This window comes from Micromonospora sp. NPDC050686, assembly GCF_040654475.1.
GTDB lineage: Bacteria > Actinomycetota > Actinomycetes > Mycobacteriales > Micromonosporaceae > Micromonospora.
In genome coordinates this window covers 1-57671 of the sequence record NZ_JBFAID010000036.1, presented here as the reverse complement: position 1 = coordinate 57671, position 57671 = coordinate 1, and the positions used below count along the sequence as shown (strand labels likewise).

Genomic DNA, 57671 nt, shown 5'->3' with positions numbered 1-57671 from the left:
CCTGCGTGGTCGGCGGCGCGCCCGGTGTCGCGCGCGCCGAAGCCACCTGGGAACCCGGCACGCCACCGATCGCCACGCCATGGACCGGCCAGGTGTCACCGGACAACGCGCTTCCCGACTACCCCCGCCCCCAACTGGTCCGTAAGAGGTGGGAGAGCCTCAACGGGGTCTGGCAGTTCGCGGGGGCGCAGGAGGGCGAAACTCCGCCGATCGGCGAACAGCTCAGCGAACGGGTCCTCGTGCCGTACCCGATCGAGTCCGCGCTGTCCGGCATCCAGCGGCACGAGGACCGGATGTGGTACCGGCGTACGTTCGAGGTGCCCGCAAACTGGCAGGTCGGCCGGCACGAACGGCTGCGGCTCAACTTCGGCGCCGTCGACTACGACGCCACGGTCTGGGTCAACGGCGTCCAGGTCGCCACCCACCGCGGCGGCTACGACGGCTTCAGTGTGGACGTCACCGACGTCCTGCGCGGCCGGGGAGCCCAGGATCTGGTGGTCGGCGTCACCGACCTGACGAACAAGACCTGGCAGCCCGTCGGCAAGCAGCGCAACGTGCCCGATCGGGGCATCTTCTACACCTCGTCATCGGGTATCTGGCAGAGCGTGTGGATGGAGCCGGTGCCGGCCGGCCACATCGAGCGGTTGCCGATGACCCCGGACGTGCGTAACGCCAGCCTGCGGCTCACCCCGCAGGTCGCCGGCGGCACCGGCCGTACGGTCGAGGCAGTCGCGTACGCCGGCAGGAAGGTCGTCGGTCGCGCGTCCGGGCCGGCCGGCACCGAGCTGCGCGTCCCGGTGCCGAACCCGCAGCTGTGGTCACCCGACTCGCCGTACCTCTACGACCTGACCGTGCGGGTGCTGGACGGCCCGAAGGAGGTCGACCGGGTCCAGTCCTACTTCGGCATGCGCGAGGTGACCAAGGTCAAGGGCGCCGACGGCAAGCTCCACCTTGCCCTCAACGGCAAGATTTTGTTCAACATGTCCACCCTGGACCAGGGCTTCTGGCCGGACGGTATCCATACCGCGCCCACCGACGAGGCGCTGCGCTTCGACATCGCCGAGACCAAGCGGCTCGGCTTCAACACGATCCGCAAGCACATCAAGGTGGAGCCGGACCGCTGGTACTACTGGGCCGACCGGCTGGGCCTCATGGTGTGGCAGGACATGCCCTCGATGCGTACCGGCGGCACCCCGCCGGTCGACGCGCGGCAGGAGTTCGAGCGGCAGCTCAAGGAGATCGTCGACGAACACCGCAGTTGGACGTCGATCACCGTCTGGGTGCCGTTCAACGAGGGCTGGGGCGAGTGGGACCGCACCGAGACCGGGCGGATCGCGGACGAGCTGCGCGTCCAGGACCCCAGCCGGATGGTCAACGCGCACAGCGGCGTGAACTGCTGCGACTCCAAGGGCGACTCGGGCCGTGGTGACATCATCGACTTCCACCAGTACCTTGGCCCGGCCTCACCGACGCCCAGCGGTGACCGCGTCGCGGTGGACGGCGAGCACGGCGGCCTCGGCCTGAAGGTCCCCGGGCACATGTGGTTCGGCGACGGGCACGGCTACGAGATGACGCCGGACAGCGCCACCCTCACCCGACGGTACGTGGAGAACCAGCGTGACCTGCTGACCGTGGCCAACCGCTGCGGGCTCTCGGGCGGTGTCTACACCCAGACCACCGACGTCGAGCACGAGGTCAACGGCTTCTACACCTACGACCGGCAGGTCCAGAAAATGGACTTCGACCAGGTTCGGGACGTCAACCGGGCTATCGTCCGCTCGGTCGACGGCACCGGCGCGAACGCCCCGCAGCTGCCGCCGGGGACGCCCGGGCTGACCGGAGTGGGCTGGTGGCCGCTGGACGAGGGGGCCGGCACGGCGACCGACGACAAGGCCGGCAACCACGACGGGACCCTGATGAACGGGGCCACCTGGACCACCGGTCGCTCCGGTGCGGCGGTGCAGCTCAACGGGGCGAACCAGTACGTCGACACCGGCACCCCGATCCTGGACACCACCGGCAACTACACCGCGTCGGCCTGGGTGAAGCTGGACAGCCTCGGTGGCTTCGCCACCGCCGTGAGCCAGGACGGCGGCAGCCACAGTGCCTTCTTCCTGCAGTACTCGGGCGCGGACAACCGCTTCGCGTTCAGCTTCGCCGGGGTCCGGGCGCTCGCCCCGACCGCACCGGAGACCGGCCGCTGGTACCACCTGGTCGGCGTGCGCGACGCCGCCGCCGGCACGCTGGCGCTCTACGTCGACGGGCAGCGGGCTGGCACGGCCGGCTCCTGCCTCGGTGAGGCGTCCAGCGGCCCGACCGTCATCGGGCGGGCCAAGTTCAACGGCGGCCCGGTCGACTACTGGCGCGGCGCGATCGACCAGGTGCGGGTCTACGACCGCGCGCTGTCCGCCGCCGAGGTCGGCCAGCTGTATGCCTCCGCGGGCCTGAACTGAGCGGCATCCCGCTCGTCGCCGTCGCCGCCGCGGTGCCCACCGGGGCGGCGACGGCCCCACCCCACCCTGTCAAGTGAGAACCGCCTCGGGAGAGGACATTCCCATGCCCAGGACTGGATTGGTGGCGGTCGCACTGGCCGCCCTGCTCACCACCGCAGCATGCGCCAAGAGCGAGGACACCGGCGACACACCTGCACCGGCCGGCAGCGCGGCTCAGCAGGTCGTGCAGAGCACCGGTGCGACCGGCGCTACCTGCACCTTGCAGAGCTTCGGCGGGCAGAAGTTCGACCTGACGAAGGACGTGGTCGGCTTCTCCCAGTCGGAGAAGGAGGCCAACCCGTTCCGCATCGCCGAAACCAGGTCCATCAAGGACGAGGCCGCCAAGCTGGGCATCGCCAACCTGCGGGTCACCAACGCGCAGTCGCAGTTCTCCAAGCAGATCTCCGACGTGCAGCAACTCATCGCCCAGGGCGCCAAGCTGCTGGTCATCGCGCCGCTGAACTCCGACGGTTGGGAGCCGGTGCTGAGGCAGGCGGCGGAGAAGAAGATCCCGATCATCACCATCGACCGCAAGATCAACGCCCAGCCGTGCACCGACTATCTCACCTTCATCGGGTCCGACTTCCGTGAGCAGGGCAAGCGCGCGGCCGACCAGATGATCCAGGCCCTCGGCGGTCAGGGCGAGGTCGCGATTCTGCTCGGCGCGCCCGGAAACAACGTCACCACCGACCGGACCAAGGGCTTCAAGGATCGGATCCAGGAGAAGGCGCCGAGCATCACCATCTCCTTCGAGCAGACCGGTGAGTTCACTCGGGAGAAGGGCCAGCAGGTCACCGAGCAGCTGATCCAGTCGCGCCCGGGCACCAAGGGCATCTACGCGGAGAACGACGAGATGGCCCTCGGTGCGGTAACGGCGCTCAAGGGCGCGGGCAAGTCTCCCGGCCAGGTCAAGATCGTGTCGGTGGACGGCACCCGTGCCGCCGTGCAGGGCATCGTCGACGGCTGGCTCTCGGCAGTCGTCGAGTCGAACCCGCGCTTCGGGCCGCTAGCCTTCTCCACCACGCAGAAGTTCCTGGACGGCGAGCCGATCCCGGCCACGGTGATCATCAGCGACCAGGAGTACACGACAGCGAACGCCAAGGAGAGCCTGGGAAACGCGTACTGATGGCTGCCGCGGTTCTAGAGGCCCGGGGGATCTCGAAGGAGTTCCCCGGGGTCCTCGCTCTCGACGACGTGTCCTTCCGGCTCGACGAGGGGCAGGTGCACGCCCTGGTCGGTGAGAACGGGGCCGGCAAGTCCACCCTCATCAAGGTCCTCACCGGCGTACACCGGCCGGACCGGGGGGCCCTGCTGCTGCACGGCGAGCCGCTGACCCCCGACAGCCCGCTCGCCGCCCAGCGCGCCGGCATCTCCACCATCTACCAGGAGGTCAACCTCGTCCCGCAGATGAGCCTCGCGCAGAACCTGCTGCTGGGGCGGGAACCGCGCAGCCGGCTCGGGGTCATCGACATGAGCGCGTTGCACGCCGAAGCCGACCGCGTGATGACCCGGTACGGCATCCGTGCCGACGCGCGCCGGCCGCTGCGCTCGCTCGGCATGGGCACCCAGCAGATGGTCGCCCTGGCCCGCGCGGTCTCCATCGAGGCCCGCGTGGTGATCATGGACGAGCCGACCTCGGCCCTGGAACCACGGGAGGTGGACACCCTCTTCGGCGTCATCGCCGACCTGCGGGCCCAGGGCATCTCGGTGATCTACGTGAGCCACCGCCTCGACGAGCTGTACCGCATCTGTGACCGGGTCACCGTGCTGCGCGACGGCAGGGTGGCGCACGCCGGGCCGCTCGACGACCTGCCGCGGGTGGACCTCGTCGCGCTGATGCTCGGCCGCGACCCCGCCGAGATCCGACGGGAGGGCGCCACCAAGTTCTCGGGCGAGCACACCACCGCCGCCAGCGAACCACTCGTGGAGGCCCGTTCGGTGTCCCGTCGGCCCGTCCTGCGCGACGTGTCCGTGCAGGTCCGTCCCGGCGAGGTGGTGGGTCTCGGTGGCCTGCTCGGTGCCGGGCGCAGCGAGACCGCGAAGGTGATCGCAGGCGCTCTCCCGGTCGACGGCGGCACGGTGATCGTGGCCGGACGACAAGTGCGCCGCGGCTCCCCGGCGGCGGCAATCCGGGCCGGCGTCAGCCTCGTCCCGGAGGACCGCAAGGCCGAGGGCATCGTGGCGACCCTTTCCGTGCGGGACAACATCGCGCTGGCCGCCCTACCCCGGCTGTCCCGGTCCGGGCTGGTGTCCGACGCCCGGGTCGACCGGATCGTCGACAGCTTCGTGCGGCGGCTGCGCATCAAGGCCGCCTCGCCCCATCAGAGGGTCTCCGAGCTGTCCGGTGGCAACCAGCAGAAGGTCATGCTGGCCCGGTCGCTGGCCACCGGCGCGAAGGTGCTGCTGCTCGACGAGCCGACGCGGGGCATCGACGTCGGCGCGAAGGCCGAGGTGCAGGCGCTCATCGACGAGTTGGCGGCCGAGGGGCTCGCTGTGCTGCTGATCTCCTCTGACCTGGAGGAACTCGTCGAGGGAGCGGACCGGGTCGTCGTCCTTCGCGAGGGCACCGTCGCGGGCGAACTGAGCGGCGATCAAGTGACCGAAGAAGCGATCATGGCGACGATCGCCGCGACGGGAGACACCGATGGCTGAGATCGCCGCAGCGCCGCGGGCGTGGGGCGGGCGGGTACGCCTGCTCGCCTGGCTGCAGGAATACGGCGTCTACGCGTCGGTGCTCGCGCTCCTGCTCTTCAACGTGGTGTTCACGCCGCATTTCCTGGAGGTGGCAAACTTCCGGACCCAGCTGATCCAGGTGGCCCCGGTCGTGATCACCTCGCTCGGCCTGGCCCTGGTGATCGGCACCGAGGGCATCGACCTCTCCGTCGGCTCGGTGATGGCACTCGCCTCGGCGATCGTTGTCCTCTACCTCGGCTACGGCGCTCCCATCGCGATCATCGCGGCCCTGATCGCCGGCGCGGCCGTCGGGGCGTGCGGCGGCGCCCTGGTGGCGTACGTGGGGGTGCAGCCCATCGTGGCGACACTGGCGCTGCTGGTCGGCGTACGCGGCCTGGCGAACGTGCTGGTGCCGCAGCTCACCGAGTTTCGCAACCCCGCGCTGATCACCCTCGGCAGCCGCTCCGTGCTCGGCCTGCCGCTCGTGGTCGTCATCGCGGCGGCGCTCACCGTGCTGGTGGCGTTCCTGGTCAAGCGCACCACGTTCGGCCGCCAACTGGTGGCCGTCGGCGGCAACCGGGCAGCCAGCCGGCTCTCCGGCCTGCCGGTACGGCGGGTCCTGGTCACCGTCTACGTCATCTCCGGCCTGCTCGCCGCGGTGGCCGGCGTGCTGGCCACGTCCCGGCTGCAGGCCAGCGACCCCACCTCACTGGGCCTGCTGATGGAACTGTCCGCGATCACCGCCGTGGTCGTCGGCGGCACCCCGCTCACCGGCGGTCGGGTCCGCGTCCTCGGCACGGTGATGGGCGCCCTGCTCATCCAGCTCCTGCAGGCCACGCTCATCAAGCACAACCTGCCGCAGTCCTGGACCCAGATGGTCCAGGCGGTCATCATCCTGGCCGCCGTCTACGCCGCCCGAGGGAGGCGCGCATGACCAGCACCATCACCGACGCGGAGACCCGCGCCGACGCGCGGCGCCAGCCGGGCAGGCTACGCCGGGAACGGATCGGGCATCTCCTGCAGCACCATGGCGCGCTCATGGTGCTGGCCGCCACCGTCCTGGTCGGGACCGCCGCCTTCGACTCGTTCGCCACCCCGCAGAACGCCGCGAACATCGTGGTCTCGTCGTCGTTCCTGGCCATCGTCGCGATCGGGATGACCTTCGTCGTCATCAGCGGCGGCATCGACCTCTCCGTCGGCTCGTCGTTCGTGCTCGCCGGCGTGCTGGCCGCCTACGGCTCCCGGTACGGGCTGCTCGTCGCGCTGCTGCTGCCGCTCGCGGTGTGTGGCGCGATCGGGCTGATCCAAGGTCTGATCGTGGCGCGCACCGGCATGGCGCCGTTCATCGTGACCCTTGCCGGCCTGCTCGGCATGCGTGGCCTCATGCTCGCCGTCTCCGACGAGGGGGCCAACACCTACCTGGTACGCAGCGAGGCCTTCAGCGCGCTGGGGCAGGCATCCTTCCTCGGTCTGACCCTGCCGGTCTGGATCACGTTGGGTCTGGTCCTCCTCGGCGGGGTGCTGCTGCAACGCACCGGCTTCGGGCAGAACGTCTATGCCATCGGTGGCAGCGAGGAGGCCGCGGTGCTCATGGGCGTGCCGGTCACCCGGGTCAAGGTGCTCGTCTATCTCATCTCGGGCCTGCTGGCCGGGCTGGCGGGCGCCCTCAACGCTGCCCGCCTCTCCTCCGGCGTCACCATCCTCGGCGTCGGCATGGAACTCGACGTCATCGCCGCCGTGGTGATCGGTGGCACACTCCTCACCGGCGGCGCCGGCGGACTCACCGGCACTATGGCTGGCGTGCTCCTGCTGGGAGTGATCCAGAGCCTGATCAATCAGATCGGCGTGCTCACCTCGTCCTTCCAGCAGGTCGTCAGCGGCGCGTTCCTCGCCCTGGTGGTGGTCATGCAGCGGCTCCTGCACCGGGCGCAGCGGCTGTCCTGAGGGGACTAGCCCCAACGCCGTTCAGCTGGGCGTGGGCGAGGCCGGTCAAGGGGTGTGTTGATCAGAGAGTGAGAAGCCGAGTTCCGGTATCAAGTTTTGTCACTCCAAGACAACCCAGAACCAGGAACTCCGCTTGGTGGATCAGATTGCCATAACCCGGACGGTCACGGTGGCGGTGGGGCCGTTCGCGGCAGGTCACCTCGGTGAGCTGACCCGGCTGTTGCCGTTCGAGATGATCGATGAGGTTCTGACTGCGACCCGACGTACGCAGCGGCGGATCCGGCTGCTGCCCGCCCTGGTCGTGGTCTATCTGTTCATCGCGGGCTGCCTGTTCGCCGATCTCGGCTACCGGCAGGTGTGGTCGAAACTCGTCGCCGGTCTGCATCCGCTGCCGATGCCCGAACCGTCGGGCAGCGCCCTGCGCCAGGCCCGCCAGCGGCTGGGCCCGGCACCCATGCAGGCCTTGTTCGAACTGCTCCGCGACCCGGCGGCTACCAGTGCTGCCACGGTGTGGTGGCGGGGCCTGATGCCGGTCGTCATCGACGGAGTCCTGGACTGAGTGACGGGCGTCGCGGATGTATGGCGCAGACGGCGAGTGGACTCCCGGTGACGTTGCCTCCATGGTCGGCAACCCTTCCTATGTCGTGAATATCGACCCCGGCCTGGCTGTCGCGCACGACCTGGTAATTTCGGAGGAAGAAAGGATTTGCGGCGAACGCGGATTGATCGCCGCGCTTGGCCCAGAACCTTGTCTGCGTAACCTTCTGGCTGTTCTCAAGGGCGCGACCCGAGGGGCTGACAACTCCACCGCCCGTTGAAGTTGTGCGCCTGTGCCGTCGCTGATGCCTCACGCCACGAACTCCAGTGAGGTGATCTCAGCGACTTGCGGGTAGGTACCGATATTCGAAGTGGTCAGGTGTAGAGCCGCGGCGAGGATGTCACCGCTCCCGCGGGGTCCGCTGGTGGTGTGGTGTAGCGCTTTCCAGCGTCCGTGGAGGATGACGAAGCCGCGTTCGCCTTGCCAGCGCGGGCCGCGGAGCAGTCGGTTGGTGGTGCGGTTGGTCAGGGCGAGCCGCCGGCCGTCGGTGGGTTGCTTGACCGGGGTCTTGATGCCGTGACCTGCGCCGTTGTAGCCGGCGTCGGCCAGGGCGGGTAGCTCAAGCTCGGCGGTGGACCAGTTCACCGCGGCGGAGATGCCGTGCTGCTGGGCGCAGGTCAGGTCATGCAGATGCCCGGGCATCGCTTCAGAGGTCCATATCGGCAGCCCGTCCGGGCGCATGATCGCTTGGACGTTCGCGCCGAAGTCGCGATGCTTTTCGGAATACCACGTGTCGATGGTGTCGCCCTTGACGCTGAGCGTGGTCTCCGCGACACGGTCGCAGTCGAACAGTTTGCCGTCCAGGATCACGTACGACCAGCCGTCGTCGGCGACCCGCTGCAACGCCTCGTGCAGATCGGGTGCCTGCGCGGCGAGGACCGCGATGCCCTCGGGAGTTGCCCCCTGGTCCTGGACACTTGAACCTTGGATCGTGATGGTCCGGGGAGATCAGGAGTCCCTGACAGATGGTGAACAAGCACTACCCCGCCGAGTTCAAGGCCGACGCGGTCGCGTTGTACCGGTCTCGGCCAGGAGCGACGATCGCGCAGATCGCTGACGATCTCGGGGTCAACCGGGAGACGTTGCGTAGTTGGGTCCGCGCCGATGATCAGCGTCGGGGCGCGACAGCCGGGCCGGCGGCGTCGGCGAGGCCGCCGGCGGCCGGCTCGGTGGAGGACGAGAACGCCGCGTTGCGGCGGCGGGTCCGGGAACTGGAGGAGGAGCGGGACATTCTGCGGAAGGCGGCCCGGTATTTCGCCGGGGAGACGCGCTGGTGAACCGCTTCCAGTTCGTCGCCGACCATCAGCAGCGCTACGGCGTGAAGCGGTTGTGTCAGATCATCGGGGTGTCCCGCTCGAGCTACTACTACTGGCGCTCGGCCGCAGAAGCGAGGGCCGCCCGGGAGGCCGCGGATGTGGCTCTCGTGGGCCGGATCCGGGCGGTGCACGCCACTCACGACGGCACATACGGAGCACCACGGGTCACCGCCGAACTCCGCGACGCCGGCCTGGCGATCAACCGTAAACGGGTCGCGCGGGTGATGCGCCGCTTCGGCGTGCAAGGACTGCGCCTACGGCGGCGCACGCGTACGACGGTGCCGGATCCGGCCGCGGCGAAGGCACCGGACCTGATCGGCCGGGACTTCACCGCCACCGCCGTCAACCAGCGCTACGTCGGTGACATCACCTACCTGCCGGTCGGGGAGCGCGGCTTCCTCTACCTGGCCACCGTCCTGGACCTGCACTCTCGGCGCCTCGCGGGCTGGGCGATCGCGGATCACATGCGCACCGACCTGGTCATCGACGCCCTCCGCGCGGCGCTGCGCACCCGGGGCAGCCTGCACGGGGCGATCATGCACACCGACCACGGAGCCCAGTACACCTCCCGGGCCTTCGCCGAGGCCTGCACCGCAGCCGGGATCCGGCAGTCGATGAGCGCGGTCGGTAGCTCCGCCGACAACGCCGCCGCAGAGTCGTTCAACGCCACCTTCAAACGCGAGACCCTGCAAGGCCGCCGCGCCTTCACCGACGAACGCGAAGCACGACTGACCGCGTTCCGCTGGCTACACCGCTACAACACCGTCCGACGCCACTCCCGGCTCGGACAACAGCCACCGATCACCTACGAGAAGAGCCCCCGGCCAGCGCCAGCTACGCTGGCTCCGGCCGCATAACCCCGTGTCCAGGATCAGGGGTCAAGCCCCCTCGGCCACGTACCGTTATGCGGTGGCCCGAAAGACGCCGAACCCGGCACCCAGCAGCGTCTTGTCCTCGGCCTTGCGGAACCAGATCAGCACCAGCAACGCCTGGTGGAAGCAGGTCAATGCCCGTGTCCCACGTCGGGTGCCCCGGACACGCCGCTCGGCGGCGAGCAGGCGGGCGAGGTGGCGCACCAGTTCCCTGGGCACGTCGACCAGGCACGATAGGCAATCACGTGGAGCCCTCTCGAAGACGCGGTTTCTGTCGCAAGAACCTGTCTATCGATGGCTCCACGCCTGTATCGAGCACCGTCCGAACTGACCCGATACGCCCGTGTCGATCAGATTCAGCCCACGCCTCTCGCTGAGATCACCTCAATGGACGCGTCGCGCCCCTCAAGGTGGAAAGGACACCCTCCGCCACGGCGTCGATGCCGGGAACCGTCGTCCTGAGAGACTGCACGATCTTCACCGGCCATGGCTCGTGGGTGAGGACTCGTCTCGCCCCCTTCTGCCGTAGGCGGCTTCGTTCTTCCTCAGACAGTCCGAGGATGTGGTCGATGACCTGGGCAAGATGGACAGGATCGTTTGGCCGATGGAGAAAGCCGTCCATGCCATCGGTCACTTGTTCAGCCAGTCCGCCGGAGTCGGCGACGACCAGCACGGCGCCGCCGTCCCGGGTGAGAAGCCGTGATTCCATGGGGATCAGGCCCCATGGCTCTCTCTCGGCTGACAAGGAGCAGACCTTGGTGCGTCGCCACTGCAACAAGGCAGCCATCAATTCACGGTCGAACGAGGTCACGAATGTAGCGTTGACCCCTAATGCGGCGGCAATCTTTGGCAGTTCGGGCAGTGCGGGCCGGCTCATGATCACCGCGTGTGCCGTACCTCGGAGTCTGGCTGCAGCCCTCAACAGCATGTCGTGGCGTTTATACGGCACGGCACGGCCGAACGTAACCAGCAGGTCACGATCCACGGGGATGTCGTGTCGGGTCAGTGCAGCGGCGATTTCGGCAGGTGAGCGTTGCCGATACCAGGGGTCGGTCGTATCCACCCCATTTTCGGCAGGAACGAACGTATCTGGGTCGGCGCCGTAGTCGCTGATCAGGTGATTCGACATATATTGGCTGATGCTTCCAAGCCGTACCTTTGTGCTGATCTTTGCCCAATGTATCGGGAGGGACTCCACCATCAGGCGTTCGGGGTTTGGCAACGGCATTTCGTGCATAAAGGCAGTGGCGTGTGAGACGTATATTGCAGTGATGTTCACTTTAGCGGCTGCGGCCTGCAGCGTGGCATAAACCGGGGCGAGGGCGAAGACCGGCTCATGGCAGTAGGCAATTAAGACGTCGTAATTGCCGGCCATCTCTATCAGTCTGCCCGCCAGCGCCATCGACGCGATTCGCCAGCTGCGCGGCTCGCCGAGGCCCGGATCTCCCCAGGTCGAGTCGGCGCCGAGCCCGATGGTTCCGTTGGGAACGACGGAGAATGTGCCGCCCATGGTACTGATGCGCTTACGGTACTCGTCGTGGGCAGATTCGTCGTACTCTGGATGGGTTGGCAAATAGGCTATCTCGATGAAGTGCGGAGTCAACTCCACTCCCCGACGAGCCAATTCTGCTTTTACGGTGGGGAGGGACGCGATCTGACCCCGTATTGCGGTACCCACTCCACCCACGAATATTTGCACACCCTCGAAGGCCGCATGTACAACACCAACTCGAAGTCTTCCGCCGCCGTCCCCGCCGCTCGTCATGCGGTCAGGATGGCGGCGAGGCGTCTGGCGAGGGCTAGAGTCGTCAAGGACGGATTGGCCGCCCCCTGTCGGGGAAAGATTGATACGCCGATTGCGAAGAGATCCCGGACCTTTTTGAACTCGTGGTTTTCGTCGATGACGTGCCCGAAAGCGAGGGTCCCCCCTTCGTGTTCTTCAGTGCCCAATGGGCTCGCCCATGTTGTTGGGCGGCAGTGATGAACGGCGCGGTCGTGGTCACGCATATCTTCGTGCATCGACCGCAGGGTCCTTTTCGGCGAGATGAAGTCGAAGTCGAAGTCCAATGGATTGGATGGCAGATCAAATTGCGTACACCAAGCGGACCAGAACTCCGCAAGCACTCGTCGCTGTGCCGCTACCGTCCGCGTGTCCTCCGGCGAAAGGCCAGTGGAGATCGCCACGTGCCATGGCCAATCTCCATCAGGCGTGCAGGTGACAACGCCTGCTGTTGAACGTTCCTGCTCGGCGGTGACCCACGCCTCCATCTCGATATCGCCCGATTCAGCCGTCTCGAGTTGGATAAATAGATTCGACCGTGAGGCGCTGGCGCCGTTCATATAAAGAAAGGCTCCGTCCCGGGCGCGTGATACCAGCCACGGTGGAAGGTCGGCGGCTGCGACGGTCGCATTGAACCCTTGCACAATATGGTCGAACAGTCCCGACAGGGACGCCGAATCCGGCTCTTCGCTAGCGTGGAGCGTCTGGATGGCCAGGCGGGTGTTCTCCACGGTCGCCGCCGCGAGGACTGTCTTGGACGCGGTAACGTGCTTCTCCTCGCCGGTCAGCCGATTCCGGACGACAACGCCATCCGCCCGCCCGTCGGTTGTGAGCACGCCTATCACTTTGACGTCGGGAACCATGCAGACATTGCTGCCCGCCGAGCGTTCAATCCAGTGGGACAGCGGTGAGTAGGCTTCCCAGTGTTTCGATTCGACCGCTGGCCGCCGTATCGAGCGAGGCGGATCAATAAAGCGGAACCTGCCTACGCATATCTCGTTGTTCGCGGTCGACGGAGTTGCCCGGCCCCACGCCGCGAGATCCGCCTGGACCCTAGCATAGAGCGACGGACCGTCCCGCCATGAATGCGTCAGATCCCGGACCACGGAGATCGGCCATGCCGGATCGCTCAAGGCGAATTCCTCAATAGGGAGCAGTACCCCGTGCCAGTAGAGGGACCGGCCCCCAAGTCGCTGCCTGATTCCTGAGCCCACTGAGAAGTGAGGCTCAGCACTCGATTCCCAGGACCGGACGAAGTACGGGTCGGACCGTTCGTCGGTCCATAGCCGGTCGGCTACCACTGGGTCGTTCACCGTGTACACGTGCTGAAGGTCGTGCCCGGCGCCGGCCTCTAGGACGAGGACACCGTCGGCGCCAGCTAGGTCCAGATGCTTCGCCAGTTCCAAGCCGGCGAGCCCGCCCCCGACAATCAGGATCTCTGCTTGGCGGGGCAACTCGTCCCAGGTCCGCAGGACGTCTGAGTTGAGTGTTGTCATCGATCTACTTCCCGTCTCCGAGGGGCGAGGCCCCGCTTCTACGGCATCGGTCGCCGTCAGCGCAACGTTGTCGATGTCTGTGCAAGATGACCGAAGGGGTCGATGACCCTGTCCTCAGTCCCGCTCCGGAAGCCTCGGCTGCGGCGGAGGTCTCGGACCACGGTGAGCTTCCGCATCCAGCGGTCCGTTCCGTCGTAGCGGGGGCGGAACCCACCTCGGCCGTGTAGGGCGCGATAGTTGTCCACGACCAGAACGTCGCCCTCCGCCAGGCGGATCTCCACGGCGTTCTGCCTTAGCAATGTCGCGAGCGCCGTGAGGGAGTCTGCCGCCCGCGTGTCTCCCGGAGACGCGCGTGTATACGGGAGGTCGATCCGCAAGTAAGGCGATTCGCGAGATCCAAACAACAGTGGCCTTTTTCGGTCAGGGTCTTGAATTGTTCCGTCGGCCACTCTACGCAGGTGCTCGGAGTCCGGCGCGATGAGAAATCGATCGGAGAAGAGGGTGTCGAGGTCTACGTCGCCGAAATCCAGACCAACGGCTGATGTGATCAGGTTGGGGACACGATCGACATTCCTGAGACACAACAGGGCCAGAGCGTCGCAGCGTTCGTCGCTGAAGCAGTCTTCGATATGAAGCTCGAGGTCGGCTTGGCTGCCGTGTCCTGTTTGTTCGTTCTCTTCGCCTGGTACGGGCAGAATGTCATTGAATATACGACCGTCTTGCAGACTGGCCCAGCCCACTGGTTCGCCGAGGTAGGAGCTTACGACGGCGAGCCAAAAGTCCTGGCGTGATGTGCTGCCGGGATCGCGCTCCTTCCAGTGCCGGGGAGTCGGGCAGGCGGGTTCTCCGACCGGGCCGTTGCGTATCACGAGGGCGGCGATGGATTCCCCGTATCGCATCTCGTTCAGCGTGCCTCGCAACTCAGCCGGCAGCTGTGGAACGAGATCGGAGAGCTGCCGCAGGAAGAGGGGGGCGTCAGCCGAGATATATGTCTGACATATCTCATCGAGGATCGCCGAGCATTGCCGTCTGGCTTTCCCCGTGAGTGTCAACTGCGCGATGCCCTGACGTATCTCCTTGGCCGACGCTGAGCCGTAGACCATCCATGTGCTCCTGTCGCTTCTTGTTCTGGCTGGTGGGTAGCTGGCGTCTAGAGGCCACTGCCTCGGCCATCTCACGGATCAGCAGACGCCATGGTTCTGGGTCGAACGAAGCCGTTACCTGTTGCTTCTGGGAACGTAACGCCTCTTGAACTGCGAGATCACCGCTGGCCTGCTTCGCCATGAGATCCAGGACTTCAACGGCGGCTTCCATCATTCCCTCTTCGCCTTCGATCTTTACGCAGTTGCTGCTACCCCCGTAGATGTCCTCAAAGCAAGCATAATCGGAAATCGCACACGGGACTTCTGCGATGGCGGCGAGTGCGGGACCGAGGCCGACGCTTTCCACGCCGCGTGTACTGGGGGTGAAGAGAACAGCGCCATTGCTGGCCCGACACAAGCGGAGGAGGTCGACCTCATCAAGGCGCCAGTGCCCGGCGGCGTCTTTGTGACTCGATAGGGGAACTCCGTCCAGGAACACCACGTCGTCCTGGACGTCCAGATCCCTGACGTGGGACAGCAGTTCACGGGCGTAATCTGGATCTTCATCGAGGCTACCGAATACCAGGAGGTGCGGGACCGGGGCGTTTCGGGCCACGCAGATCTCCCTTATTCGTGCGAACAGGGAGACTGCTATCTCCACTCCCTTCACGCGGAACACGCGTACGGGAACGAGTAGAAGTGGTCGTCCCGGTTCGAGCGAGTGCCGAGCCGCGAATTCTTCATGCCGAACCTCGAGCGGGCCCACCTTGACAGCTGGCAGAACGTTGGGCGTGACCCTCGCCTTAAGTGGCGTTGGATACTCGCCAGCCTCATCCGCGAGCCCTTGGGAAACGACAGCCCAGAGGTGGCATGAATGCGAACCCGGCAACGGTGTGAATCGATTTGGCTGGGGAGGGTAGACGCGAACTCCCTCCTCTATTACTGCATAACTGCCGAAGAGGTCATGGTCCCAGAAAAGAACTCCGCCAGGCCGCGTTGGACCCCATCGCTTCGCCGCCGCCCTATGCAATGCCAAAGTGACCGGTACCGCATCGGACAGCGTCATGTTGACAGCGCACACCCAGTCGACTTCATGCTTCTCGAACCAATCAGTGAAGTATTTCTCGTAGGGTGCGGCGATTTTTTCTATCAACTGAGTGAGACTCTGGCACTCGGCATGATCGAGAGAATCCGCCCGAGCTACCGCACGGCGTATCTCGGTCAACTCCCGAGCAACGTCGGAGCGCGCTTCTGTCAATGGTACGGCGTTGTTGACGATCATCCAGTGCGGATAGCTGACGGATTCGCCCCCGTCAGGGAAGAAGTGCTTCTTGTCGGGTCGCCATGAAAAGCCAAGATCTGCGATGATGGGTAGCTCAAGTTGATCGTTTTGAAGCTCCGCCTCCACGACGTTCCTGAATATGGTGAGCAATCCACTCACCGCGAGCCCATCGCCACACACCAGTGCCAGCCTCATTGGCATTGTTCATCTCCGCAGGAATAGGGGTCCTGAACAACGGACGACGTCGGTAAGTGCACCTGCTGTGCATTTGCGCAGAGATGCAGGACGCCCTCGACGTCGAGTTACCTAAATCGTGCCAAGCGGCCTCTCGTCTAGGTGCGAACTGCGTCGTATCATGCTTGTTCAACAAATGACTACGCGCTCGTTTTAGCTGTGTTGTCGTAACGCTAGACACCCAATTCATTGAGCTGTTCTCGGCAAGGAGTGGAGGCAAGATTAGGCCGACACGGGCATGACCGTCCGGATCGGCAGTGGTAGACCAAGGGTAAAGGCGCCGATAGGTGAGGTCTTAACCGCAGAACTCATCTACGGAAAGGACTCCGCCCCGTGAATGCCAATCATGCCATGCTTGACGGGCCCAGGAAACTGATCCGCGCCCATGTCCCGACCAGATGGCCGCCGAGCGCCGCGCACGCGGCGCCAGGCGCTGCTGGTGCTGGTGTGGATCCGCAAGGGCGGAGACGAGACCGGCTCGGCGGCACATCTGGCCGGCGAATCGCTGCGTCTGGCCAGCCAGAGCATGCACGTGCAATGCGGCGCGCACGACTTCGCGGGAGAGTGCCAGGCCCGTCGCCGCCGCTCTCGAGAGCGAGCTGCGGCACCCGGCATATTGGTGTCCAACCGCCAATGGCGCGCAGTTGAACGGCTCGCCCGACATTGACAGAGGCGACCCCTACGACTTGAGTGGAGGTCGGCTTCCTATGGGCTCCTATTAGGAGAGACGATGCCTGTTCGTATGGTGCCAAGGGTTGGATCCGGCCTCGCCGCGGCGGTTTTGGTTTCCGGGCCGCTCGTCATGGGCGCCGCGACACTCACCGCCGACTGCTGATCGAGGAGCTGACGTTGCCGTTGAAGATCGCGATGGCCGCACCGCTGAGCACCCCCGTACCGCCCGAGCGTTACGGGGGAACCGAGCGGGTCGTGAGCGTGTTGACTGAGGAACTGGTTCGACGGGGACACGACGTGACGCTGTTCGCAAGCGGCGACAGCCGCACCGCGGCACGGCTCGTGCCGGTGTGTGAAAAGGCGCTCTGGAAGGTGGCGGACGAGGGAGCGGAACGCCTCTTGCGGGTCGAGACGCTGGCGATGCTCAGCGACATCTACCGTCGGGCCGGCGACTTCGATGTGATCCATGCGCACACCGAGGAGGAGTTTGCGCTGGCATTCGCACGGCTCACCCACACGCCGACGGTGCTGACTTTGCACGACCGGCTGGACCTGAAGCCGTTTCTGTGGAGCTGCGAACGGCTCCAAGCCGCCGCATTGGTCAGCGTGAGCATGGCACAGCGGCTGCCGGTGAGGCATCTTGATCTGCCGTGGTTCGCTTCCGTCCACAATGGTATTCGGGTCGAGAAGTATCCGTTTTTCCCTGAGCCGGGCGAATACCTTGCGTTCGTGGGCAGGATATCGCCGGACAAGCGCCCCGACCTGGCGGTGCAGGTAGCGCGGGAAACCGGCCTGCCCCTCAAGGTGGGCGCGGCCGTCCACTCCGTCGACCTTGAGTATTGGCGGGACGAGATCAACCCGCTCTTCCGCGCGAACGATGTTGAGTTTCTTGGCGAGATCAACGACGAGGAGAAGGCCGTACTCTTCGGGGGTGCGCTCGCTACGCTCTTCCCCAGTGACTGGCCGGAACCGTTCGGCATTGTTATGCCGGAGAGCATGGCCACGGGCACGCCGGTCATCGCGCTCGACCGCGGTGCCGCGCGCGAGGTCGTCGAGCCTGGGGTGAGCGGGTTCATTTGTCAGGGTGTCGAGGAGATGATCCAGGCGGTCGGCGTGGTCGGCCAACTCGACCGAGCTCTCTGCCGCAAGCAGGCGCTGCGCTTCAGCGCGGAGCGTCTCGCCGACAGCTACGAGAATGTCTATCACGCGGCCGTGGTTGAAGCTCGCAGCTCGGCTGCCGCCTGACACTGCGGTTCCGACGGAACAACCCGGAGGCCGACTGTGGCGGGATACCGCTACTTCCCGAGCCGCGACGACCTGCTCACCGCGCTGATCACCGCCATGGACCCGGAAAGCTGATCCTGGACGTGGCCGGCTCCCCGGCGCCGTATTGCTGTCAGTACGGCGCTCGCCCTCTTCACCGGGCTACTCGCGGGGCTCCCCCCAACATGCGTTGGGGGAGAGGCAGCCTCCGACCTGGGCGAGGAGATCCCGCCGAACGGACAGATCACCGAACCCGAAGTGCCGCCGGCCCCAGTCGTGGTCCACGCGCGGGTCCGCTCATCCCGCACCCAGCGGGCCGCCCGCGGCGTGAGTCCGTCGCGCCTTGATCACCGTCCGCCACTAACCCCGCTCAAGTTCGAAGAGCCCCTATGCGCCGGCGCGGAGCACGATCCGTGGCTTCAGCATGACCTGTCGCACCGGCATGCGGTCCTCGCCTTCGATCAGACCGGTGAGGATGTCGACGCAGTGCGTGGCCGCGTGGGCGATTCGCCGGTCGACTGAGGTGAAACCGAGAGCTGCGGCCAACGGTGTGTTGCCATAACCGGTCACCACCGTCGCGGGCGCGGCCGCCGCGCACGCCCGCAACGCGCCGGCCGCTAGGCTGTCGCTTCCGCAGACGATGGCGGTCGGCGGGCGGGGAGTGCCGAGTAGGTCGGCCGCGGCTCGCTCGCCGTGAGCGATGCCGTTCGTCACCCTGCGCTCAAGCCCGACCAGTTCTTCGCCTCCCTCTAACATGGATTGCGCCCAACCCGTGCGCCGCGCGCTTTCGCCGTTTGTCGCGTCGTCGGCCCGGTCGACGAAGGCGATTCGCCGATGGCCAGCCAGAAACAGGTGACGGGTTATCTCCGCGACGCCGGCACTGTCGTCGAAGTCCACCCAATGGCTATGCCTGAGGCCATCTGGCGGTCGGCCGAAGGCGACGAAGGGCACGTCGCTCTCGACTAACCATTCGGTGCGGACTTTCCAGTGCCGGGTGCTGGATAACACGAATCCGGCCGGCCGGTAAGAAGTTTGAAGATCTTTGTAGGTGTTCAGTTCGGTTGCACCGTGCATCATGAAATGGAAGCTCGACCGCTCGGCGGCCTGGACTAGACCTTCCAAAAACTGGCTGGATTCGATGCGATCCGCGTCGTGGTCAGTCTTGTCGATTAGGACTGCCAGCAGGCGCGAGCGCCCCACCCGGAGGGTGCGGGCCGCCTCATTGGGCTGATATCCCAGGGTGGCGATAGCATCAACCACCCGCTGGCGGGTTTCGTCTCGGACCAGGTGCGGCGCGTTGATGACGTTGGAGACGGTCTGTCGGGACACGCAAGCAATATCGGCGACCATGTTGATGGTTGCCCTGCGCGTTGCCACCATTTCGCCAGATTACCAGTAGCGTCGGCCGATGTGTGGACGAACTGGTCGTGGTCCGGGGCAGAGTCTCGACCAACGCATCGGCCTGCGCTTGAGCTTCCCCGCTTTGCCTGCTGCCGACTGATGCAGGGTCGGTGATAGGTGACTAATACTCCAGCCGGGGATTGTGATCACGGCTCGGTGAGGGCTTGCCGGGCGTAGTGGCTGGTCATGGCTTGTGCTTGGTGATGGCGTCTGCGGATGGGCCAGGGGAGTGGTCGCAGGGGCGGCGGGCGGTTTCGATGATCAGGATGTCAAACAGGTGGCGTAGTTCGTTGACGGTCAACGCGTTCAGCTCGGTCGGGTCGGGTTGACTGCGGTGTGTGGTGGCGGCGAGGAAGGCGTGGGCGAGGATTGCCAGGGTGGTCCAGCGGTGCCAGGACGTCCAGTGGCGGTTCTGGTGCTGGTCCAGGCCGAGTCCGGTTTCGTGGCTTGGAACGACTCTTCGATCTTCCAGCGGCGGCCGGCCACTGCGACGAGGTTGTGTAGCGGGACGGCCTCGGACGCCCGGCAGCGGTAGAAGGCCAGCTCGCCGGTGCGGCGGATCAGCAGCCAGTGGTGCCCGCCGTGCGCGTCGGCGGCGTGTGGCAGTGCGGTGAAGGACCAATCGTAGTAGCGGTGTCCCTTGGCACCTCGACCCGGGGGAGAGCCGCTGCCAGGCGGTGGCGGGAAGACCGGCGGCGTGGGCGTCGACGCGGTAGGCGCCGAGGCCGGTGACCTGATGAGAGCAGGCCACGGCCAGGACGTAGCCCCGTCGCAGCTGACGGAGCTGGGCGGCCAGGCGCGGATCGATGCCGTAGGCCTCGTCGCCGGCCACCCATCGACACGGCAGCCCGGCGGTGACCGCTGCCGTGATCATCCGAGACGCCAGCTGCGGCTCGGTCGCGAACCGCACCTGCCGCGGGATGCCCGCCTCGGCGCGGCGTTCGGCGTCGTCGCACCAGGATTTGGGCAGGTAGAGCGCCGTTTCGAGCATCGCGTGCCCAGCGTCGGTGACGTAGACGAGGTGCACGGCGACCTAAGTTCTCGATCTTCTCGGCGGTGCCTGAACACTGCCGCTGCACCCCGACGGTGCGCCGGCCCTTCTTCAGATCACCCGTCTCGTCGATGATCAGCACCGCCTCGGCGTCGCCGAAATGGTCTCCGACGAACTCGCGGACATCGGCGCGGACTTCGGCATCGTCCCACTTCACCCGGGTCAGCAGGTCCTGCACCCGTCCGGACCGGTGTCACCGGCATGCTCCGCGATCGTCCAGCAGTTCTTCCGCGGCAACGGCGCCAGCAAGCCCCGAACCAAGCCATGCATCCGACGGCGTGGGCCCGGCCTGCGGAAACGTTGCCCGACCGTCAGCATCAGGTCGTCGAACAACACCCGCCACCGCTGGGGCGTCTGCCCTGTATCCGGCAGCCACGGCTGCATCATGGTCAGGCCGTCCATTATCGACGGTGGCTGCCCTCGTTCCCGCATCGCATCGAACGGCAGCTCAGCCAAGGTCAACAATCCCGGCTGAGTGCTAACGCTCACCTGCTGCCGGTGACCCGCACCGGCGGCCGCCACCACAAAGGCCGTCCCCCGATGACGCTCTTGCACCGAATCAGGCCCCAGCCTGCCTGGTCGTCCGCGCGCGATTGCACGACGATACGGTCTCCGCCGCGCAGCCGGGGATTCCCCAGCGCGCGGTGGAGATCCAGCCAGCCGCCGCAGGCACCCGGTCCCGTGAACCGGTAGTCGACGTTCCCCGACGACCCTTCCGTGCCGCAGCCGAGAACCTCCAGCGGTCCTGTCGCGCCGAACCGCAACGCGACGGCCGACAACCGCTCAGGTAAGCGATCCGCTGCGACGAACTGAGGTTGGTCGACGATGATCACAGTCGCTCCGACGCGCGGATCAACCCACCACGCCAGCATGTCCAGGATCGCGGTGCCGCCACTGCAGCCCAGATGGGTGACGCCGAGTTCTTCGGTGACGGGCCAGGCTAACTCGTGCACCAGTCTGGGTAGGAGCATCGCGGTGGTGTCGCGGTCAGCGGTTGCCTGGACCAGCAACAGGGGCTGCGGCTGCCGGGGTGCGCCGAGCGCGGCGAGCGCGGCTTCGGCGATCTCGGTGCCGTCGGCGCGGACCGAGAGCATCCGCAGAACCGGCTTCGGGATGTCGATGTGCGCGGCCACCGAGCTCAGGAATTCGATTACGACTGCCGCCCAGCCGGTCCCCATCCGCTCGATGACTTGTCGCAATTCGGCAGGCGCACGTTCGGCCCACTCATCGAGGACCTCCCACAACTTTTCGGGGTCGGTCGGGAACTCCCCCACAGGCAGATACGGCGGACCGTCCTCGACGGCGACCGCCATCGCCTCGACTGTCAGCTCGCTCTCGGTCTTCATAGTTCGGGCAGGACCTCCACGACGGTTGCCTGGAAAAACGCTCCCTGGCCGACCGCGACCAGCAGACAGCGCTGGCCGGGCACCAGCCGGCCGGAGTGGTCCGCGTGCTGCAGCGCCGCCAAGGCGTCGATGCCGAACATGTGCCCCAACTCGGGAAGCAGGTCGAGATAGACCTTGTCCAGGTCAAACCGCAGCGCCCGGCAGACGTTGCGCCACATCACCGCGTTGGCCATGTGCGGCATGATCCAGTCGACGTCGCAGCGCTTGAGTGCGGCGCTTGCCAGCGCCGCGTCGATGACCTTAACCACGTTCGACGTGCTGGACGCGCCGAACTTACGCACCTCGTCTTCAGTCATCCTGGCGTTTCGGTGAAAGCGCGTGTCCCGGCCCGCGGCAGTGCCCAGAAATCGGTACCGCCCGGCGTCGCACCGCATCACGAACGCAGCCGCGGCGTCGCCACAGACCGCGTACGGGGGTATCACCCGCAGCGTGCCGGCCATTGTTCCCTGATCGCCGCCGAGAATCAGCACCGCCTCCTCGCGGGCCGCGCCGGGACGGACGAGATACCGGCGGGCGAGATCGGCTGCACGCAGCACCGACGTGCACCCGATCCGGGAAATCCCGTATACCGGTACGTCGGCGGCAAGGCCGAGCCGGCCACGGGCCATGGGCCCGAACTCGTCGCGGTGCCCGAATGGCTGGAGGAGCAGCGTGTGCCCATAAAGGACCATGGATGGACGGAGGTCGCCGAGTGCCTCCCGCCCGGCGTCGAGGATGAGGTCGATCATTCGATCGTCGGCAGCAAGGCGAGGACTCTTTTCGAGCTTGAGCACGCGGCTCAGCAGCCGCTGGTCGATCGCCGGACCGCGGCTGCGCGCGACCGCCTCAGCCGCCAGGTCACGCTCGGTGGGCACCCGCATCGAGATGCGCGACAGCGCGACGGCCATGCGGTTACCTCGCATCCGCTTCGCGGAGGACGAGCGAAACCCGCTGGAACCCTTGCTGGAACGGGTGCCGCTTGGGCAGCGGCTCGCCCGCCAGGCGGATGTCCGGGAATGCTCGCAGGAACTTCGGCAGGAGTGTTTCGGCCTCGGCGCGGCCCAGGGCCCAGCCGCAGCAGTAGTGTGCGCCGAGGCTGAAGCTCAGGGATCTGTTAGGAACTCGGTCCGGCCTGAACTCGTCAGGCCGGGGAAACTGGGCGGGATCCCGGTTGGCCGCCGCGACGTCGACGTCGATCAGTGCTCCGGCCGGCACAACAACGGAGCCGAGCTCGATCCGTTCTTCTGCGTTGCGGATGATGTGCGCGATAGGCGGATGCAGTCGTAGCGCCTCCTCGACGCTCGCCGCAACGGTGTTGCCGTCGAGGACCCGGCGCCGGAACTCCTGGTTGCGGACCGCCATGACCATCGCCGAGGTGAGGAAGTCACCGGTGGTGAACGTGGCGGCGATGACGAGGAACACCAGGCTCGCGATGATCTCGTCGTCGCTCAGACTCCCGTCCGCGACGAGTTCGCTGGTGAGGTCGGCGGCCGGGGCGGCGCGGCGCGCAGCGATAAGCTGCCTGAAGTACCGGTCGAGCAGGACGGCGGCGCCGTTGGCCCGATTGACCTCCGTCACCGTGTGCCACATCGCCTGCACCACCATATCCGCACGCTTTGCGATCTTCGGCCGGTCGGGCGCCGGAATCCCGATGAGCTCGGAGATGACCTCGAGCGGCAAGACGTGGGCCACCGTCGCGGCGAAGTCGATCACGTCGGCAGTGGTGCGGACCGTTGCCAGGATCCTGTCACACACGCGGTCGATGAGGGCCTGCAGCTCGCCCGCCGCCGCCGGTGTGAACCAGCTGTGCAGCCGTGACCTGATGACGCTGTGCCGGGGCGGCCCGACGAACAGGATCATGTCCTCGAAGAGTCGGAACACCGGGTAGCGCGCCCACTCGGCGGTCTCCCGGTCCGCGAGACCGGTGATGCCGGGGCGCAGACGGGCACCCCGGAGCAGGTCGGTGGCGAGCTCGAATCCAGTGACCCGGAAGTGTGCTTCGCCGACCACTTGGATCGGCCTCGCCGGGAAGCGGCCAGCCGGGGCCGTTCCAGAGCCGCGCATCGCAACGTCGCCGGGTTTCATGCGCCGCCCCATGATTCTTTGGGCGGCCAGCTCCACAGCCGCTGGACCACCGGGACCGGTGACCTGTCCAGCGCGGCCAGGGCCGCCACATAGCCGGGCGGCCCTGCAAGGTCCAGCAGATGCCAGCGACAGCCGTGCAGAGCGCCGTGCGGGCCGTGGACCTTCCCGGTTCGGCTGGCGTCGATCTTCAGGGACTGGAAGAGGGTGCCACCGGCTGCCTTGACGCACGCCTCCCGCCGGCTGAGCAGTCGGGCACAGGCCGTTCTGCGCGCCGACGCCGTGGACATGCGTTCAACCTGGCGTACCTCGTCCGGCGTGAAGTACCGCCGGGCGATGCGCTCGGCCCGCGTCACAAGCGACGTGTCCAGCACATCGACACCGATCGGCGCATCACCGCCGACCGCCACCATCGCCCAACGTCCGGAGTGGCTGAGACTCCACGAACTCCGCGAACTGCGCGGGTTCCCTGCGCCGGCACTCGCACCGTGCACCATTCCGGGCTTGCCGTGACGGCCGTCGGTCCACCGGATCCGTGCCGGGTCGGCGCCGTGATGGGCGGCGAGAATCAGCCGCGCCGCGGCATGGGAAAGCACGTAGGTTTCACGCCGGGTGCCGCGCATGTGCCGGGCGCGCTCGATCTCGGCCGCGCTCAAGAGGCGCTCTGGGTCGATGCCGGATCCTGCGCCTGACCCGATGGCCACCTGCCATACGTGCGTGCCGGCGCTCACGGCGCTGGCTCCTCCGACGGCCAGAACCGTCGGGACAGGAAACCCTGGGCGATCCGCTGTCGCTGGATGTCCGACATCCCCTCCATGAACTCGAACCCGCGCGCGTCGCGGTCGAACTTATCCATCAGCGGGTGATCGAATCGGGCGGTCGGCCCGAGCATCCGCAGCAGTGTCCTAGTCGAGTCTTCGGCGAGCCGCACGGCGGCGACCTTCGCGGCCGAGGACAGCGAGCCGTTACCCTTGCCGGCGTCGATCGACCGTGCCGCGCCATGGATCAGCGCACGAACACTGTGGATGCGGTCGTTCAGGCTCTCCAACGTCGCCGCGTCGACCGGACCGGGATTGCGGCGCTCGCCGCGGACGTAGTCGTACGCGGCCCGGGCGATTCCCAGCGCCATCGCACCAACGCCCGGGCGGAAGAGATCGAAGGTGGTAACGGCGCCGTGGAATCCCCGCCGCACAGAGCTGTGACGGCGGCCGATGATGTCGTCCTCGGTCACCTTCACGTTGTCAAAGCGCAGCTCGGACAGGCCCGCGCCGCGAAGTCCGATGGTGTGCAGTTGTTCGGCGTCGAAGCCGTCCGCGCCGGCCCGCACTCGAACCGCCTCGATACCGAGGGGACCGGTCGCGCCGGCGCGACGGCAGAACACGAAGCCGACAAAGCCACGCGCCCCGTTGCCGATGTAGCGCTTGGTGCCGTTGAGCCGGAAGCTGTCCCCGTCGGCCGACAAGGTCGTCTCCATACCCAGCGGATCGGACCCGTGCGCCGGCTCGGTGACGGCGAAGAACACCCACCGCGGTTTGTGGGCGACGGTCGCGTAGAACTCGTCGCGCTCTTGCGGGTCGAACAGCACTTCGATCAGGTACGTCGACATCGACGACCAGGGAAGGGACAGCAGAAAACCGGCGTCGGCCCACGCCAGCTCCTCCTGCGCCACGACGAACTCCGCGAAGGACCGCATGTGCACCGGCTTGCCGTTCACAGTCATCGGGTCGTCGTTGAACTCCGGCGGGAAGCCGGCCCGCAGGAGCCGGGGGTCGACCGATGCCGCCAGTTCCTCGACCGCGATGTCACCGTTGTGCAGTGGTAGGGCATTGCGCCGGATCTCCCCGGCGTACTCGCCGAACAGCCCTCGCAGCGCGTCCGGCTTGTGCTTGAGCACGGTCATCACGGTCATCGGATCCTCTTCTGGTCGATTCCTGCGTAGACCTCGCCCAGCCGGGTGATCGCGTAGGCGAGGTTCGACGGCGGCCCCACCACGTAGCCAGAGGCGCCGAACAACTTGAGGCTGGTGCGCACGGCCACGTCGACGATCTCGTCGAACCGACTCTGGATGCGGGGTATACCCGCGTCCGGGGTGTCGGCGAGCAGGTAGCGCGCCTCGGCGATCGCCGCCGCGACGTCCCCGACGGAGGCGCGTACGAGCGGCAGGGTGATGGTGGGACGGCCCTGAACCTTGCGGCCGGTTAACCGGTCGGTGGCTTGCTTGTTGAGGCGTTCCACGCCGCCCAGGCGGATCCAGGCGACGCCGGTCCACCACGGGGCCGATGATTCGCCCGAGCCCGGCCCAGACCTCGCGATGATCAGCTCGCCGGTGTCGGTGGCCTGGGTGCCGATGATCTCGCTGGACGTCGGTAACAGGTCGCGTAGCGACGGCGGAAGCATCGAGTATCCGTGCTGGCCGACCAGTGCGGTGGTGGATCTGACGCGTTGGTGCAGCTCGGCGAGCGCCTGCTCCAGGCCGTGCGCCAGGGCCGTCCCGCGACACTTTGGCAGGTCGCGGACAGCCACGAGGGTGGTGTCGGTGGTCAATTTGTGGCCTCCTAGTGGCTCATCACGATGTCGTCGCCTGCGGGCCGGGTCAGTTCGAGGAAGCTGCGGTACGACAGCGTCTGGTCCGCCTCGGCGAGCACGACTCTGTTGTGGCGCAGCTGTGGGAGCCGGCTTGCCAACGTCTCCCACACTCCGGTACAGGCATAATCACCGTCGGGTCTCCACACCTGTGCGAAGCGCGCGCCCGGCGCCGCGAAGTCCGTCTCCGTCATGCCGTTGCCCTGGATGAGGACGCTTTCCTCCGAGCCGCCTGGTGGTAGCCGGATGGCGGAGTTGCGGCTGATCGCCTCCGATCCCAGCACCAGGCCGCCACGCCGCGACAGCACCAGCGCGACGGCGCTGTCTCGCGGTACCCAAAGGCGGTCGGGGGTCTGGGGGATCAGCGCCTGTTCCATGATCAGGATGATTGCCCGCTCGACCAGTCCGAAGCGCAGATGGTTACGGACGATACGTACGGCGGTGAACGGCCCGGCCGCACCCTGGTCGCCGATGCCGATGAACCCGGGCCGCCCAGGCAGGGCCTCGTTGAACTGTGGCGCGCTGTAGTGAGTGAGCTGGCAGTCCGGCGTCGCGGTGACGAATACGACCAGGTCGAAATCACGGTCCGGGGCCAGGACGTCCAGGGCGAGACCGGCCATTTGGAAGTACGAGGCGCCGAATGCGCTCTCCGGCCATGCGTACTCACCGGTGCGGTCCTTGCGTTGGTACAGGCTGCGTACGAGGCTCTCCCGGTGGTACGCCCTTACCGTCTCGGTGATCTCGATCTGTTCGAGGGGTAACGTGACGATGCGCTCTAGACACACCGGTTCGTTTGCCCACCGATAGTCGACGGTGACCCGGCTCCGCATGAGTCACGGGTTCTTGATCGAGGCGATCGTGCAGTCGGTGAGCCCACCCAGCGTGGCGAGATGCTCCTCGGTGATGGAGTCCGGGTCGATCTCGATCTGTAGCTCATCCTCGAGCGCGATCAGTACGCCGAGCACGCCCGTCGAGTCGATCGCCAGTTCGTCGAACAGGCGCGTGTTCTCATCGACGTCCGGCAGTTCCCGGCCGAGGGTTTCCTCGAGCGCCTTGGTAACGGCGGCGACGACAACACCCCGATCGATGTCGTTCGTGGTGACGTTGTCGGATTGCAGCATTGGTCCTCCATGTGCGTGAAATCGGCACCTAGATCTGGTCGAAATCCGGCAGGAACTGCGGTGCGAGCAGGTCGTCGACGCTGTCCCGCCGGCGAACAACATGTGTTCTGCCGCGGTGGATCAGCACCTCGGCGGGATAGCCGTGGCTGAGAAAATAGACCGGTGACGCGCTAGGGCCGTACGCGCCGGCTCGGTGCACGCCGATCAGGTCGCCCGGTGCAAGGTCCGCCGGCAGCGGCACCCGCCGGCCGATCGTGTCGTTGGGGGTGCACAACGGCCCGGTGACCTGCCACGGCACGTCCTCGGCGGCACTGACCCGGCCGAGTAGGCTGATGGGGAAGTTCCGCTTGACGACCGAGCCGATGCCGACGGCCGCCATATGGTGGTTGGTGCCACCGTCGGCGACGGCGAACCGTTCGCCGAACGACTCCTTGATATACCGGACAGTGGTGATGTATGTGCCGCAGTCGGCCACCAGATAGCGCCCGAGTTCGGTGATGACCTTCGTGCCTGGGTGGTTCGCGACAAACGTGGTGACCGCGGCATTGATGCCGTCGGTGACGGCCGACAGGTCGAGATCGCGCTCGTTGTCGTGATATGCCACGCCTATGCCGCCGCCAACGTCGACAATGTCCAACGGAAAGCCGCACCGGTCCGACAGTTGCTCAGCCATCGACAGAATGCGTGCGGTGTTGTCCACGATCGCCTCCGCCGACAGAATTCGCGTACCCATGTAGACGTGGACGCCGCGGATGCGGATGGCGTCGTAGCGCGTGTTCAGGTCCTCTCTGCCGGCGACGACGGCCTGGTCGATGCCGAACTGGCGGGCTGTGCCGGCCATCGTCAGACCGCTGCGCGCGGACCGGAAGCCGGGGTTGATCCGCAGCAGGACGTCGAGGCTGCGGCCTGCGCGGCGGCACACGTCGTCGACAAGCGCCAGTTCCGGTAGCGATTCGACGATCAGCGCCCGGATCCCCGCAGCACAGCAGGCCTCGATCTCCGCCCGGCTCTTGCCTGGCCCGAGGAAGATTGTCCGATCCGTCGGTATGCCGGCGCGTTGGGCCGTTCGCAGCTCAGCCAAGGAGGAGACCTCCGCTCCAGCGCCACGCCGGCCAAGCAGGGCGCAGATCGCCATGTTCGGATTGGCTTTGAGCGAGTAGTAGATGGACACTGCCTCGTGCAAGCGGTCCCTGACAGCGTCATACCGGCCGGTCAGGACGTCGGCGTCGTAGAGATACAGCGGCGAGCCGTGCACAGCGGTGATAGCCCCGACCGGCAGGCCCTGAAACGACAGAGTGGGTGCGACGACGTCAATCACGAGAAGTCTCCAGTTCGCGCAGGCACGTCCGGACCTCGGTCTCCAGGTGTTCGAGCTCGATGGTCGTCCCGGCTACCGCAACGCCGTGCAGCCGGCCGCGGAAGTGACCGGTACGGTCCGCCAAAGCCGCGGCGGCGTTGACCGAGGCAAAGCACGTGACAAGGAAGCCGTGCCGCCACGACTGGGTCAGGTCGAGGCCGCGTAGGGCATGGCTCACCTCCTCGAAGCTGACCACTGCGGGCAGCCGGAGATCGACCTGTAGGGCGAGCCCCACCGAACCGGCATCCGCGATTCGTTCGCGGATCGGTGCGAGGTAGGTCGACATGTTGTTGCGTGCGTTGATCTCGATGACGGGGAACAGCGTGCCGTCGGCGCAGACGATCGCGTCGATGCCGACCGGACCGCAGTACCCGTGCGTCGCCAGCACCCGGCCGATCTGATCCGCGCACTCGCGCAGGCGTCGCCGGTGACACCCGTCGATCCGGGCCGGCAGCCGGTGGCCTCGGTGCGTCCGGCCCTCGGTGACCGCCTCTAGGACGAAGTCGAAGCGCATCGCGCCGTCGGCGCCGATCGTGAAGTGGTAGTTGAGGTCGGTCCGCTTGTCTTGCCACTCCTCGACGACTAGGGGCAGGCGCCCTTCTCCACCGCGGTCGGCCTGGCGCGCCAGCATGCGCACCAATCGGTTAAACTGGTCGATCCGATCGACGAGCATGATTCCCTTGCCGGACACGCCGTAGGCGTCCTTGACGGCGACCGTCGCACCAGCGGTGATCCGGCTGCGGATCGCGTCGGCGATGGCCATCAGGTCCGCGATCGTGTCGCACTCCCAGCCGGGCGGCTGCGCGATGCCTTCGGCGCGGCACAGCCGTCGGCTGAAGACCTTGCTGTTGACGGCCGTCGCGATGCCGGGACCGCTCATCGGCGGCGTCAGTCCCGTCAGTTCGCACAGCTCCGCCTCGACGCGGGAGAAACCGTGTGGAGCGAGACGTGCGCCGCTCGTGGCGATCTCGCGCAGGTGGTCGAGCAGAACCGGCGAGGCCAGAGCGTCCTCGGTGACGGAGTTCGTCGGCACATTGCCGTCGGTGGACAGAACCGACGGCAAGGTGAGGCCGGCCCGTTCCAGGCCATGGATTAGCCCGGGATCCGGCTGGGACTTTACGACAGCCCAGTCGGCGGTGTGACCGAGCAACAGCGCCAGTTCATTCGCTCCGGCGACCACCGAGGTCGCCATGTCGGTGCCGGGAGCGGGCAAAGCCGGTCCGCCGATGGACCAATGTCGTTCCACGTCGAAGTTCGCCAGGGCGACGGTGGGTGGACGGGCGGGCGAAGGATGCGCCGAGGAAGACGGCGCGCCCGCAGGCCGTAGCATGTCGCACTCCCTCCTCAGTGCCGCAAAACCATAGCGGCGAAGCCGCCGCCCATGCCGACGCTGACGACGAGGTAGTAGTCGCCGGGCCGTAGTCGTCCCTGACGTACTGCCTCTGTGTAGTTGATGAAGCCGTCCGCGGCATAGCAGTGGCCCGTGACAGGCATGTAGTCGAGCATCACCAATTCGACGGGGTAGTTCAGGCGTCGGCAGATCCGCACCCATGAAATGCGGTTGATGTTCTGCGGAAGTATCAGGGCGCACTGGTCGAGGGTGACGCCGGCGTCGTCAATCGCCTCCTGGACGACATCGACCACCTTCTCGGTGTAGAACTTTTTGAACTCGTTCAGCGATACGGACGAGTAGTTGGTTACGACGTCGCCCATATCCGGTGAGTGCATGACAGCCATCTTCAGAATCTCGTCGATGCCCGGGCTCATTCGGAATGCGTAGGACAGCAGCTGGTCACTCGGCCCATCCGCCGTTATCAGGCAGGCGGCAGAACTGTCGCCCATGATGGCGGTCTGTGGTAGGTAGAACCCCTCCACCGGGGCCAGCTCCCCGGTGACGAGTAGGGCCATGGCGTCCGGGTCCTCGTCGCGCAGCAGCCAGCCGGCGGTCCACAGCGCCAGCAGGCCGGAGGCGCAGGCGTGTTCGGTCACCGAGAACGCGACGGCGTTGCGCAGTCCCAGGCGGTCGGCCGCCGCGTGTACCGGAGCCTCCGACGCCGTTGCGGCATCACGGAACGTCCGAGCGGCGATGAAGTAGCGGACACGGTCTTCCTTGCCGGGCAGTCCTTGCAGCCGTTGCGCGGCGTCGACAAGCCGGTCGGAGTAGGTACGGTCCGGCGCCACCCGGATCTCGCGCAGACCGAGAAACTTCTCGAACAGCCGCCGATCGAACGCGCTGATGCGAAGCCGGTCACCGGCTTCCTGCACGGTCTCGGCCGTCTCCGGGATATGGCACACGACCTCGGCAAGTGACGTCACGGGATCCTCACGTCATGCAGGCCATGGGCACCCGTGGGCGCAATGGTGAGTTCGCAGTTTGATTCACGCGGGAAGTCCCCCGTCTCCGGCGCGATTCTCAACGAGTCACCTCGATTCAATACATGTCTTGCCCGTGTCATCTTGATCAGATTGCCGGTGACGCTACCCGCAGGCATGCATCGGCGTCCACCGTTCAGTGTGTGTCCATGGTGTGTTGCACGTTCGGTTCCACTTGCCGCCCAGCTAAGCGACATTTCCTAACCCGGTCAGGGCGTCGCTCGGCACCGTCTCGATCTCCTGACCCAAAGCGGATGGACGGCATGTACAGCGCGACGGACCGGCCGCTAGCGTGAGTGCATTCTTGGACCGAATCCGTCCGCACCCGACGATAGGGCGACGATGAAGATCGCGATTGTCACGGAGTCCTTCCTGCCGGACATCGGCGGCATCACGACGACCGTGGTGCGCCAGGCTGAAGCGCTGCTGGACAGGGGCCACGAGCCGGTGGTGATAGCGCCGGCACCCGCCAGCCCGTGGCCCGTCGAAGCCGAACGTTGCGTTCCCTACCCTGTGGTCTGGGTGCCCAGCCGACAGGTTTCTCGCTCGCCTGCCAGTACGCGGCTCCGGGGAGCGCGTGTCGGCCTGCCGACGCCGGCAATCTACGGCGCGCTGGCCGCCTACGCACCCGACGTGGTGTATCTGGTGAGCCCGATCGTGATGGGCGCCCGCGGCGCCCTCGACGCGCGTCGCCTCGGTATCCCGATCGTGGCCCTGTACTACACCGACCCGCACGTCATCGCGGGACCGAACCGGGTCGCCGACGTCACCGACTGGATCTGGGGCAAGCTCTGCCGGATCCACGGTCTCGCCGACGTCAATCTGGCGCCGACCGCGACCACCATGCGCGACCTGCAGGACCACAACATCCCCCGGGTACGGCTGTGGAATCCGGGCGTGGACCTGCGGTGCTTTTCACCCGAGCGGCGAAGCGAACGGCTACGGGACGCACTAGCCCCGGAGGGGGATCTCATCGTCGGGTACGTGGGCCGCCTCGCTGCCGAGAAGCAGATCGACCTCCTGGCGGACACCGCGCGGTTGCCCGGCGTCCGTCTGGTCGTCGTGGGCGACGGGCCGGACCAGGCCCGGCTGCGGTCGTTGCTACCGCAGGCGGTGTTCACCGGTAGCCGTCGCGGCAAGGCGCTGGCCCGTCTCTACGCGGGGATGGACGTCTTCGTCCACCCCGGCGGCTACGAGACCGCTGGACTGACCATCCTCGAGGCGCAGGCGAGTGGGTGCGCGGTCATCGTGCCGGCGACGGGCGGCGCGAGCGACCTCATGCAGCCGGACCACAGCGGCGTGGTGGTCCCGTCCCACGACGGAGCGTCGATCGCCGACGCCGTCGCGAAGCTGGCCGCGGACCGCGAACTGCTCGCGCGGATGCGCACCAACGCGCTCCGGTACGCTGCCCGGCATGGCTGGCAGACGTCGACGGATCAGCTCGTTGAGCATTTCCGCGCCGCCGCGGCGTGTCACTGATCCCGTCCGCCGTCACCGGTAGGCACGGGCCTGCAGGTTGAACTGCTCTGCGTAGGTGCCGCCACGGTCCATCAGCTCCCCATGGGTCCCCACCTCGACCAGCCTGCCGTCATCGAGCACGAGGATCAGGTCTGCCATAGCCACCGTGGAGAAGCGGTGCGAGATGATGACCGTGACCGTTCCCCGCTGCCGGTTCGCGGACGCTGACTGGGCGAGCCGGTCGAACAGTTCCTGCTCGGTCTCCGGGTCCAGTGCTGCCGTCGGCTCGTCGAAGACCGCGAGGAGCGGCTGGCGCCGCATCTGCCCGCGGCCCAGCGCCACCTGTTGCCACTGCCCGCCCGACAGCTCGACCCCGTGGTGCCAGCGTGAGCCGAGCCGGGTGTCCAGCCCCGCGGGCAAGTCGTCGACAAGGGAAGTCGCCCCAGCGCGGTGCAGCGCCGCGTACACCGCGGAATCGTCACCGGCCTGCGCCAGATCACCGATGCCGACGGCCTCGCGTGCCACGAACTCGAAGCGGATGTGGTCCTGAAACGCGGCGGTGATCCGGGTACGCCAGTCGTCCGGGTCGAGCCGAGTGAGATCGACACCGTCCAGTGCGATGTGTCCGACTGTCGGCCGCAGAAAGCCGAGGAGCAGCTTGACGAGTGTGGTCTTCCCCGCGCCGTTGGGCCCTACCAGCGCCACGGTGGCGCCTGGGGGTAGCAGCACGCGAACGTTGTCGAGGACGGGCCGGGCGGCGCCAGGGTACTGGAACGACACGCCGTTCAGGTCGATTCCCCGGCGCAACCGGGCGGGGGCGGGCACCGCAGGTTCGGCGCTCTGCTCGACGGCTCCCGAGCCAGTCTTCCCATCTCCGGTGTTGCCAGGTCGGCCGGCGTACCGGCGCAGCCAGTCGACTCGCATGCCGGTTCGCGCGGCGAGGATGAGCTGAATGGTGGTCTGCACCAGCCCGCCGATCGAGCCGCCGAGGGTGGCACCCAAGCCGACGACGAGTAACACGTCTCCGCCGGTCGCGTCGCCGCCCGAGGCGAGGGCAACCGTGAAGGCGATGCCGATCAGCATTCCGACTGTCGAGATGAGGCCCTCACGCAGGTCCAGACGTGCGGCCTTCCATTGCGCCCGGTTGCGCTCCGCGACGACGACCCGGCCGACGTCCAGGTGTCTTCGTCGCAGTGCTCTGGTGCTCGCGAACACGCGGAGCTCCTTGGCCGACGCGGGCGAAGTGGCGACGCCGAACAGGTGACGGCGTAGCCGTTCCTGTTCGCTGGTCGCTTCATGTGCCCTGATCTGATGCATGCTGGCGCGATGCGCAAACATGATCGACAGGACGGCGAACAGGGGGAACGTGAGCAGCAGCGGATGAACCCGGCCCATCAGCACGCCGATCAGTACCAGCGAGACGAACGAACGGACCCACGTGGCGGTGAGGCTGACGCCGTTGCTCAGCGTCCACCGGTCCTCACGGATACGGTGCGTCTGGTTGAGGTACTCGGGGTGCTCGAAGTGACCGAGATCGGTGGCGCCGCCCATGAGGTGCATGAGTTCGCGATCGGCCAGGCGGTTGGTCCATTCCTGCAGCCCGAACGCCGCCCGGGTGTAATAGAAGATCAGCAGCACTATGACCGCCACACCCGCGCCGACGCCGACGCCGGCGCGGTATGCGGAAGCGGCGTCACCGCTGATCACTGCGTCCAGGCACAGCTTCGTGGCGTAAAGGGTCGCGGGCGGAACCACAGCGAGGCCGACGGCGAGCAGCAGTTGGGCGATGGCCAGCCCGCGGGCGGCGCGGAAGCCGAACCCGGCCGCGATGGCGTATCCACGGGCCAGTTCCCGTACGCGTTCGGGCATCCGGCTCACCTCTCCTCGGGCATGGCGGTATTCCCAGCGGTATCGACGCTGACCCGGCGGGCCTGCAGCGAGAACGACCGGCTGTACAGGCCGCCCGACGCCATCAGCTGCTCGTGACTGCCCAGTTCGCAGATTCGTCCGCCGTCGAGCACCGCGATGAAGTCGGCCCGGCGCACGGTGGAGTAACGGTGCGAGATGAGGATGGTCGTCAGACCGGCGGTGATGTCGAGGAACCGCTCATAGAGCCCGGCCTCGGCGCGCACGTCCAGCGCGGCCGCCGGTTCGTCGAGGATCAACACCTTTGCCCCGGCCTCGACCGCGAACAGGGCGCGAGCCAGAGCTAGCCGTTGCTGCTGGCCGCCGGACAGATCGATGCCCGTGTGGTATTCGCTGGACACCACGCTGTCCAGCCCGTCCGGCAGGGACTCGACGAACTGCCGAATTCCCAGCCGATCGCACACTGCCCAAACCTTCGCCTCGTCGGTGGCCATCTCCGGGGCGCCCAACGTGATGTTCTCGCGCACCGACAGGTGATAGCGGGTGAAGTCCTGGAACAGGACGGACACGTGCCGCCGCCAGGAGACCGGATCGACCTCGGCGAGGTCGAGGCCGTCCACCTCAATCCGGCCGGCGCACGGCTGGTAGAACCCGCACAGCAGCTTGATGAGGCTTGTCTTGCCCGCCCCGTTGCGTCCGACAATCGCCAGTGATGACCCGGCAGGCACCCGCAGGGTCACACCGTCCAAAGTCGGCCGGCTGGCGCCCGGATAGACGAACGACACGTTGTCGAAGACCAGACCGACACGAGGCGCGTCGTCCGCCAGCGATGCGACTGCCGGCGGCGCAGCCTCATCGGCGAGGGCCGCGTCCAGGGCCAGCATGCGGGGGACCGACACCGCCGCCAGCGCGACGAAAACGTTGGCGTCGTCGAAAGCGCGAAACTCGGCAACGCTGCGGCAGGCCAGCATGTACACGCCCAGCGCACCGAACCCGATCGTCCCGGCAAGCCCAGCCTGCACCAGCTCGATCAGGGTAAGGATGAACAGCGCGGCGACGTAGGCGCTGCATCCCCAGGCGATCCGCTTACGCATCCGCCGGGTCTGTCGGAGCGGCGCCATGCTGGCGTCCCAAGCAGCGTCGAAACGATCCAGGATCCAGTGCAGTAAGCGCCAGATCCTGATCTCCTTTGCCGGCGCGCCGGTGATTGCCAGGTCGCGCAGGTACTCGGCCTCCGCAAAGTCAGCCGACCTGTCGTAGGTCGCCCGCCCAATGCGCACGTACTCCGCCTGCATCAACCCAACCAGAACGGGCCAGCTCACGAGCCACAGGAGCCCGACCCACCACGAGAAGGTGACCAGCACGGCCGACGCAATGAGTGCCGTTATCCAGGACGGCACGAGGTCGGCCAGGCCGTGCACCGCGCGTTCCGGGCGGTTGAGGTCCAGGCCCAGCCGCCGGGCAACGCGCAGGGAGGCAAGTACCTCGTCGCTCTCGACGTGCCCGATGCCGGTCGGCCGGCCCACTGCGGCGATCAGCCGGTCCTGCAAATACAGCTCGAGGTCACGGCCGATCACGGTGGCCAGGGTGGCGAGCAGAGTGGCGACCAGGCGCGCCGACAGCATGAGCACCGCCACCGCCACCAGCAGACCCAGAGTGAACCGGCCCGGTGCGGAATCCAGTCCGCGGCCGACGGTCGCCGGTATCGAGCCGACCAGCATTCCCATCGCGACAACGGCGGCGATCGGCAGCACGGCGGCGACAGCGCACCCGGCGGCGAACAGCACGCTGCGGGCGCGGCCGAGCCGGGGCAGCAAACGCACGACCGCAGCGAGGCCGCGCAAGGACGCGGCCAAGGACACGTGCGCCGCCCCGTGTGGGTCCCCGATCGTCTGTCCGGCCGGACTGTCAGCTGCCATGGTCAGTGTCCACCATCCCTGACGTGGCCGCTCCGCGGCCGGCTCGGCATTGCTGCGTAAGGTCGTGGTCAACGGGTCGCCGGTCCAGTCCGCGATCATCCATGGCGCACCGTCTGCCTGGTGTCCACGGCGGCTCGTAGATGGCCCACCAGCTCGGCCGCCGCGGCGACCCAGCTCCTGGTCACAGCAGCCGCGCGCGCGGCTGCACCCAGGCGCGCGGCGGTGTGCCGGTCGCTGGCGAGTTCCGCGATCGCCTGGGTGAAGGCCCCTTCGTCGTGCGAAGAGACCAGCCGGCCGGTGACGCCGTCGCGCACGACGCAGGCGGCACCGCCGGCATCCGGCACCACTACCGCGCAGCCGCTGGCCTGTGCCTCGCGCACGGTTAGGCCGAAGGTCTCGTACGCCCCGGTGTGCACGAAGACGTCCAGCGAGGCGTAGAGCCGGGCCAGCGCCGTGCCCCGCCGGACGCCCGGGAAGCGGGCGCCGGCGAGGACCTCGCGCAGGCGGGACGCGTCCGGTCCCCGGCCGACCACCAGCAGCCGCACCCCGGGTAGCCGCGCGACTCCGGCGAGCAGATCCACCTGCTTCTCGGTTGCCAGCCTTCCCACGTACGCGACGATCAGCTCGCCGCTGGGGGCGATGGCGGCGCGTAGCCGGTCGCTGCGCCGCTTGGGCGAGAAGGCGACCGTGTCAACGCCGGGCTCCCAGATCTCGACCCGACCGGCTGGCTGCCCGGCGAGGTGCCTGGTGAGTTCTGCGGCCGCGGCCTGTGTCTGAGCCAGATTGACGTCGGCCATGCCGTGCACGGCGGCCAGCTGCAGCCGTGCCTTACGCCGAGTCTCCGTGGACGCGCCAGTACCCGCGATCATCTCGATGTCGGTGCAGTACACGGCACCCGCGGTGATTCCGAGGTGCCGCGCCTCGGCCAGCGCCCGACCACCCATCAGATACGGGCCGACCGCGACCAGCGCGTCCGGGCGATGTGCCCGCAGTGCCTGCCCGATCGCGGGCGTCGGCAGGCCGAGGCGCAACGGCCTGTTGCGCGGCCACGGCCTGCTCGCCATCCACTCCACCCGGTACGGCAGCCGATTGCTCGCCCGGATGCCATCGTCTGCAGGCGCGGGCGCAACGACCGTGACGTCGTGGCCGAGACGCACCAGACTTTCGGCCGTAGCCGCCGCAGTCCTGACCACGCCGTTCACATCCGGATGGAACGATTCCGCAACGACAGTGATCTTCACATCGATTCCTGCCTTCGTCCGCACTCGACTGCCGACGGTACCTCCTGCGGAATGTTTCGCGGGTGTCCGGCAACGCAACCTGGCGCATTCTCGTCATCCGACCGGACCGCCGTGGAACCGGTCCAGGCGCGTCGCGGCCAGATGCCAAGTGTGCGACCGAAGCGCTCTGGTCGGCGAGCTGTTCGGTGGCGGTTTCCCGATGCAAGGCTGATAGCCTGCCGCCCTGTGCCCGCGACATCTGCCCGGCGCCACCCGATCGGTTGGCCCGTAGGGCATCCTGCGGCCACCCATCCATCCCGACACGTCTGGACGTGCGCGATGACCGGCGAAACCCGTGTGCCCCGCGATGGCGTCAGCGGCCGGAGCAGGGCCCTGCACGAGTGGTTCCTTCGCGGGCTACGGCTCGCTCCGGACGGAGAGGCCGTGCGGATCGCCGGCCGTGGCATCACCTATAGGCGCCTGCACGAACAGGCGCTTGGGTTGGCGGGCGGCCTGCTCGCTGGCGGCAGGCGCCCCCGCCGGGTCGGCCTGCTGGCCGCGCGCAGTGAGCAGGCGTACGCCGGTATGCTCGCGGCGCTGTACGCCGGCGCCGCGGTGGTTCCGCTTAGTCCTCGGTTCCCAGCGGAGCGCACCCGACAGATGGCGGCCGCCGCCGAGGTGGACGCCCTTATCGTCGATGCTCGCGGCGCCCGGACCGGGCCGGTGCTCGCCGACGAGCTCGGCAGGATTCCGGTCGTTTACGAGCCGGCCGCGGTGTCGCTCGCGCAACCGTTGGTGCCGGCGCCCGACGACATCGCGTACATCCTGTTCACCTCCGGGTCGACCGGGCGCCCGAAGGGTGTCCCGGTGCTGCACCGCAATGTCGACGCGTACTTGCACGTGGTGTGCGACCGGTACCGCTTTACCCCGCAGGACGTTTTCTCGCAGACCTTCGACCTCACGTTCGACCTCGCGATATTCGATCTGTTTGCCGGGTGGGGCTCGGGCGGAACCGTGGTGTGCGTCCCTCCTGCAGCGCTGGCGAAACTGCCTGAGGTGATCGCCACGAACGGGATCACGGTTTGGTTCTCGGCTCCGAGCGTCATCTCCCTCGTCCGGCGGCTGCACGGCCTGGCGCACGCAGACCTCCCGACACTGCGGTGGAGCCTGTTCTGCGGTGAGCCTCTACTCGCGAGTGATGCGGCCGTATGGCAGGCCGCGGCTCCACGGTCTACCGTCGAGAACCTCTACGGCCCGACCGAGTTGACCATTTCCTGCAGCGTGCACAGGTGGGACCCGGCGACCTCTCCAGACCGTTGCGTTAACGACATCGTTCCGATCGGCCGCGTGCACCCGGGGATGCGTTACCGCCTTGAGGAGACCGGGGAACTGTGCATCACCGGCGACCAGATGTTTCCGGGCTACCTCGACCCAGCCGACGACGCCTCCCGGTTCCTCGATGCCGACGGACAGCGCTGGTACCGCACCGGCGACCTGGCTCGGCGCATCGACGGCGACGAACTCGCCTACCTCGGGCGTGCGGACAGCCAGGTGAAGATCAGGGGTGTACGGGTAGAGCTTGCGGAGATCGAGTGGGCCCTCCGCCGGGTCACCGGTGTCACCGATGCCGCCGCAGTGGAGGCGGACGGGGAACTCGTCGTCTTTTGCCTCGGCGAGCGCCGGTCGGCCGTGCAGGTCGCGGCGGAGGTGGCCGATATCTTGCCGCAACAGCTGGTACCGCGGTACGTCGTGCACGTCGACGAGTTCCCGTTGAACGCCAACCGCAAGATAGACCGCAAGGAGCTAAAGGCGCGCGCGGTCAATCACGTCGGTGCGGCCCGGCCGAGAACGGCACCGGTGCCCGGTCGGGCGTTCGTTCCGGGTCCTGCCCAGGGTGCTGCACCGGAGGACATCCCAGGTGTCGCGTCAGCCGACGGGCCAGCAAGCCCACGGATGCCGACGTCTTAGAGTCGCCCCGGAAGCAGCCGGTGCAGTCGTCCCACTCGAGCCCGTCCAGGCGGCGGACGCTGTGCTCAAGCGACCGCCGGCCAGCACGTAGACCGATGCGGCAATACGTCAAGGCACCCGCGTGCCTCGGCGTACGACAGGCCGTTGCTGCTCAACGCTCACCCGGCTTGCGCACAACCTGTCGCCTCTTCTCCGGGTCAGCGCAGACCGACCCGAGGTGGCCGTCCAACTGCATGCGCCGGGCGGTTGGACAGCGTCCGGTCCAGGGGCCGTGGCCTGGTCGTGTGCGGGATGGCTGATCTGGGTGGTTGAGCAAGCGCACAAGGTACACATAGGACACCAGAGACGCCTCGGGATTGTGAGGTGTATAACCACGCGATCCCGGAAAGCCGCACCCGCCGGCGCCATCATCATCACCGAACGTGCCACCCACGACCGGCCGAGGCAACCGCCTCGGCCGGGTGACCGACGGTGAACATCAGAGACAACGGAAAGCTCAGCGGAGGTGGAGGCGTCATGATCTGACGGATCGAGGTCGATGGCAAGCCCCTGCGGTGGGTCGGGAGCCGAGGTGCAAGCCTCTGCCGTCGCGCGTCACGTACGGCGATGCTCATCGCCAAGTGGCCGAGCCGGCCGGCGCCACAGAGGTGAACCAGGCGGCGGCGCTGCTGAACTCGGTGCGGTCACCGGCATGCTCATCACGGCCGACGCTACGCATCCCGGCGCGGGCACCGCGAAGTGCTGCTCACCGATTGCAGCCCCTCCGCTGATCATCCAACGTGGACTGTCGGATTGTCCAGTTGCACCAGTGCGACCCGTCGGCCAGGATATCGATCAGCTGCAGTGACCGCAGGTAGGACAGGCGTGGAGACGCCCGGTTCCGGCGCCGCATTCACCGTGCTGATATCGGCACGAACCGGCGTCGACGCGCGTCCTCGGGCATCGCTGTGCCCTCACATGCCTCGTGCCAGCGGCCAAACTTCGCCACGGGGGTGAAAGTGACACAGCACATGACAGCGGCCGCATCGCCGGCCGTCGCGTCCACTGCCTGTCGCCGGAGAGTCCAAGCCGCCGACGGCAGGCACGCACCACCGGACCGGGAGGAAACAACGCGGGACGGTAGCCTCATTCACAGGGTACCGATCGACGCGCTTCTCCAGGCCCGCTCACCACGCGTGCACGGTGAGGACACCGCACACACCCGGGTCCTAGCAGAGACGGACGCCGCTCTGCCGCCCATCCTCGTTCAGCGCGGCACCATGCGGATCATCGATGGTACGCACCGGGTAAGGGCCGCCCAGCTCAGAGGCGAGACCGAGATCGAGGCACGGTTCTTCGACGGCTCCGAGATGGAGGCGTTCCTCATCGCCGTGCGGGAGAACATCGCCCACGGCCTGCCGCTCACGTTCGCCGACCGGCATGCCGCCGCGACCCAGCTGATGAGTTACCACCCCGAGTGGTCCGACCGAGCCCTCGCCGAGGCGACGGGCCTCAGCGCGGCGACGATCCGGAGTATCCGCGACCGTACGCCGGCCTCGCGCGTCGCCGGTGGGGACAGGCGCATCGGCCGCGACGGGCGAGTACGGCCCCTCAACGCCGCCGAGGGCCGGCAACGTGCCCGCGAAATCATGCTCGACTCTCCGAACGCCTCGCTACGGCAGGTCGCCAGGACGGCCGGGATTTCACCTACGACCGTCAAGGACGTTCGCGACCGGATGATGCGCGGCGACGCAGGCGCGCAGCCCGCCCGGCCACGTTCGAAGGGCCAGCCGCAAACCGAGGAGCGCGGATTCGACATTGAGTCGGCGCTGCGCAATCTCAGCAACGACCCGTCCGTGCGCCTGACCCACTCAGGCCGTCGCGCGCTGCGCTGGCTATGGGCTCACGTGGTCCGACGGCACGAGCTGCGCGCGATGAGCGCCGAACTGCCTCCGCACGCCACATACATCCTGATGCAGGTTGCGCAGCAGTGCGCCGCGGAATGGAGCCAGCTAGCGGACGGTCTCGAAACCGAGAAAATGTCACCGGCCGCCGTTCGCAGCTGAATGCGCTTACCTCGCACGACCTCATCACAGGGCTCGTCCCGTACCGGGCGCACCCGCTCAGGCGTGTGCCACGCTGCCGCCACAGGGGAGAGGAACCGCGACGATGCGCATCCATGACAGGACCCTGCTCCAGTGGCTGCAGCAACCGGTCCCGGACCGTGGTGTGTACTTCGGGGCGCCCGGCGACAACTGGGACCACTGGTCCTATCTTCGGCTCGCCGACCTGGTACACCGCTATGCCGGCGGCCTCGTCGAACGCGGAACGCGTGCCGGCGATGTGGTCGTGGTGGTCGCTCGGTCGGGTCCCGCGTTTGTGGCCGCGATGTTCGGCGCGATGGTGGCCGGCGCGACCGCGTGCGCGATCGCGCCGCGCTTCGGCTACCAACGCGGCGAGGACTATGAACGCCATCTCACGCACGTTCTCGGCCGGGCGGGGCCGGCCGTCACTGTGGTCGACACTGACTCGCAGAAACCGGTGCAGCAAGCGCTGCACCGGACGGGCCTCGCCGCGCCGGTCCTGTGCGACGAGCTCGGCAGCGGGGCACCCATCGCTGCACCGCGCCCACCCGCCGATGTCCCCCTACTTCAGTTCACCTCCGGGTCTAGCGGATACGCACGGGGTGTCCTGATCTCCCACCGAGCGCTTGAGAGCAACCTAGCGGCGATCCGCGACTGGCTTCGGCTCCGCGAGGGTGACGCCGGGCTGAGCTGGCTTCCGGTCCATCACGACATGGGACTGATCGGCAACCTGATCAGCGTGTGCGTGGCAGGTATCGACTGGTGGTGCATGCAGCCAGACGATTTCATCCGTACGCCGTTGCGGTTCCTGCGCTGCATCAGCGAGCGGCGGATCGATATCACGTCCATGCCGAACTTCGGGCTGGCGTATCTGCTTCGCAGGGTATCGCCGGATCAGCTGGAGGACCTGCGGTTCGACTCGCTGCGCGCGGTCATCCTAGGTGCCGAACGCGTTGATCCGCGCCTGCTGGAGCGCTTCGAAGCGCTGTTCTCCCCGTACGGTCTCGACCGGCGGGCGTTGCTTCCCGCGTTCGGTCAGGCGGAGGCAACGTTGGCGGTCACGGGCCTGCCCCTCGGACGCGGGTGGACGACAGCGCGTCCGCAGGGTGTACGACCGGGAGTCGCAGACGTGGTCGGCTGCGGTCAGCCACTGTCGGGAATGTCGATTGCGATCGTCGACGACCGCGACGAGCAGGTATCCGATGGCGTGGTTGGGGAAATCGTTGTCGAGGGGACGTCCCTGGCGGCCGGATATGCGGCGGAACGTGGCCCTAACGACGGTTCGGAACGCGGCTCGGGTTCAGGCACCCGGATCAACGGCGGACGGCTGCACACCGGCGACGCGGGGTTCATCCAAGATCGTGAGTTGTTCGTGCTGGGCAGGCTAGGCGACGGCCTGAAGGTGCGCGGTCGGATGGTCTTCGCCGAAAGCATCGAGCTCGAGCTGGCAGCGCGCGGAATCGCGGAGCGTCGGGCCGTGGCGTTGCTCGGGATTCGTGACGGTGTCCCGACAGCGGCGGTCGTAATCGATGCACCGGACCCGAAGTGCACAGCAACGGTCCGCGAGGTACTCATAGAACGTGTCGGTGACGCCGCGCTGTACTTGATCTGCGTGCCTCGGGGACGGCTCGCGGTCACCTCCAGTGGCAAACCACGGCGCCGCGTCATGTGGCGGGCGCTATGCGACGGCTCTCTGGACGGCGACATCGTCGACATCAACGCGGCACCGGCGGCCGCCCTCCAAAGGGCGGTGGTGATGGAATGAGACATCCGCTGGCAACCTCATGCGGCGGGCGCGAGATGTCGTTGTTGGTTGGTGTTCTGGATCGTCTCGTCGTAGGTGATGCCGAGGCGCGGGCAGGGCCACCGGATTTGCAACCAGCGGTTTCCCGGGGCATGCGGGGCGGCGTGGTGACTCTTGCCCGCGGCGATCTTGGCGTCGTAGCAGGCGCGGACCCACGTCGAGCGGCGCAAGGCCCACTGCTGCGCGGCGTTGCCGAGATTGCTGTTGCAGGCCAGCCTGCGGGCCCCGACGTACTCACTGCGGCTAGATCATCTGGTGGCAGGGGCGGTGCCGGCATGGCATTGCAGGGCGTTCGGGCTGGTGAGCTGCTCGGCGTGTTGGCCGATCTCACCGGCGAGCCCGGCGACGAGACGATCACCCGGGCCACGCATGCTCAGATAGATCTTGCCTGGCTGGGGATACGTGGGCTGCTTAGCCCGGGGGCTTCCGAGCGGCAGTTCGCCTATGCGCCGCCGCCAGGCGCGGCGCTAGGTGCGCAGCAGCAACTGCGCGGCGGTCAGCCGTATGGTGCAGGCCTTGGCTCGGGCAAGCTCGGGCAGCCGGGGTTCGGCCGCCCCCTTACCCGGATGGTCCGATGCGACATCGTGAGGGTTCTCGGCCCAGTCCAGGCCGACTCCCAGCTCCGCAACCTTCCTTCACCCCGACGATCTAGGTCAGTGGGGGCGCCGCGCCATGTTGATGGACCAGTCCTTGCAGGACGACAGCCTCGAAGGCGTCCAACCTTCCACCGGCCACACCGACGACGCCGTCTCATCTCAGTCCTCCCGCAAGCCACGCCACTGTTCCGCGGGGGTCCCGATGACGAAAGAGGATCAGACCTCAGTCGCTCGGCGAGCGGTTCGTCGGCCACTTCGGCGGCCCCCTTGCGCGGCTACACCGAGGACTACCCGCTGGAGCGGGTGTACCGCGACGCCGGCTCGCCCGCATCACCGGTGGCACCGACCAGATGCTGCGAACGGTCATCTGCGCGCGCACCTCGACGTGCGGGATCTCGCCGCGTCCGTAACGCTGAGGAGATCACCGAACGGCACGTAGCTGTCCAATCGAGTATCCGCGAGAAGGGACGATGGTGGACTCCATTGCAACTGCCCAGATCCGTGCAGATCAGGTTCCGGCTTTGATACATCAGGTGGTGCGCCGGATCTCCCCTCTGGACCCGCGGGCAGTGGGGGATACGCTCCGCCTGTCCGAGGACTTGGGCTACGACTCGCTCGCGCTCGCCGAACTCAGCTTCACCCTGGAGGACCTGTTCGGGCTGAGCACCCTGACGCCGGACCGAGTCCTGACGATCGACGAAGTGCGCGACGTCGTCTCCCTCATCGAGCAGGCCCTCGCAGACGACCGCGCTCACCTGCCTGCCCGGTCGGACGTTGAAAAGCTGTTCAAGCGCAACCGCGCCGTTTCACTTCCGCCGGGATGAGTCCGACCGACTATTGGCGTGTCCAGAAAGTCGGACGATGGGAAGGCGTGCGCGACGATGACAAGAGTGGCGAACCGGAAGCCCTCGGACACCGACGGCTTGTCGAGCAGGATCCCGCTGCTCACCAGGGGGTCCTGGCGCACTATTTGGTGGCGCCCTTCTTATCGGCAGCATCTTGAGTTGCTTCTTAACGTCGGAAGTGCCCACAACGAGCGACCGGGGAAATGAGATGGAAGGTCAACTGAAAGTCATTCCACTAACACATAGCCAGGCAGAGTATTGGCGGGACTTTGTCGAGGCGCCGGCGGATGTGGCTCGCTTGGCAAACCTGGCACGAGTAGTGCCCGTTCCCGAAACTGCCGACGTTGGCCAGATCGCGGACGCGCTGAGGCTATTGGTGGCGCGTCATGAGGGCGTCCGCACCAGGATATCGTTCAATGAAGAGCGCGAGTCGGTCCAAGTTGTTCATCCTCCGTTCGACCCTCCAATGCCGTCGAGTGAAATGCGCCACGACACGACGGAAGGCTTGGACGAGGTCGTGAAAACGGCCACAGCGCAGCGATTCTCCAGAGATCGAGACTGGCCACTAAGGGTAACTCTTGTCACGTATCAGGGACGACTGCGGCACGTCTTGCTTATCATGCATCACCTATTTGTTGGACTGCGCGGACTTGACGCTCTTGTTGCGGACTTCAAAACTTGCCTCCGCGCCGTACGTGGCGAGATCGTGGCTGATTCTCTTCCAAAGCCGAACCAACCGGCTGATCGCACATGGCGGGAGGTGTCGCCCTCCGGTCGCAACACGGCTAAACGGTCAGCGCTTCACCAGAAGGAGTTGTTGAAGCGGTTGCCCAACGTGTCTTTCCCGTACCACCGGACCGCCGGTTCGGGCGAGGTGTGGACCGTGATGTTGTCACCCGCCCTGGCATTGGCGGCTCGTATTGTAGGGCGCAATCTTCACCTTTCTTCGACAGCGGTTACACTCGGCGCATTGAGTATGATGATGAGTGCTTACACGGATCATGTCTTGGGCGTGGAGGTTATCAACGATAAAGGGCCACTCCAAAGTGCGCGACCGCTCGTAGACTACAGCTTGGCCAAATCGCATCTGATAATTGAGCCGAGCGACGTCGCGACAGCCTCCGAAGCAATGATCGGTTGCCGTCGGAAGCTTCTGAAAGGGCTGGTGCACGCAAATTACAATCCATACACATTCTTGGAGTCCCGGGCGGAGGTATTTCGTCATCGTCGTACGAAAATCCGGCCAGAGATCATTTTTAACTGCCTCTTGAACAGGCTCGACAAAATCGATTTTCCAGATCGACCGACGGTGACGCCCGCAGAACTGTTGGACCGCACCATACTGCATCCAATCGAACCTGATGAACATCCGACGAAGGGGGACTTTCGAGTCAATCTCGGTGTGGCGACCGATTTCCACACGTGGGAACCTGTCAGTGTTGACGGCTACCCTATAATGCGCCTGTCGGTGCGGGTAGACGCTGACATGATGGGCGCCGGCGACGTTAGGAGGCTGCTGCTCGGCATCGAGCAAATGATTTGCCGACTCGCGCTTGGCAAGGACACGACGCGGGCTGACGTTGTGGAAACCGCCCGCGTTCTCGGATGGCCGCGACAGGCAGACTGGGAATATCTTGACGACGGCAGGTGGGTGGATCTCGTTAGCACGCAACATATGCTTCTATCCCATCCCGCAGTCACCTCGGCGCGCTTGCTGGTCGAGACGAGGAACTCGCCACAATTGGTCGCAAGGGTTGAAGCCGACCCAGCAGGCCTGGACGTGGAAGCGTTACGTATCTATTGCCTTAGTCGACTCGACGTCCCCGGCGTTGTGGCACCAGATGTTTTCGTCATCAGCCCCTCGGCTCGCGGTTCGGGCGGGGGTCAGGTATCCCAAGGCGGCGACCAGAATCTAGCCGCCAGGGATGCGCTGGCGAGAGAGATCGCGGTTGTGAATGCCCTCGAGTTCGTGGATCCGGAACTTGACTATGTTGCCGCTGGCGGCCGCGCTCAAGTCGTTCCGGCGATGCAATTGCGCCTTGCCGCTTCTGGATGGCGTGGACTGAGCTATATCGACTTGTTTAGCCCGAAGCCGATCCGTGATGTGGCCACCCGATTGCAGAGGTTGAAGGGCTGAGGTCTACCTGTTACTCCAGCCGGGGATTGCTGTGTCACTGCGTACATGGGCAACTGCTGGTCGCGGGACGATGAGGTCGTGGAGCGGCGGGCGGCTCTGCGCGATGCACGGACCCGCCCCTCGGGCAGGACGCGCCGCGCATCACCTTGCCGTCAACAGCGATGACCCGCCGCGCGACCGGCGGCACATTGGTAGTCAAGAGCCCAGCCAGGCGGCCAGGACCGCCGTCAACGTCTCGGCGTCGACGCTGACCAGCAGCCGCCACAGCGTCGTCAGCGCCGATACCGGACCGACGAACCCGAGCCTGCCCAGGCTGGCGGATCGAGATCGTCGGCCTAGTCGGCGTTCGCGGCGAACGTGGAAGCCCTGGCCATCACCGCACACACCGTGACCGCGAGCACACTTGCCCAGGGGGATACCGGACCCCTCGCGGGTCACGCGGGTCAGGAACCCGCGCCAGAGCCGTCAACAGGCCATATGCCTCACCGCCAGCCGGCCGGGTGGCCGGGGCGCGCGGGCGTGCCGACGGATCACGTCGAACAGCGACGATGACATGCGCGGGTGTGGTCCTTATCGGGGTTATGTCGTCTCAGCAACTCCATGTCCAGCGACGGACCGCACCTGTCCTTCGTAACCTCCACTCAGGCCGTCGACACCGCATACGCCTAGGTCAGAAAGCTCTCAGGCGACTACGCGACGCCCCTCACCCACGCCGGTCTGACCTCGAACCCGACTCAACCTGACCATTCACGATCTGTAGCAGTTGAACGGGCCGGCCAACATTGACAGCCGCCACGCCTGCGGCTTGACTGAACGTCAGTCCCTACTCCCTTCTCCATTCGGAGGAAGCGATGCGTGGACGTGTGGCTCCGAGGATTGGATCCGCTTCTCGCCGTAGCAATTCCCGTGTCCGGATCGCTCGTGCTGCCCGGCGGTGGCGCCGTCGCTCAAATGCAACCGCAGAGCCCGATTTCGCGAGCTCAATACTGTCTACTTCCCAGCCGTTTCGGAACACTACTTGAAATACGCTGACCGCCGACTGCTGATCCTGAGGACTTGAGGTTGTCGATGAAGATCGCGATTCTCGCACCGTTGAGCAACCCCGTGCCGCCCGAGCTCTATGGCGGGACCGAACGGGTCGTGAGTACATTGACAGAAGAACTGGTGCGACGGGGACACGACGTAACGCTTTTTGCCAGCGGCGACAGCCGCACCGCGGCACGGCTGGTGCCGATGTGCGAGAAGGCGCTCTGGAAGGTCGCCGATCAGGGTGCGGACCGCCTGGCCCGGACCGGGATGTTGGCTATGTTGAGCGACGTGTACCGCCGGGCCGACGAGTTCGACGTGATCCACGCGCACATCGACGAGGAGTACGCCCTGGCGTTCGCGCGGCTCTCCCGTACGCCGACCGTGCTGACCCTGCACGGCCGGCTGGACATCAACCCGCACCCGTGGGAGTGCGAACGGCTCCAGGTCGCGTCACTGGTGAGCGTCAGCATGGCTCAGCGTCTGCCGCTGCGCCATCTCGACCTGCCCTGGGTTGGTGTTGTCCACAACGGAATCCAAATCGAGAGATACCCCTTCTTTCCCGAGCCGGGGGAGTACCTCGCGTTCGTCGGCCGGATCACCCCAGACAAGCGGCCCGACCTGGCGGTAGAGGTAGCCCGCGCAACCGGCATGCCGCTCAAGGTGGGTGCCGCCGTCCACTCCGTCGACACCGACTACTGGCGGGACGAGATCCGGCCGCTGCTTCGCGCCAACGACGTCGAGTTCCTCGGCGAGATCAACGACGACGAGAAGGCGGAGCTCTTCGGTGGGGCACTGGCCACCCTCTTTCCCAGCGACTGGCCGGAACCGTTCGGCATGGTCATGCCGGAAAGCATGGCCACCGGCACGCCGGTGATCGCGCTTGACCGTGGCGCCGCACGTGAGGTCATCGAGCCCGGCGTGAGCGGCTTCATCTGCCGGGACGGTGCCGAGATGATCCGGGCGGTGGGCGAGGTTGGCCAGCTCGACCGCGCACTCTGCCGCAAGCAGGCCGCACGCTTCACGGCGCAGCGTCTCGCCGAGGACTACGAGAAGATCTACTCGGCGGCCGTGGCGACCACCCGCGTCCCGGCGGCCGCCGTCCCGTGACACTTCGATTCCTACGTAGCAATCCGGCATACAGTCGGCTGTGGCTGGGACAGACACTGTCCACCTTCGGCGACACCCTTTACGACGTCGCGGTGGTGTGGTTTTTCGTGAGCACCACCGGCTCCGCGATGGCAGCCAGCGGAGTGGCCATCGGCGCGATGGTTGGTGCGCTCGCCGGCGGCCTTGTTGCGGGTGCCGCGCTCGACTTGTACCACCCCCGGCACGTCATGCTGATCAGCGATGCCGCCCGGTTCCTGGGTACGCTCGCGGTCGGGCTCGCCTTGCTCGGCGGCCACGCCTCGGCCCACTGGGTACTGTACGCGCTGGCCGCCGCCGTCTCGTTCTGCGGCGCCTTCTTTCAACCGGCCCGGGTCTCGGCGACCCCCGCGCTGCTGTCGCGCGGGGATCTGATCCGGGCCGGCGGAATGGAGGGTCTCGGTTCGGGCCTCGCGTCGGTGCTGTCCTGGGCGGCCAGCGGTGCGATCGTGGCGTTCGTCGGGCTCCCCGGCGTCCTGCTCATCGACGCCGGAACTTTCCTGGTGTCGTTGATCCTGGTGCTGACTACCACCTGGACGAACGCACCTGGCAGCGTGCCGGCGCAGGGCGGATCCCGGTTCTCGGTCGGCGTCCGCTGGCTCCTGCGCGATGCGCTCACCAGGCGCCTCATCGCGGTCGAGACGGTGCACGCCCTCTTCAGCGGCCTGCTCTACGCAGCGCTTCCGCTCTACGTGCTGGCCCTCGGGGGAGACGCCGTGCTCTTCGGCCTCCAAGGCGGGTTGTCCGCGCTATCGATTCTCGTCGCGTCCATTGTGCTAACCCGCATAAACTCGCCGCGTACAGGCCGAATCTACGGTCTCGGCATCGCGGTGAACGCGGTGGGCGCCGCGTTGATGGCGGCCGCGCCGTCTGCCGCGCCGTTCCTGCTCGGTGTGCTCGTGGCCGGCCTCGGCATCCCGCTCTGGACGTCTGGGCGGCTGGTGATTATTCAGACGAGGGCGCCGGAGGCGGTGCGGGGCCGGGTGTTCGCCGTGCTGGACGGCGCCATTCATGTCGCACTGCTGCCAGCGTGGGCGGGTGGGGCCTGGCTGGCCGACACGTTCGGCCCCCGCTCGATGATGCTCGCCGTGCCGGTGGGATACGTCCTCATCCTGCTCGCGGTCCGGCACGGCGGGTTGAGCGGATACCGCATCGGACCAGCTCTGGCCCCGTCCACGTTGGCCGGCCGGACCGGCAGCGACTAATCTCTATGCCCTGGTCCAGCGGCGGGATCATCGGTGAATTGATGAATATTGGTGTGATCCGGCTGGACGGCGACGGCGTCGTAGGTGGCATCGACGCCGCGCGTACGATCAGCGTCCTGTTCTCCAGTCCGTCAGGCGCGGTGGCGGCGGGTCTTCTCGATGACGTCGCGGCCGTCGGCGTTCTGCTGGCGGGGCGCGTAGCCGGCTTTGCGTAGGGCGGCCATCGTGTCAGCCGTGGTGGCTTGGCTGGCCAGCACGGTGGGGGCGAGCAGACGCAGGTTGAGTGTGTCCAGTCGTTTGTCGGCGCAGATCTGGGCCAGCAGCGCGGTGTCGTCGCTGATCAGGGTGCTGGCCACGGGCGCGACCCGTACCGACCCGTGTTGGCGGGCGACGTCGGCGAGCAGGTAGGCCAGCGGTTGCGGCAGTCCGCCTTCGGCGATCTTCGTCAGGGCTTTGGTCAGGCGGTGCTGGGTCCAGCCTGCGTCGTACGCGCCGCGTACCGTAGCTGGGCTGAAGCGCCAGGTTGTGGCCATGCCGCGGGACTGTACGACGGCGACCGCATCGAGGAGCTCTGTCAGTGCTGGGCTCGGTGTTCCCGCCACGACCGCGGTCAGGTCGGCCTGCAGCCGGGCGGTGCGGGCGACCTCACCCAGGTCGCCGACGGCCTTGGCGATGTCCGTGCCGGCCAGCAGCGCCTGTCCGGCGGGACTGACAGCCCCCGCGCCGAGAGCACCCAAGGTTGCGGCCTCTTCCAGCATGCCGCGCACGGTTGTGGTGCCGCCGAAGGCCAGCGGCTGCCGCCACCACATCCACTGCGCTGCCTGCTCGATGTTCGTCGTCGCCCGGTCACCCAACGCCCGCAGTACGGCCATCCGGGCTTGCGCTGACCAGCTCTGGCGGTGCTCCGGAACCCACGGCCCCGTCTGCGCCGACGGCAGATAGTCCAGGTCGCGCCATGCCTTCAGCATCACCGCGAGCCGGCGGTCCAGACCGAGCTTGAGCCAGCGGTCGTACGCGGCCGTCGGGATCACGCGTTCGTCGAGGTCGGCCAGCCTGGCCTCATGGGCGACCGCCAGTAGCAGCCGCACGGTCGACATCGTCACGCCCAGCGTCTTCGCCGTCCGGGTCAGCTCGCGCACGCCGACGCCGCCGGCCTTGACCGTTGCCAGCGGCTCACGTCCAGCCCTGTCCAGCAGCGCCGACAACAGCCCGACCACGGCAATGCCCTGCGCCTGGGCGTCGCGGCGCACTGTCGGGGGATCCGGCGTATGCCAGGCAACCGGCGGCTCCTGCGGCTGGAACGGAGCCCGGTAGTCCGCTCCTCGCAAAGCGAGCGTGACCTGACCCGCCAGCTGATAGTCCTCCCAGGTCACGCGGTAGACCAGCCCGTGCTCCTCGGCCCAGTCCAGCGGATGCACCTGCCGATAGCGGTTCTGATACCGGACACGGGATGCGATGCCGCTGCCGCCGTAGCGGCGGATCTGTCCACCGTCGCGGTCAGCCTCCTCCAACACCGTCCGCGTCGCGGTGGGCATCCGCTTGACGAGAGCGTGCACGTTGTCCGTGTCGAGGAAGAACTCCGCCACCGCCTCCAGCAGGTCCGCCTTGCGGCCCTTCGTCGGCAGCCCCAGGTTGTTCGCCACCACCTTCAGATCATCGACGTTCAACACGGCGGCGAGCTGACCTGCCGACGGGCCGACACCCAGCGGACGGTCGAAGACCTCTCGCATGATGCCGTTCACCGTCAGCCGGCCCCGCAGCCGCGCGACCAGCCGCGCATCGGCGGCACGCTGCAGGTACGGCGTTGCGTCGGTGCCGATCAACGCCGACACCTCCGCCTCGGTGACCAGGCCACCCAGCGCCAGAGCCGCCTCCAACACCTGAAGGGTCGGCAGGTCAAGGCCAGCAAGCTGATCAGATGGACTCACGGCGGCGCTCCCAGGACACACGGCGATGCCCTGAATCCAACCGCACGAACCGGATCCGTGTGACGCGACCCCGCCAGTCGCCAACCTGAGCCCGGCGACCTGGCCCGCCGCGGGTGGCCCCAGCCGGGGCCGATCTTTGGCCAGCCGGATGTCGAGCGGACGGGAACGTCATACAGTCGCTCCTGCATCGAAGGGACCGTCCGGCCCCACCGCGACGAAGCGTGACGAAGCGGGTTGAGTGCGGCGACGTGCCGGCAGGCAACCGCTACTCGCCGCTACGAGGTCCACAGCAGCACCAGCAGCGAAGCCGGGAAGACGACTTCCAGAAAGGAACCGGTCAATCCCAGGCTGCGCCGCACAGGTGCAGATCAGTTCTCAGCCGATCTCGCGATCGGTAAGGCGGCGAAGGGCTGCTCCGGTCCCCGGGAAGGCGAGTCGCAGGGTCTGGGCGGTGAGGCGGATTCCCCACCAGGTGAGGGCGACGAGGTAGCCGACGATCAGGGCACTGCCGGTGTCGTAGCTGAACACGAGGGCGTAGCCGATGGCCAGGCCGGGGGCGGCGATGGCCCGGATGATGCGGCTGTGGGCGGCGGTGAAGGCGGTGGCGGTGCCGAGGAGGGCGGCGCCGAGGCTGCCGGCGAGGCCTGGCATGCCGGTCAGGTCGACCGGGATGGTGATGGTGAGTGCCGCGCGCATGAGGAAGATTCCGGCAGCGGCGATGAGCACGTGGGTGACGGCGGGACGGGTCAGGGTGAGCCAGGTGGGCAGCGCGTCGGCGGGTATCCGGGGTGCGGTGGCGGCGATGAGGGCGGCGCAGGCTGCGAGGGGGAGGGCGGCGCCGAGGGTCCATTTCAGGTACGGGGTGTAGTCGAATCCGACGGCGGTGCCGGTGGCTAGGCCGTAGAGGGCGGCGGCGATGGCCGCGCCGACGGCGGCGGCGACGTATCCGCGGCGAATGAGGCTGCCGGTGGTGGGTTCGGATGTTGGTGTGGCGGGTGTGCCGGCGAGCCAGGTGGTGGGTGCCAGGTGCGCTACGGCGAAGGCGGTGAGCATGGCCAGTGCGCCGGCGGTGCCGAGTTGCGGCAGCGAGGTGCGGGCGCCGACGACGTAGGTGTTGACGGTGGTGATGTCGGCGGTGAGGACGGCCTGCAGGAGCAGGATCAGGGAACACGCGCCGGTGAGGAGGGCACTGGTGAGGTCGCTGACCCGCAGCCGTACGCGGGGCAGCCGTGCCGCGGCGGCGCGGCGCCCGGTGTGGTGGCCGGCGGTGAGGGTCAGGGCTCCGTCGGCGAGGGCGTGGGGATGCTCGACGAGGGTGGGTGTGGTGCCGGTTGCGTGGTGGAGCTGATCCGTGAGTGCGGGGAGGGCGTGGGCTGGCCTCAGGATGACCGTGGTGAGGTGTGCGGTGTCGATGTCGGCTGCGTCGAGGAGTTCGTGGACTGCCTGGGGTACCTGATCGAGGAGGGGCTGCGCGGCGGTCGTGACGTCGTGGCGGGTGAGGACCGCGGGTTGTCGGGGTGCGGGCAGCAGGACCGGGGCCCGGTCCTGGTCGGCGAGGAGGCGTCGGGTGGTGCGCACGGATTCCAGGAGGGCGAGGCGGCCCTCCGCGTCGGCTGTCGAGGGTTGGTCGATGGCCGCGCGTAGCGGGTCGTTGTCGGCGGTTGCCGTGCGTACCAAATGTTGTGTGATGAGGTGGTCGAGGTCGGGTGTGTCGTCGAGTTGCCGGGTGGCCAGCTCGCGGTAGCCGTCGTCGGCCACGTGCAGGACGGTGAGGGTCGCCGGGTGGTGGTCCGCGTCGCAGACCAGGACGCAGGAGTTCGGTGGTGCGGGGTGGCCGAGTGTGGTGGTGTAGGCGGCGAGGGCGGCGGGTGCGCTCACGACGGTGGGAGCCGGGAGTTCCGCGCGCTTGGCCGACTCGCTGATCTGTCCGCGGCGTCGTGGTCCCCAACCGGGTGGGACGGTCACGGTGAGGTCGGTGATCGGCTGGCCGACCTGGTGTGCCGCGTGGTGAGCGATGTGCCGCAGCACGGCGGCGAGCAGGTCCACCGGGTCGGGTGGTGCCGCCTCGGCGGGTTTGCCGAGCAGGTCGATCGGGTCGTCGATGTGGTGGTGGTCGGCTGGTAGCGACGCCACAGCGGTGGTGTCGATGCCGGCGTACAGCTGACCGGCTGGGCCGATGGCGACACCTCGTGGCATGACGAGGCGACCGTCGATGAGAATCGGTACGCGCACGCCCTGCTGGTCGACGGTGACGGCGATGGCCGCCGAACTGAGGTCGATCGACGCCCTGGCGCCCCCGCTTGACATGAGGGGCAGTCTCGCCGGTGAGGGCGAGGCGTCAACCCCTGATCCGCTCCCCGTGATCCTTTGTGTGCGCATGGTGAGAATCCTTCTCGACGTGATAGCCGGGAACGTTCATCCTCGTGTATGCGAAGAGATCGGCGATCAACCGCAAGGGGAGGAAACCGGTGCCGCACAGGCCCCCGAACAGAGGTGACAGACTCGCCGAATACGGCGCACGGGCCACCGTCCACCCTCCCCACGACCCGCCCCCGCGCCGCACTCCCGTGTCCCGATCGGTGGCCGGTGCCGCTCGCGCCGCCGTCGGCGCCGGCGTCTTCCTGACCGCCGTGCCGGCGCTGCTGTGGCTCGGCGGCGGCAACCCCGTCCGACGGCTACCGGCCTGGTCCCAGATCCCCGACTGGTTCGAACGCTCCAACGGACGTCTCACCCCCGACGTGCTCATCGGCGCGGCGCTGTGGGCGATGTGGCTGCTGTGGGGTCTGTTCGCGCTGCTGCTGCTCGCCGAGATCGTCGCGGCGCTGACCCGCTGGCGCATACCGGTGCTCAGGTTGCCGGCCCCGCTGCACCGGCTCGTGTTCGGCCTGGCCGGAACCGCCGCGCTCGCCGTCACGTCCACCGGGCCCCTCGATCGGGCGGCCAACCCGGACCAGCCCGTCACGGCCACCGCCGCGACGCCCCGCATCGACATCCCTCGGCAGGCCACCGCGCGGGGACCGGCGATCATCCGCGTCGCCGATCAGCGCTACGCCTACACCGTCGAGCGACACGACACCCTGTCCAAGGTCGCCAAGGCCTGGCTCGGTGACGCCGGCCGGTGGCCGGAGATCTGCCAGCTGAACAAGCATCGCCACTTCGCCGGCGGCGGCATCCTGCGCGACTGCGACCTCATCTACCCCGGCTGGGAACTCCGCCTGCCCGCCGACGCGGGCCCGCCGCAGGCCGCCACACCGGTAACCCCACCCAAGCGTCGGCCCGCAACGCCGGCCCGGCCTACGACACCATCCCCGCCGACCAGCGGCACCCCGGAACCAGAAAGCCCCACCCTGCCGCCCACCACCCCCGACGGCACGGACGCCATCCCCAGCACAAGCCCATCGGTGGTCCCGAGCACGCCCGCCACGTCGTCGACCTCCTCCCGGCCCGCCACGCCGCCGTCGACGTCACCGAGCGCCGCCGCCACGCCCAGCCCGCCGGTCACCACCGACCAGGGAGTGCACCTGTCGGACGGCAACTGGCTGCCCTGGACGCTCGCCGCCGCGATCAGCGCCGCCGCCACGATGGTGTGGCGGCAACGCCGACGCCGCTACACCGGCCAACCCGACACCGACCCACCCGTCGAGCTGCCACCGCCGGTGGTCCAGATCCGCCGCGCCGCGTCCACCCGCAAACCCCCACCACCGGACGACACCGGCACCCCGCCGGACGTCGTGCCCGAACTCGCGTCCTGGCCGGCTGGCGGCATCGGCGTCGTCGGCGACGGCGCACACCCCGCGGCCCGCGCCGCCCTCGTCGCCGTCCTCGCCTCCGGTGGCCCGCAGCACCGCGACGCCCGCGGCGAGGTCATCATCGACGCCTCCACCCTCGTCACGCTTCTCGGCGACGGCGCACCATCCCTGCAGCCGTGGCCGCGGCTTCACATCGTCGACGGCATTGACGCCGCGCTCACCGCGATCGAGGCCCGGCTCCTGCACCGCAGCCGTCTCCTCGACGAACATGCACTGACCGACGTCGACACCCCACCCCAGCAGACCCCCGACGAACAACCGCTGCCCCCACTCGTGCTGATCACCGACGCCCCACCCGCCAACGCCTCCATCAGAGCCAGAACCGCCCTCACGCTCGGTGGCAGCCTCAACGTGACCGCCGTGCTGCTCGGCGACTGGAAACACGGCATCACCATCGACGTCGCCCCGGACGGCCACACCGCACCCGCCGCCGGCGAAGCGGCCGAGCCGATTCCGCTGCGCCTGCCCGTCCTCGACACCGGCACCGCACTGCAGATCCTCACCACCCTGCGAGAAGCGCAGACCGGGGAAGCCGACCCCCGTTCCTCAGCCTCAGCAGCGGCGCCGGCAATCCCACTGCAGGCCAGCCGAACTGACGCCGCGCCTGCCGACCGGTCCGACCCGGCCGCTACACCCGCCGAGACCGAGGCCACCGGAAGGGCACGACTGCGAGTGCTCGGACCGCCCCGCATCGACAACATCACCCACCCCGGCCGACCGCCGCGCGCCAAAGCCCTCGAACTCGCCGTATTCCTGACCTGCCACCCCGACGGCGCCACCACCCGCGACATCGGCGAATACCTCGAACCCGACGCCCGCCTCAGCCAAGCCGACCAACGCGTCCACACCAACGTCAGCAACCTCCGCCACGTGCTGGGCCGCGCCGCCAACCCCAACACCCAAAACGCCTACCTCGTCAAAAGCGCGGGCCGCTACCGGCTCGACCCGACCAGCGTCGACGTCGACGTCTGGACACTTCGTGACCTGCTGCGCACCGCCACCATCGCCACCGGACCCCGACGCCGGGAACTACTCACCGCAGCCTGCGACCTCTACACCGCGCCCCTGGCCGACGGCCACGACTACGAATGGCTGCAGCCCCATCGAGAAACCGTGCGCCGCTGGGGCACCGAAGCCCACCTGCTCCTGGCAGACGACCTCATCGACAACGACCCGCAGGCCGCCTCCGACCTGCTCGACAAGGCCATCGGACTCGACCGCTACAACGAAGCCCTCTACACCCGCGCCATGCGCGCCCGCCACGCCCTCCACGACGCCAACGGCATCCGCACCCTCCTGCACGCCCTGACCGAAGCCCTGACCGATCTCGACGCCGAACCCCAACAGGCAACCGTCGCCCTCGCGTCCCAGCTTCGGACCGACCTCGCCGACACGTGAGCAGCAGCGACGCCAGCGACACGTCCAGCGCCGGACTTACTGGGCGTTTTGATCATTCCGGCTATGTATTGCTGCTTTCGTGGGCCTGGTCGCCGAGGCGTCGGCAGGGTCGAATGATCACCATTGAGGCCCCCGGGTTCCACAGATAATTGGGTTCCTGTGACACGTCCGCCGGTCCTATCGCTGTTCAGAGCGTTGGGGCCTGGTGGGAAGTTCGAAAGTCCCT

At 67.4% G+C, this 57671-nt stretch carries 43 protein-coding genes and 1 pseudogene (1 of these 44 running past the window's edge); 19 read left to right on the top strand and 25 right to left on the bottom strand.

Annotated elements, in window-relative coordinates; all coding sequences use genetic code 11:
* The 7 genes from AB0H57_RS21765 to AB0H57_RS21735 form a co-directional block, all read left to right on the top strand.
* On the top strand, positions 1 to 2453 hold the 3' portion of the coding sequence (locus tag AB0H57_RS21765; protein WP_357509149.1) for a LamG-like jellyroll fold domain-containing protein. Its footprint begins 34 nt before the window's first position; the window shows 2453 of its 2487 coding nt (coding positions 35-2487); the start codon falls outside the window, past its left edge; its stop codon occupies positions 2451 to 2453.
* Between the two features lie 103 nt (positions 2454 to 2556).
* Positions 2557 to 3618, top strand: a complete 1062-nt coding sequence (locus AB0H57_RS21760; RefSeq protein WP_357509147.1) for an ABC transporter substrate-binding protein — start codon at positions 2557 to 2559, stop codon at positions 3616 to 3618.
* Positions 3618 to 5144, top strand: coding sequence for a sugar ABC transporter ATP-binding protein (locus tag AB0H57_RS21755; RefSeq protein ID WP_357509145.1), 1527 nt, complete (start codon positions 3618 to 3620; stop codon positions 5142 to 5144). The genes AB0H57_RS21760 and AB0H57_RS21755 overlap by 1 nt, the downstream gene beginning before the upstream one ends.
* Positions 5137 to 6099, top strand: coding sequence for an ABC transporter permease (locus AB0H57_RS21750; RefSeq protein ID WP_357509143.1), 963 nt, complete (start codon positions 5137 to 5139; stop codon positions 6097 to 6099). Before AB0H57_RS21755 ends, AB0H57_RS21750 begins: the two co-directional genes overlap by 8 nt.
* On the top strand, positions 6096 to 7109 hold the full coding sequence (locus AB0H57_RS21745; RefSeq protein ID WP_357509141.1) for an ABC transporter permease: 1014 nt from the start codon (positions 6096 to 6098) through the stop codon (positions 7107 to 7109). The genes AB0H57_RS21750 and AB0H57_RS21745 overlap by 4 nt, the downstream gene beginning before the upstream one ends.
* Before the next feature lie 136 nt (positions 7110 to 7245).
* Positions 7246 to 7668 carry a transposase domain-containing protein gene (locus AB0H57_RS21740; protein ID WP_357509172.1) on the top strand — a complete coding sequence of 141 codons (423 nt, stop codon included), beginning with the start codon at positions 7246 to 7248 and terminating at the stop codon, positions 7666 to 7668.
* A 61-nt stretch (positions 7669 to 7729) separates the two neighbouring features.
* Positions 7730 to 7927 (top strand): hypothetical protein, encoded by a 198-nt coding sequence (locus AB0H57_RS21735; protein WP_357509139.1) that lies wholly within the window; start codon positions 7730 to 7732, stop codon positions 7925 to 7927.
* A 29-nt stretch (positions 7928 to 7956) separates the two neighbouring features.
* Here the strand turns inward: AB0H57_RS21735 and AB0H57_RS21730 are convergent, their stop codons facing one another.
* The gene (locus AB0H57_RS21730; protein WP_357509137.1) at positions 7957 to 8550 is read right to left on the bottom strand and encodes a transposase family protein; all 594 of its coding nucleotides are present in this window, start codon (positions 8548 to 8550) and stop codon (positions 7957 to 7959) included.
* Between the two features lie 122 nt (positions 8551 to 8672).
* Here AB0H57_RS21730 and AB0H57_RS21725 point away from each other — a divergent pair.
* Positions 8673 to 9880, top strand: a protein-coding gene (locus AB0H57_RS21725) for an IS3 family transposase (RefSeq protein ID WP_357509135.1) whose coding sequence is annotated in 2 segments (ribosomal slippage) — positions 8673 to 8970 and positions 8970 to 9880 — 1209 coding nt in all. Because the reading frame shifts where the segments join, the coding sequence is not laid out codon by codon here.
* A 45-nt stretch (positions 9881 to 9925) separates the two neighbouring features.
* Here AB0H57_RS21725 and AB0H57_RS21720 read toward each other — a convergent pair.
* The 5 genes from AB0H57_RS21720 to AB0H57_RS21700 form a co-directional block, all read right to left on the bottom strand.
* Complete coding sequence (locus AB0H57_RS21720) at positions 9926 to 10114, bottom strand: hypothetical protein (RefSeq protein WP_357509133.1); 189 nt, start codon at positions 10112 to 10114, stop codon at positions 9926 to 9928.
* Positions 10115 to 10274: 160 nt separating this feature from the next.
* Entirely contained in the window at positions 10275 to 11498 is a 1224-nt protein-coding gene (locus AB0H57_RS21715; protein WP_357509131.1) for a glycosyltransferase family 4 protein, read from the bottom strand.
* A 158-nt stretch (positions 11499 to 11656) separates the two neighbouring features.
* Entirely contained in the window at positions 11657 to 13171 is a 1515-nt protein-coding gene (locus tag AB0H57_RS21710) for a GMC oxidoreductase (protein WP_357509129.1), read from the bottom strand.
* A 56-nt stretch (positions 13172 to 13227) separates the two neighbouring features.
* A complete protein-coding gene (locus AB0H57_RS21705) occupies positions 13228 to 14070 on the bottom strand; it encodes a TauD/TfdA family dioxygenase (RefSeq protein ID WP_357509127.1) in 843 nt (280 codons plus the stop codon).
* A gap of 103 nt (positions 14071 to 14173) precedes the next feature.
* Positions 14174 to 15730 carry a glycosyltransferase gene (locus AB0H57_RS21700; RefSeq protein ID WP_357509125.1) on the bottom strand — a complete coding sequence of 519 codons (1557 nt, stop codon included), beginning with the start codon at positions 15728 to 15730 and terminating at the stop codon, positions 14174 to 14176.
* A gap of 478 nt (positions 15731 to 16208) precedes the next feature.
* Here AB0H57_RS21700 and AB0H57_RS21695 point away from each other — a divergent pair, with 478 nt between their 5' ends.
* Entirely contained in the window at positions 16209 to 16436 is a 228-nt protein-coding gene (locus AB0H57_RS21695; RefSeq protein WP_357509123.1) for a hypothetical protein, read from the top strand.
* Between the two features lie 182 nt (positions 16437 to 16618).
* Positions 16619 to 17686: a glycosyltransferase family 4 protein gene (locus AB0H57_RS21690; protein ID WP_357509121.1), complete on the top strand. Its 1068-nt coding sequence runs from the start codon at positions 16619 to 16621 to the stop codon at positions 17684 to 17686.
* A 405-nt stretch (positions 17687 to 18091) separates the two neighbouring features.
* Here AB0H57_RS21690 and AB0H57_RS21685 read toward each other — a convergent pair whose 3' ends face one another.
* The 13 genes and pseudogenes from AB0H57_RS21685 to AB0H57_RS21625 all read right to left on the bottom strand — a co-directional run bounded on the left by AB0H57_RS21685 (position 18092) and on the right by AB0H57_RS21625 (position 31000).
* Positions 18092 to 19084: a LacI family DNA-binding transcriptional regulator gene (locus tag AB0H57_RS21685; protein WP_357509119.1), complete on the bottom strand. Its 993-nt coding sequence runs from the start codon at positions 19082 to 19084 to the stop codon at positions 18092 to 18094.
* A 167-nt stretch (positions 19085 to 19251) separates the two neighbouring features.
* Positions 19252 to 20474 (bottom strand): annotated as a pseudogene (locus AB0H57_RS21680) (IS701 family transposase).
* 167 nt (positions 20475 to 20641) lie between these two features.
* The gene (locus tag AB0H57_RS21675; RefSeq protein ID WP_357509117.1) at positions 20642 to 21502 is read right to left on the bottom strand and encodes a hypothetical protein; all 861 of its coding nucleotides are present in this window, start codon (positions 21500 to 21502) and stop codon (positions 20642 to 20644) included.
* Complete coding sequence (locus AB0H57_RS21670; RefSeq protein WP_357509115.1) at positions 21499 to 22449, bottom strand: 3-oxoacyl-[acyl-carrier-protein] synthase III C-terminal domain-containing protein; 951 nt, start codon at positions 22447 to 22449, stop codon at positions 21499 to 21501. Before AB0H57_RS21670 ends, AB0H57_RS21675 begins: the two co-directional genes overlap by 4 nt.
* 4 nt (positions 22450 to 22453) lie before the next feature.
* The gene (locus AB0H57_RS21665; protein ID WP_357509113.1) at positions 22454 to 23626 is read right to left on the bottom strand and encodes a cytochrome P450; all 1173 of its coding nucleotides are present in this window, start codon (positions 23624 to 23626) and stop codon (positions 22454 to 22456) included.
* Positions 23623 to 24354, bottom strand: a complete 732-nt coding sequence (locus AB0H57_RS21660; RefSeq protein ID WP_357509111.1) for a 4'-phosphopantetheinyl transferase superfamily protein — start codon at positions 24352 to 24354, stop codon at positions 23623 to 23625. The genes AB0H57_RS21665 and AB0H57_RS21660 overlap by 4 nt, the downstream gene beginning before the upstream one ends.
* A complete protein-coding gene (locus AB0H57_RS21655) occupies positions 24351 to 25532 on the bottom strand; it encodes an acyl-CoA dehydrogenase (protein WP_357509109.1) in 1182 nt (393 codons plus the stop codon). Before AB0H57_RS21655 ends, AB0H57_RS21660 begins: the two co-directional genes overlap by 4 nt.
* Positions 25529 to 26167, bottom strand: coding sequence for a hypothetical protein (locus AB0H57_RS21650; RefSeq protein ID WP_357509108.1), 639 nt, complete (start codon positions 26165 to 26167; stop codon positions 25529 to 25531). Before AB0H57_RS21650 ends, AB0H57_RS21655 begins: the two co-directional genes overlap by 4 nt.
* A gap of 11 nt (positions 26168 to 26178) precedes the next feature.
* A complete protein-coding gene (locus tag AB0H57_RS21645; protein ID WP_357509105.1) occupies positions 26179 to 27036 on the bottom strand; it encodes a hypothetical protein in 858 nt (285 codons plus the stop codon).
* 3 nt (positions 27037 to 27039) lie between these two features.
* Positions 27040 to 27327, bottom strand: a complete 288-nt coding sequence (locus AB0H57_RS21640) for an acyl carrier protein (RefSeq protein ID WP_357509103.1) — start codon at positions 27325 to 27327, stop codon at positions 27040 to 27042.
* 28 nt (positions 27328 to 27355) lie between these two features.
* Positions 27356 to 28645: an alanine racemase gene (locus tag AB0H57_RS21635; protein WP_357509101.1), complete on the bottom strand. Its 1290-nt coding sequence runs from the start codon at positions 28643 to 28645 to the stop codon at positions 27356 to 27358.
* A complete protein-coding gene (locus tag AB0H57_RS21630; RefSeq protein WP_357509099.1) occupies positions 28638 to 30014 on the bottom strand; it encodes a hypothetical protein in 1377 nt (458 codons plus the stop codon). Before AB0H57_RS21630 ends, AB0H57_RS21635 begins: the two co-directional genes overlap by 8 nt.
* A gap of 14 nt (positions 30015 to 30028) precedes the next feature.
* On the bottom strand, positions 30029 to 31000 hold the full coding sequence (locus tag AB0H57_RS21625; RefSeq protein ID WP_357509097.1) for a 3-oxoacyl-[acyl-carrier-protein] synthase III C-terminal domain-containing protein: 972 nt from the start codon (positions 30998 to 31000) through the stop codon (positions 30029 to 30031).
* Between the two features lie 399 nt (positions 31001 to 31399).
* Between AB0H57_RS21625 and AB0H57_RS21620 the strand changes: the two genes are divergently transcribed.
* Complete coding sequence (locus tag AB0H57_RS21620) at positions 31400 to 32536, top strand: glycosyltransferase family 1 protein (protein WP_357509095.1); 1137 nt, start codon at positions 31400 to 31402, stop codon at positions 32534 to 32536.
* Positions 32537 to 32548: 12 nt separating this feature from the next.
* On the opposite strand, the gene AB0H57_RS21615 is transcribed toward AB0H57_RS21620, so the two are convergent.
* From AB0H57_RS21615 to AB0H57_RS21605, 3 genes are read right to left on the bottom strand one after another with little or no spacing between them, the layout of a single operon-like run.
* The gene (locus AB0H57_RS21615; RefSeq protein ID WP_357509093.1) at positions 32549 to 34384 is read right to left on the bottom strand and encodes an ABC transporter ATP-binding protein; all 1836 of its coding nucleotides are present in this window, start codon (positions 34382 to 34384) and stop codon (positions 32549 to 32551) included.
* Positions 34385 to 34389: 5 nt separating this feature from the next.
* A complete protein-coding gene (locus AB0H57_RS21610) occupies positions 34390 to 36399 on the bottom strand; it encodes an ATP-binding cassette domain-containing protein (RefSeq protein WP_357509091.1) in 2010 nt (669 codons plus the stop codon).
* A complete protein-coding gene (locus AB0H57_RS21605) occupies positions 36396 to 37541 on the bottom strand; it encodes a glycosyltransferase (RefSeq protein ID WP_357509089.1) in 1146 nt (381 codons plus the stop codon). Before AB0H57_RS21605 ends, AB0H57_RS21610 begins: the two co-directional genes overlap by 4 nt.
* 318 nt (positions 37542 to 37859) lie before the next feature.
* Between AB0H57_RS21605 and AB0H57_RS21600 the strand changes: the two genes are divergently transcribed.
* The 3 genes from AB0H57_RS21600 (at position 37860) to AB0H57_RS21590 (ending at position 43316) form a co-directional block, all read left to right on the top strand.
* On the top strand, positions 37860 to 39488 hold the full coding sequence (locus tag AB0H57_RS21600) for an AMP-binding protein (RefSeq protein ID WP_357509087.1): 1629 nt from the start codon (positions 37860 to 37862) through the stop codon (positions 39486 to 39488).
* Positions 39489 to 40498: 1010 nt separating this feature from the next.
* Complete coding sequence (locus AB0H57_RS21595) at positions 40499 to 41533, top strand: ParB N-terminal domain-containing protein (RefSeq protein WP_357509085.1); 1035 nt, start codon at positions 40499 to 40501, stop codon at positions 41531 to 41533.
* A 103-nt stretch (positions 41534 to 41636) separates the two neighbouring features.
* Positions 41637 to 43316, top strand: a complete 1680-nt coding sequence (locus AB0H57_RS21590; protein WP_357509083.1) for an AMP-binding protein — start codon at positions 41637 to 41639, stop codon at positions 43314 to 43316.
* A 17-nt stretch (positions 43317 to 43333) separates the two neighbouring features.
* On the opposite strand, the gene AB0H57_RS21585 is transcribed toward AB0H57_RS21590, so the two are convergent.
* A complete protein-coding gene (locus AB0H57_RS21585; RefSeq protein ID WP_357509081.1) occupies positions 43334 to 43525 on the bottom strand; it encodes a hypothetical protein in 192 nt (63 codons plus the stop codon).
* Positions 43526 to 44421: 896 nt separating this feature from the next.
* Here AB0H57_RS21585 and AB0H57_RS21580 point away from each other — a divergent pair.
* From AB0H57_RS21580 to AB0H57_RS21565, 4 genes are all read left to right on the top strand, one after another.
* The gene (locus tag AB0H57_RS21580) at positions 44422 to 44775 is read left to right on the top strand and encodes an acyl carrier protein (RefSeq protein WP_357509079.1); all 354 of its coding nucleotides are present in this window, start codon (positions 44422 to 44424) and stop codon (positions 44773 to 44775) included.
* Positions 44776 to 45004: 229 nt separating this feature from the next.
* Positions 45005 to 46933 (top strand): condensation domain-containing protein, encoded by a 1929-nt coding sequence (locus tag AB0H57_RS21575; RefSeq protein ID WP_357509077.1) that lies wholly within the window; start codon positions 45005 to 45007, stop codon positions 46931 to 46933.
* A 1068-nt stretch (positions 46934 to 48001) separates the two neighbouring features.
* Positions 48002 to 49069: a glycosyltransferase family 4 protein gene (locus AB0H57_RS21570; protein WP_357509075.1), complete on the top strand. Its 1068-nt coding sequence runs from the start codon at positions 48002 to 48004 to the stop codon at positions 49067 to 49069.
* A complete protein-coding gene (locus tag AB0H57_RS21565; RefSeq protein ID WP_357509073.1) occupies positions 49066 to 50310 on the top strand; it encodes an MFS transporter in 1245 nt (414 codons plus the stop codon). Before AB0H57_RS21570 ends, AB0H57_RS21565 begins: the two co-directional genes overlap by 4 nt.
* Positions 50311 to 50441: 131 nt before the next feature.
* On the opposite strand, the gene AB0H57_RS21560 is transcribed toward AB0H57_RS21565, so the two are convergent.
* Complete coding sequence (locus AB0H57_RS21560; RefSeq protein WP_357509071.1) at positions 50442 to 52238, bottom strand: helicase-associated domain-containing protein; 1797 nt, start codon at positions 52236 to 52238, stop codon at positions 50442 to 50444.
* 375 nt (positions 52239 to 52613) lie between these two features.
* Positions 52614 to 54545, bottom strand: coding sequence for an Hsp70 family protein (locus AB0H57_RS21555; RefSeq protein ID WP_357509069.1), 1932 nt, complete (start codon positions 54543 to 54545; stop codon positions 52614 to 52616).
* A 272-nt stretch (positions 54546 to 54817) separates the two neighbouring features.
* On the opposite strand from AB0H57_RS21555, the gene AB0H57_RS21550 reads away from it, so the two are divergent.
* Positions 54818 to 57445, top strand: a complete 2628-nt coding sequence (locus AB0H57_RS21550) for a transcriptional regulator (protein ID WP_357509067.1) — start codon at positions 54818 to 54820, stop codon at positions 57443 to 57445.
* Positions 57446 to 57671 lie beyond the last annotated feature (226 nt).

Coding starts and splice junctions, on each gene's coding strand:
- AB0H57_RS21580 (WP_357509079.1), top strand. CDS start 44,422: ATGGTGGACTCCATTGCAACTGCCCAGATCCGTGCAGATCAGGTTCCG.
- AB0H57_RS21710 (WP_357509129.1), bottom strand. CDS start 13,171: ATGACAACACTCAACTCAGACGTCCTGCGGACCTGGGACGAGTTGCCC.
- AB0H57_RS21590 (WP_357509083.1), top strand. CDS start 41,637: ATGCGCATCCATGACAGGACCCTGCTCCAGTGGCTGCAGCAACCGGTC.
- AB0H57_RS21645 (WP_357509105.1), bottom strand. CDS start 27,036: ATGCGGAGCCGGGTCACCGTCGACTATCGGTGGGCAAACGAACCGGTG.
- AB0H57_RS21685 (WP_357509119.1), bottom strand. CDS start 19,084: ATGGTGGCAACGCGCAGGGCAACCATCAACATGGTCGCCGATATTGCT.
- AB0H57_RS21655 (WP_357509109.1), bottom strand. CDS start 25,532: ATGACCGTGATGACCGTGCTCAAGCACAAGCCGGACGCGCTGCGAGGG.
- AB0H57_RS21670 (WP_357509115.1), bottom strand. CDS start 22,449: ATGGCCGTCGCGCTGTCGCGCATCTCGATGCGGGTGCCCACCGAGCGT.
- AB0H57_RS21595 (WP_357509085.1), top strand. CDS start 40,499: ATGACAGCGGCCGCATCGCCGGCCGTCGCGTCCACTGCCTGTCGCCGG.
- AB0H57_RS21570 (WP_357509075.1), top strand. CDS start 48,002: ATGAAGATCGCGATTCTCGCACCGTTGAGCAACCCCGTGCCGCCCGAG.
- AB0H57_RS21600 (WP_357509087.1), top strand. CDS start 37,860: ATGACCGGCGAAACCCGTGTGCCCCGCGATGGCGTCAGCGGCCGGAGC.
- AB0H57_RS21575 (WP_357509077.1), top strand. CDS start 45,005: ATGGAAGGTCAACTGAAAGTCATTCCACTAACACATAGCCAGGCAGAG.
- AB0H57_RS21620 (WP_357509095.1), top strand. CDS start 31,400: ATGAAGATCGCGATTGTCACGGAGTCCTTCCTGCCGGACATCGGCGGC.
- AB0H57_RS21745 (WP_357509141.1), top strand. CDS start 6,096: ATGACCAGCACCATCACCGACGCGGAGACCCGCGCCGACGCGCGGCGC.
- AB0H57_RS21705 (WP_357509127.1), bottom strand. CDS start 14,070: ATGCGATACGGGGAATCCATCGCCGCCCTCGTGATACGCAACGGCCCG.
- AB0H57_RS21675 (WP_357509117.1), bottom strand. CDS start 21,502: ATGAAGACCGAGAGCGAGCTGACAGTCGAGGCGATGGCGGTCGCCGTC.
- AB0H57_RS21665 (WP_357509113.1), bottom strand. CDS start 23,626: ATGAAACCCGGCGACGTTGCGATGCGCGGCTCTGGAACGGCCCCGGCT.
- AB0H57_RS21610 (WP_357509091.1), bottom strand. CDS start 36,399: ATGATCGCGGACTGGACCGGCGACCCGTTGACCACGACCTTACGCAGC.
- AB0H57_RS21615 (WP_357509093.1), bottom strand. CDS start 34,384: ATGCCCGAACGCGTACGGGAACTGGCCCGTGGATACGCCATCGCGGCC.
- AB0H57_RS21735 (WP_357509139.1), top strand. CDS start 7,730: ATGGTCGGCAACCCTTCCTATGTCGTGAATATCGACCCCGGCCTGGCT.
- AB0H57_RS21755 (WP_357509145.1), top strand. CDS start 3,618: ATGGCTGCCGCGGTTCTAGAGGCCCGGGGGATCTCGAAGGAGTTCCCC.
- AB0H57_RS21555 (WP_357509069.1), bottom strand. CDS start 54,545: ATGTCAAGCGGGGGCGCCAGGGCGTCGATCGACCTCAGTTCGGCGGCC.
- AB0H57_RS21630 (WP_357509099.1), bottom strand. CDS start 30,014: ATGCTACGGCCTGCGGGCGCGCCGTCTTCCTCGGCGCATCCTTCGCCC.
- AB0H57_RS21700 (WP_357509125.1), bottom strand. CDS start 15,730: ATGAGGCTGGCACTGGTGTGTGGCGATGGGCTCGCGGTGAGTGGATTG.
- AB0H57_RS21760 (WP_357509147.1), top strand. CDS start 2,557: ATGCCCAGGACTGGATTGGTGGCGGTCGCACTGGCCGCCCTGCTCACC.
- AB0H57_RS21750 (WP_357509143.1), top strand. CDS start 5,137: ATGGCTGAGATCGCCGCAGCGCCGCGGGCGTGGGGCGGGCGGGTACGC.
- AB0H57_RS21640 (WP_357509103.1), bottom strand. CDS start 27,327: ATGCTGCAATCCGACAACGTCACCACGAACGACATCGATCGGGGTGTT.